We start from the raw sequence: 57,671 nt of genomic DNA on the forward strand, positions 1-57,671 counted from the left end.
ACTATGCTTTTATTGCAATTTTAACTACTTCCTTAGCACTCTGGTTAGGCACTGAACATGCGCTATCCACGCCGCTACACTTTTGGCCCCTGCGTAAAACCATTATCTATGGTTCAGGTATTATCGCGATCATCGCGATGTCGTTCGCGACCTTATTAGCCATTAGACATTTCTTTTCTGATTCCTTCCTTGATGGTCTGGATAAACGTTATAAATTGCATAAATGGCTGGGGATCACCGGATTCGTTGCCGCGGTGACGCATTGGTTATTTATCAAAGCGCCAAAATGGTTAGTTGATTTAGACATACTGATCAAGCCAATCAAAAACAAACACGGCAACGGTGAAAGCCTGTCTTGGTTTGCCAATTTTTTCGACTACCAGCGCCACTTTGCTAAAGACATTGGCGAGTGGGCATTCTATGCCTTGATTATCTTGGTGTTGATGATGCTGAGCAAAAAAATAACCTATAAACTCGCACGCCAAAGTCATAAGTTAATGCCTGTCATTTACCTAGTACTCGTTTATCATTCGATTGTATTGATGAAGATGGCTGATTGGTTTACTCCACTAGGTATTTTTCTGATGTTGGTATTAGTCGTCGGCAGCATAAGCGCCTGCATAGCCTTGCTCGGTAAGATAGGTCATTCGAAACAAGCCCATGGCGAGATAAGCACGCTGCAACATTATACTGATAACAAGGTGCTCGCGGTGACCATCAAACTCACCACCCCGTGGACCGGTCATGATGCAGGCCAATATGCCTTTGTGACATTTGATAAGAAGGAAGGTCCGCACCCCTTTTCAATTACCTCAAGCTGGGATGAAAGTGGTGAGATCAGCTTTAATATCAAGCAGATTGGCGATTACGTTAATACCTTGCCTCACAGCCTCGCCATTGGTGACCACGTGGTTGTAGAAGGCCCCTATGGTAATTTTAATCTCGACAGTGGCAAGCAACAACATATCTGGATTGCAGGCGGTATCGGCATAGCGCCATTTTTATCACAGCTGGACAATTTAGCAAGCCAACAACAGCAAGCGGATATCACGCTCTTTTACACCACTAACATGCCAGATGAGGCCTTTATTCAGCAGTTACATAAGCGTTGTGAACAAGCTGGCGTCATCTTACACATTATTGATACCAACCAACGTGGCATGCTGACGGCCGCAGAAATAGCTACTGCAATTAATAATTACGCCACTACCGATGTTTGGTTTTGTGGCCCAGCCAAATTCGGCCATGTACTAAAATCATATTTTGTTAAGGCAGGTTTAGCGCAGCATGATTTTCATCAAGAAGCATTTGATATGCGTTAACGACTATTTGATACGTGTTAACTGATTTTGAGCTAAAAAAAAGGGCCTATCACTGTAATTAACAGTTTTAGGCCCTTTTTTGGCGATGATAGTCAGTGCATTACAAAACGACTTAACCATATGACTTAACTATGACGCCAATTTAATAACGAGGATCTCGTTACTAAATTATCTATTCTTCTACTGATACGTCTTCACAATAGAACGCTTCAACAGTACCTTTTACAGTCATCATAAGTGGTTGGCCACGACGGTCCAACGCTTTATGTGATGGTGCTTTTACCCAACCTTCACTGATGCAATATTCTTCAACATCGAAACGTTCTTTGCCGTTAAGCATAATACCAATTTCGTGTTCGAAAACTTCAGCGTTGTGGTGTGGGCTGCGTGGATTACCTGAAAGGCGATCTGGTAAAGCTGGTTTCTGTTTAATATCGTTCATGTTCGTGACCTGTAGTAAATAAAGTGCGCTATTGTAGACAATATAGGTCTGACGCTCAAGAGCTGCGGTAATAAATATTCGATCCTTTAGCATCTGTTGGCTTTAATTGATACAAGGCCTTTATCGGTAAACATGTACTGAATATGAATAAACCCCTCAGTTTGTATTCAGACTAATTGTTGTTTAATAGCCGCATAACAACAAAACATACCGTTACCGAGGAGAACTTACGCCTCGCATTTACCAACATAGAAGTCATCATATGAAATCAATTCATTATGTTTTAATCGCAATTTTAACCGCTTCATTAGCACTCTGGTTAGGCACGGAACATGCGTTATCAACCCCCCTCCACTTTTGGCCGCTGCGTAAATCCATTATTTATGGCTCTGGTATTATTGCGATAATAGCGATGTCATTTGGTACTTTATTGGCCATTAGGCATTTATTCTCTGATTCCTTCCTCGACGGTCTCGATAAACGTTATAAATTGCATAAATGGCTGGGGATCGCCGGATTCGTGGCCGCAGTAACCCATTGGTTATTTATCAAAGCACCTAAATGGTTAGTTGATTTAGATATGCTGATCAAGCCAATCAAAAATAAAAATAACAACGATGAAACCTTGTCTTGGTTTGCGCATTTTTTCGACCTGCAACGACATTTTGCTAAAGACATTGGCGAGTGGGCATTTTATGCGCTAGTGATCTTGATTATCATCATGTTGAGCAAAAAAATAACCTATAAACTCGCGCGTAAAAGTCATAAGTTAATGGCCATCGTTTACCTCGTCATGGTTTATCATTCGATTGTATTGATGAAAATGGCAGATTGGTTTACCCCGCTGGGCATTTTTCTCAGCTTGGCATTAGTGGTTGGCAGCATAAGTGCCCTGATTGCCTTATTCGGTAAAATTGGTCATTCAAAACAAGCTCATGGCCAAATCAGCACATTGCAGCATTATACCGATAATAAAGTACTCGCGGTGACGGTCAAACTAGCAACCCCGTGGGCGGGTCATACTGCCGGACAATTTGCATTTGTTACATTTGATAAAAAGGAAGGCCCGCACCCATTTTCAATCACCTCAAACTGGGATGGCAGTGGGGATATCAGCTTTAACATTAAACAGATTGGTGATTACGTTAATACTTTACCTAGCTGCTTAGCCGTGGGTGATAAGGTAGTGGTAGAAGGCCCCTATGGTAACTTTAATATCAGCAGTGATAAGCAACAACATATCTGGATCGCAGGCGGCATCGGCATTGCACCCTTTTTATCAAAACTGGACTGTTTAGCCAGCCAACAACATAAACCGGATATTACCTTGTATTACACCACCAACATGCCCGACGACTCATTTATTCAACAGTTAAATGAGCGTTGTCAGCAAGCTGGCGTCACCGTACATATCATTAATACCCAACAACGTAGGTTAACAGCCACAGAAATATCCGCTGCAATTAATAATATTAACAGCACCGATGTTTGGTTTTGTGGCCCTGCAAAATTTGGCAATATACTAAAATCACACTTTGTTAAACAAGGCTTACCGCAAGCTGATTTTCACCAAGAGATATTTGATATGCGCTAACTAACATTGTTCCAAAAATAAAGCCAGCAGACAAGTTCTTCTTTATCTAGTAAAAATAAGAGTAAGAATGCACTACCCGCTGGCTTGCATTTATCTACGTGTTAACGCACATTGACCTGAGCATGTTTTGTTTTTTTGTTTAATTCAGTAGTAATTATTCATACTGTCATCATCAGAATTTTCAGGTTTTAACCACTTGGTTAATACTCCTTCTAGCTTCTGATTATCGATGGGCTTGCTTAAGTAATCACTCATACCAACGTTAAAACACTTATCTTTGTCACCGAGCATCGCACTTGCTGTCATAGCAACAATCACGATATCACTATTTGATTTACCAGCGTCTCCTGAACGAATTCTGTTGCTCGCTTCAAAACCATCCATTGTGGGCATTTGGCAGTCCATAAACACTAAGTCGTAATGACACACTCTTAATTTAGAAAGCGCTTCCTCCCCATGATTAGCAATGTCCACCGTTAGGTTATATTTCACCAATATGGATTTCGCCACCAACTGATTAACTTTATTATCTTCGACTAACAATATGCGGGGGGCATTAAGCCAATATGGTTTTTCAGTAGCCTTCTTTTGCTTTACAGATTTAATATCATAGCTGGGAGCAAGCAGCTGAATTGGCTTTAATGACGCGTCATTCTCCCTAATTCTTGCTAACGTAGAAACTAAGTCTGACGTGGTCACAGGTTTAACAAAATAATCACTAAAGCCGACATTAGAGAAAGACTCACTTTCACCTAGTTCATCGATAGAAGTCATCAATATCAGTTTCATTTTAGAAAAGGCATTGTTGTTTTGTAATTTCGTCCCTAATTCCGCGCCATCCATGTCTGGCATTTTCATATCTAAAAATGCAATATCAAAGCAATTTTCATCCAATTGTTCAAGTCGTGCTACGCTAATTTGCAATGCTTGCTTGCCATTAATCGCTTCAACGACAACGGCTCCCCACCCCTCTAGTAGTCCACGTAATACCTTCCGGCTGGTAGCATTGTCATCAACGATTAAAATATTTAACCCACTTAGGTTTATATATGGCACAACGACAGGTTGCTCGTTAGTCACGTTAAAAGGAATAGTGAGGGTGAAACAACTGCCCTTATCAACTTCACTGGTCATGTTAACGCTACCTGACATTAACTCTGCTAAGCGTTGACTGATAGTCAAGCCCAAGCCTGTTCCGCCATATTGGCGAGTTATAGATGAATCTGCTTGGGTAAATGATTTGAATAATGAGGCTTGCTTATCAGCGGGAATGCCAATGCCCGTATCAATAATATGGCAGGTAAGCTGCAGGTTGCCATTATCGAGTGGCTCAGTTGCAGCGCGAACAATAACTTCACCTGCATCGGTAAATTTAATTGCGTTACCAATGAGGTTCGTTAAGATTTGTCGTAGTCTATGCGCGTCTCCTGTAATTGGCACATTACCGACGCTGACTATATCTAAAACTAATTCCAACTCTTTTTGATGTACTTGAAAAGCTAAACTTTCAGTTATTTCCTCGAGTGTTTTTCGTAAATTAAAGGGAATATTTTCGACCGTTAATTTACCAGCTTCAATTTTAGAAAAATCAAGAATATCATTAATAATTATAAGTAGTGATTGGGCACTTGATTGAGCAATATAAGCTTTATAATATTGTTCTTTATCTAGTTTGGAACCCAGTAATAGATCAAGCATGCCTAATACACCATTCATCGGGGTGCGAATTTCATGGCTCATTGATGCTAGAAACTCACCTTTGACTTGTAGTGCACTTTCCATTTTAGTAATGGATTGTTTTAGTGTGCTAGACATAGTGTTGAATGATTCAGCTAAGATAAATAGTTCATCCTTGCTAGTCACCTTAATCTCAACGTCAAAATCCCCTTCGGTTATTTTTTTTGTACCAATGAGTAGTTTTTTGAGATTGCTAAGTATGCTAGTTGACGTTAATAGCGTAATGATAGTGGATAAAATAATAGAAATGAGGGTGCCAATAACAATTAATTGCTTAGTCTCAGTGGCAGTAGTTAAGGCTTTGTTTTGACGCTTAAGAAGTAAGCTTTGTTCTTCTTCTATAAAGCTATTTTTAATGGCTCTAATTTCATCAATTATCTTTTTCCCGGTCTCTTTTTCAATTAATGGTGTAACGACACTCAAAGAGTCTTCATTCTTGACCTGCCGCCTCGCTGCTATTTCTACTTCAGCGGCTTGTTCTAACCATAATTTTTGTAACTGATCTATTTGTATAATTCGTGCTACCTGAGAGCTGTTATCTGAAACCAATATTTTGAGATTATCAATATGCTCTATCCACATGTATTTGGCGTTATAATAAGGTTTTAAAAACACTGATTTTCCAGTTATTAAATATCCTCGTTCACCCGTTTCCATATCTAACATAAGTGTAACTAATTCATGGCTTTTGGCTGTAACAGCATGAGTGTGTTCAACCCATTTTGCGGTGGCGATGGTTTTTTCAATATTAATGTAAACCACGACAGCAATATTTATCATCAACAGCATTGGGATCGCGGTGCTTAAGATCATTTTACTGCGAATGGATAAATTCTGAATTCCCTTTAGCATAAACTCTTCATTCCTTTCCGCTTACGTAAAATAATATTAAAGTTAGCGTTAACCAATACCTTGGTCGTATATTTGATTTTTAATTTGGACGAAGCAATGTAATCAGTAATGAGCCTGCATGCTTAGCTTAATTGTAGCAATTGGGCTTATATCTACCTATTTTTTGTAAGCCACATTGTAAATCTGTGAGCTATTGAAGGTAAAAGTATTAATCCGCAGTTTTAGTGTGACTTATATCTATAAATTTAACTTCAACTTTAAGGTTGAAAAATCCAATGCTTAAAAATACAAAATGTGGTTAGGTGAAGCGTATATACCGGATGGGGGTTATGTCGATTGTCATCGGGGTATATTTGAAACAAGCGATACAACAAAAACAGGCAAGTCTGGCGTCTTAAGTTGAGCTAAGTGGTTGAGTCAAATTAACCACTTATTTAGATATCTTAGGAAAAGTTGGTTATTGTATTTTTACACGTCATAGTTGCGCTTTGATAAATCGATTAGCGCTCAGGCCATAGACCGTCTCATTATTATTTTTCAAGATAAACAATTAATAAGTCTATGTTAACGGTGTTTTCAAGTTTTTTTACTGAAGATAATAAACGACTCCAGAAATCATGATGGTGTCCACAAACTAGTAAATCCGCACCTAATTGATTGACTGCTGTTGTTAATTTCACTTCCAAATCACCTATTACAACCAGTGTGTGTTCTACGGGATAATCAAGTTGATCAGCTAATGCGCACAGTTCTTGCTTCTCTTTTCCGTTATCAACTTCAGGCATAACTGAAGTTGAGGTGGGCCTCGCCCCTGGAATACTCAAATGACTGGAATCAACATAAATAAATGAAAGCTTAGCATTATTGTCTTTTGCTAATGAGACGGCTTTACTGATCACTATTTCACTGGATTTAGTTAAATCAACAGCAACTAATATATGGTTATAGCTCATTAAATTTCTCCCTATCAAATCTCTTATAAATATTAGCAGAGTTATAGTGGTTCAGTGAATTAAGCCTGATCACCGTTCAGGATTTTGTTATAAATTTTTCAGGTAAGCAGTTCCGCCTAATAATCGCACCGCGTTTTTAATTTGTGCCGCGCGGCTTAACACATAGGAAGAAGGGTTTGCAGCAGACATTCGCTTTGGATTGGGTAATACCGCAGCTAACAGCGCGGCCTGATGAGCAGTAATGTGCGCGGCTGAACGGGAAAATAATTTTCGACTCGCAACTCCGACCCCATATACTGCGGGTGCAAATTCAACCACATTAAGATAAATTTCTAAAATTCTGCGTTTCGGCAGAAACACCTCTATCAAGATGGTGAAATATGCTTCTAACCCTTTTCTAAGTAGGCTTCGTCCGGGCCACAAATAAAGATTTTTAACCAATTGTTGGCTAATGGTGCTCGCTCCGCGCGTTTGTTTTCGATTTTCTGTTAATGCTTTATAAAGAGAATCAAAATCAAAACCCAAATGGTCGGGAAATTTCTGATCTTCCGATGCAACGATCGCAATTGGCAGCGTTTTAGCAATATTTTCGTAAAAAACCCAATCTAGAGAGATTATTTTTTTATCGGCAAACATTTCTTGAATAATAAAGGTGGTGGTAAAAGGATTCAACCAACGCAAAGGCAGGGTCAGCATGATACTAGCCATAAACAAGCTAGAGAAAGTAATCACTACATAACCTAACATGCGCTTTTTTAAACTCTTCTGATGAGACTTTCTGTTATTTTTCATTGTTAAGAATCTAAGGACAAATTAGTTTTATTATAGCAACATTATTTCTTTTGAATGCTTAAATCAGTGATGTTGAAGTGGGTAAGTAAAACTTGTTATGAGTTTGTAGGTTTCCATATACACTTTGGGGCGAAACCAGTTTACTTAACGTTATTGCTGTGAATGAGCCTTTGGTGTATGGTCGGGTTAACCATGCCACTACACTTTTACCACCCTAGTATAAAAATAATCAATGTCACCAAATGATTCTACTAATTTGTTCAAAGCTAGCTCCTCGTGCTTACTTTCTTTTTCGTCTAATTTTTTAGTTCAACTTTCATTAAGCCCTATTCAGATTATACTTAAACGACTATATAATGGAGGTGAAATATGAAAAAGCACTATATATTTTCGGCTATCATCCTACTCACGGTGTCAGGTGTAGCAGTCAGTGGTGAAAGTGGTAAGCATCGACGTGATATCTTTTACGGATACGAGTCGATTAGGGCATATGGATTCATACCCGGTAACACTGGGGGCATAATAGTAGAAGCTCTTTGCACAGAAGGTAAGAGAGTTATTGGTGGTGGCTGGCAACTTGTGAGTGGTGGTGGATACATAGTGTATGGTCTTGGGCCAAATTCCGATGATAATGGTTACTATATAGATATGTCTTCTGCTACCTCAGAGCCTCAAAATGTCGAAGTGACTGCCATTTGTGCAAATGTGACGAAGAAACGCTAGAATCAACATAGATGATAACAATTTAGGTTACCGATCAAAAGTTAGAGATAACGCTTGCGTCACACTATCCTGTAAAATGAATTTAGCCTCCTTGTTTGGGGCTTTTTTGTTTGCCCTGCAAAGCTGGCAAACCCGTCCACTTGAAAGCCGTTACCCTTAATTCTTTGCTCCCGCCTTCATGAGTAAATCTATTATTTTTTTATGATTATTATTTTGAGCAATCGACAGTGCTGTTCCAATGACATCACTTTTCGCATTAACATCAGCCCCCATTTCAAGCAGAGCTATCACAATATCGGTATGGCCATTCATTGAAGCATATATAAGTGCTGTTGAGCCCAGGTTGTCTTTCATATTAATATCTGCATCCCACTCAAGTAGAGCTTTCGCAATACTAGTATGTCCATTCACTGAAGAATGTATAAGGGCGGTTGCACCAAGAATATCTTTCACATCAGTATCTGCCCCACTTTCAAGCAGAGCCTTCACAGTGCTGGTATGTCCGTTCCCAGAGGCATACGTAAGGGCAGTCTGCCCCTCCTCAACTTGTGCATTGAAATCTGCGCCATTAGCAAGTAGAGTCTTTACAGTATCAGTATGGCCGTTCTGTGAAGCTGCTATGAGGGCCGTTGCGCCCCAACTATTTGCTGCATTTACGTCCATTCCCTTTACAAGCAGAGTATTTACGACCTAGGTATTACTATCTAATGAAGCTCTTAACAACTGCGTTTGTGTTGTCTCACAACCAGCTAATAGAGAATAAATACCAAAAACCATAATTAAATTTCGAACAGGTCGCCAATAAAAAATCATTGTTATATCCTTCTTTATTAAGATTTCGTTGTCGTAGAGGCTAAGCAATCGTGCCCACTAGTTTAGAATCATCCTTACTAATTATAAGACATGTCGAACACCTACGATTCTTACATGAGAAATATAAATGAATAGAAACTCTAACAAAGAATGGGGTAAATTAGGGTTAAAATTACTGCAAAGCTATTGGTCCCTCAACAAGGATTAACTAACGACTAGATTAAGTCTAATTCTTACGTAACTTCATAATTCTTAAAATAATGAAGAAGATATAAGAGTTCTTAAAGTGGCTAAGAATTCTATATCTAAGATGATCACGAACACCTAAATATGATGACTTGGGGCATGTTTGACCTTCAACTATAGTGGTTGAAGACCAGAACTAAATTTAACTATCCGTGTCCTCAGATAACTTCAGGGCATCTTCAATCTCAATGCCCAAGTATCGAATTGTGTTATCTACTTTTGTATCGCCTAAAAGCAGTTGCACTGCACGTATATTTTTAGTGCGGGCATATATCAATTTAGCTTTGGTTCGTCTCATCGAATGCGTGCCATGTAAGTTATCATCCAGTCCTAAACTTAGCGCCCACGACTTGATAATCTTTGAATAGTAAGAATAACTAATCGGTTTGCCTATTCTGCGAAGACTGGAAAATAGGTAGTTATCAGTTCCCAGTCTTGCCGAAAAGATCTACCTACTGATGCTTTGTTGACTTCTAGGTGTTATTTCAAATTGAACGTCATTACCTGTTTTACTTTGATTAAGTTGTACTCGTAGATGAACGATACCTTGGGAATAAACATCTCCAACTTTCATTCTAAGTAAGTCACATGAACGCAGTTTGCTATCTATAACCAAGTTTAATAGAGCTAGTTGCATCGGGTTACCATTAATTTGGAGTCTGGTTCGAGTGCCCCAAACTTCTTCTAGTCTAAATGGCTTCTTAGCACCATGTCCGTGATTTGAGTTCTTTACAATCATCATGACCTCCTATTACTGATAATGGTCATGATGATTGTAGAATGGAACAGGTACAGAGCTTGGAACTGGAAAAAATGACTTAGTGTTTGAGCTTAGGACAAGGTTCTCATTAGATAAAATATTGCTAATTGAGGCTAACGCCTGTTGAACACGTTCATTACTATGCAAACATACTTGAATTTAACGCCTTAAAACAAGGAACAGCAAGCGAACCTTACAACTTGTACAACAAGAATGGAGCTGCTGAGACACACTTCTTTTGTTTATATGCAACTTGAAGGCATCGTGACGATACCAGGCAGTGCTGTCGTAAGAGTAGTAAGGTCTGCACAGGGTATACTGTTGTTGTCAAATAGATTAATAAATATTGCATATGTCAGACTAACAAGGCCTGTCACCCCTGTTGTAATGCTGTTTCTACTAAGGTCGATTTCTCTCATATCTGTCAGTCCGGAAAGGGCTAAAATATCAGTAATACTATTAGAGCTCAGTTGCAGCTTTTCAACGTTAGTTAGTCCTGAAAGGGACGAAATATCACTCACGTTGTTACGATTTAAAGCCAAAGCGGCCAAGTTATTTAATCCAGAAAGGGCTGAAATATCGCTGATACTGTTGGAACTCACATCAAGTATTTCAAGGCTTGTAAGGCCAGAAAAAGCTGAAATATCATTTATACTGTTAATCCCCAAAGTAAGGCTTTTTAGGTTTGTCATATCTGAAAGTACTGTGACATCGCTTATACCGTTGCTTCCAAGTGAAAGTTCATTCAAAGCTGTCATGCCAGACAAGGGGGAAATATCAGTTATATTGTTGCTATCAAGCCACAAGAGAATAAGGCTGGTCAGGCCGGAAAGGGCTGAAATATCAGTAATACTATTAGAGTTCAGTTGCAGCTTTTCAAGGTTAGTTAGTCCTGAAAGGGACGAAATATCACTCACGTTGTTACTATTTAAAGCCAAGGCTGCCAAATTATTTAATCCAGAAAGGGCTGAAATATCGCTGATACTGTTGGAAGTCACATCAAGTATTTCAAGGCTTGTAAGGCCAGAAAAAGCTGAAATGTCATTTATACTGTTAGCCTTCAAAGTAAGACTTTTTAGGTTTGTCATGTCTGAAAGTATTGTGACATCGCTTATGCCGTTGCTTCCAAGTGATAGTTCATTCAAAACTGTCATGCCCGACAGGGGAGAAATATCAGTTATATTGTTGCTATCAAGCCACAAGAGAGTGAGACTGGTCAAGCCGGAAAGTGCTGAAATATCAGTAATACTATTAGAGTTCAGTTGCAGCTTTTCAATGTTAGTTAGTCCTGAAAGGGCTGAAATATCACTCACCTTGTTACTATTTAAAGCCAAGGCTGCCAAGTTATTTAATCCTGAGAGGGCTAAAATATCACTGATATTATTTAAATCTAAGCTCAGGACTGTAATGCTTGTGAGATTTCCTATTCCACTTAGGTCTGAAATTCCAGTCTCTATACAATTTAGAGTGGAAAGATCACTAACATAGATTGCAGAAGTAGAAATTACACAATCAGCCAAATTCGGGTCTGTAAATGTAAGGCTGGATATTAAAATTTTGTCATTGTCATCATCGCTACCACCACATGCATTAAATAATATCGACAAGAAAACGATAAACAGTACTGATAGTGTTTTTCTAATTAACAATATGCCATTCATAATAAACCCTTAATACTTGTAATGTTCGCTCCTTGCTGAATTTTTCAATACATGATCCACCTGAAATTATTGGGTAAGTATTTGTTGGCTACAGGCTAAATTTGTCCATCAATATTTAGTATAGTTTCTATCAACACTCCTTACTAATTGACCTTGTGATTTATAAGTGATTTATTCTAGTAACTGATTGTATGTTGTGGTCAGCTAATTTTAACAACTAACTTTTAGTTAGTAAGTCGTATAGGAACCGATAAATTTTTAAATGTTCTATCTCGGTTTTGAGTGTTTACGAACTGGTTTTACTAGCACGAGCCTCTTGAAATCGGGCATAAAGATCGACTAACCAAGAAGCTATCAATCTTGCGTAGTGCTCGGTATTGGGAGTTTCCGAGCATCAACGTTTGGAGTCATGACATAAGGAAAAGTATGGCAAACTTGGTAATTCGATCCGCCACTGAGTAATTATGTTAAGTCGGAATGCGGCATAACTTCGTTAGCGCTATTACGCCAGCCAATAAATCAATACAGTATATTTGTAGAAAGGTAAAGATAGCACTGCGGTCACAATAAAAATTGAGATAGGTATCGACTGCACGACACCTATTTTATTATGTGTTTATTCAGAAACGGTAGAAAGCAGTGCTTCAGCAGCCATTACACCAAACTGATTCGCAGCACCTGGACTATCACCTGTGATAAGTTTTCTATCTTTGTGGCAGGTGCCATCCGCTTTCTTATTGACGATATCTAGACCCATGCTTAGTAATTTTTCACCAAAGAACCAAGGCATCTCACCAGGTAGGTAACCAAACAGCGGCGTCATTTTATCTAAGCTATCAGGAAATGCTACGATCTTGTAACCGCGGTAAACAAACGTGTTTTTGTCATCACCAAGACCTGCAGCTAACAGTGCTGCTGGACCGTGACAAATGGAAAGCATATATTTGTCTTGTGCATGAGCCCATCGAATCACATTTCCTAGGTCTTCATTTTCTGGTAATCCCAGCATAGCACCATGACCACCAGGAATATAAACCGCAATATAAGGTGATTCATCATTCATTGAATTTGTAACAAAATCACTTAGCGAATGAGGGTTCTCAAAGTTAGCGTTATGCTTTTGATAAAGCGCATTTACCGCATCATCCTCTTGTGGCATTGCCCACATCTCAATTTCTGCTGGCTTACCTGTCGGCGTATAAATATCAATTTCAAAACCAGCTTGTTCCAAATGCAGCATAGGAACAAACATCTCTACAGGGTGATTACCGGTGAAAAATCGTTTACCATTTTTCATGGTCATATTACTTTCTTCACAGCAAACCATTAGCACTTTAGGCTGACTGCCTTTATAAGGATTTGGATATACCTTATGGTCATAATTAGTCTTACTTTTTGTCGCTAATCTCAGTGCTACCGGAGAAGGACTAAACGAACCATCATTCTCGATTTTAGGGGCTATTCCGAACAACTTTCTAATATCAAACATACTTAATCCCTCTCATTTATTCGCTGCAATCCGTGCTGATGTCATTTACGTACATAACGATTGTTCTACGACATTCCGGATAACGTAAATTATATTTTATGCAATGCTCATAAACAGTAGCAAATTTGTCGTTAATTACAAATGGATAATGAAAGGCAGTTCGCGGAGAGGATTTAATCTAATCATTTGTTTTTAAAAACTAGCACAAAAAATAAAGCCAGCGGACAACGACTTCTTTTAACAAAGAGTACATCATCCGCTGGCTTTAGTTATATGAGGATTCGCTAACCCTAGCCTTTCACACCACCAGACGTTAAGCCACCAACTAACCAGCGTTGTGCTAATAAGAATACTGCTGTAATAGGTAATGCTGACAGCACGGCTGCCGCTGCAAAGTCACCCCACAGGTAGTTTTGTGGATACAAGTATTGTTGCATGCCCACAGCCAGCGTATAGCCATTCACATCAGATAATAACAGTGATGCAACTGGCACTTCGGTTACCGCGCCAATAAAGGACAGAATGAATACCACAGCTAAAATAGGCACCGACAGCGGCAATAATACCAAGCGGAATGCCTGCCAAGGTGTCGCACCATCAAGAGCTGCGGCTTCTTCTAATGAACCATCAATCGACTCGAAATAGCCTTTAATCGTCCATACATGCAAGGCAATACCGCCGAGATAAGCAAAGATCAAACCGCCATGGGTATTCAGCCCCAAGAACGGTACATACTGGCCTAACTTATCAAACAAGGCATACAAAGCCACCAGCGCTAATACTGCAGGAAACATCTGGAAGATCATCATCGCTTTAAGAATGGTTTCTTTACCACTAAAACGTAACCGAGCAAACGCATAAGCCGAAGTCGTCGATAGTGCAACAACTAAGATTGAAGTGATCCCAGCAACCTTCACTGAATTCCATAACCACAGTAGTACAGGGAATGGTGGAGGTGTTACTGAACCATCTGCATTAGTCACCGAAAATCCGAGAGCTAAACGCCAATGATCTAACGATGGTGCCGAAGGAATAATTTCCCCTGTAGCAAAGTTACCATCACGAAATGAGATTGCGATAACCATGACCAACGGAAATAGAATGACCACCAGCAGCGCGATAAGTGCGAAATGTGCAGCCCACACCCGATATTTTAATGAGTTACCTTGTACCATTGCCATAATATGGCTCCTTACTTTACGCTGGTTATTTTTCTGACAGCTTGGCGAAACGAAGATTAAATAATGCGAGACCACCGACCAATAAGAAAATAAGCGTGGTAATTGCGCTAGCTAAACCGAAGTCCTGACCACCACCGCCTTCAAAGGCGATACGGTAGGTATAACTGACTAACAGATCCGTATAACCGGCAGGTTCACTGGTACCAATCATGTTTGGCCCACCTTGGGTTAATAATTGGATCATCACGAAGTTATTAAAGTTGAAAGCAAAACTGGCAATCATCAAAGGGGCTAACGGCTTCAGCATCATTGGCAGCGTGATATTCTTAAAGTTTTGCAGCGGGCCAGCACCATCTAGCGCCGATGCTTCATACAAATCATCCGGAATACCTTTTAACATGCCCATACACAGGATCATCATGTAAGGGAAACCGAGCCAGATATTGACAATCAATACCATGAGTTTCGCTGACAACGGATCTGAGAACCAGGTCGGTGAAATACCAAATAACGCATCCAACACTAAGTTTATTTCACCAAAACTTTGGTTGAACAAACCTTTAAAAATCAAAATAGAGATAAATGAAGGTACCGCATACGGTAAGATCAGTAACATGCGATAAACAGCACGTCCACGCAACGCTTCCCATTGCACTATACTAGCCAGCACTAGACCGATAATTAAGCTTATTCCCACCGACAAGACTGAAAAGATCACTGTCCAGATAAAGATACTGACAAACGGTTCTTTGATGCCGTCATCATTCCAAATTCGTTCGAAGTTAGCTGTACCCACTACCACACTGAAGCCCGGTGATACCGGATCGCCAATATAGTTACCCGCACTATCGATGGTCTGATAAAAACCGGTTTCCATATTCGGGATCAAGATCTCCTGGCTCTTATTGTTAACCAAGGTAGTTCCGTCATTTTCCACTGTGTACAGCGGTTGCACTGCAGCAAACTTACGTAACCCACTCATGCGGATCTCATTCCCGTTCGGCAGAACTAGATCAACGGAACTCAGGGCAGCACGGTAACTGACAATCTCTTTTATTTTCGCTTTAGTACCCACGACTGCATCTATAGGGTTGAGCTCAAAACGTTGTACCGCTAGTTTATTCAGATCAACCGTCTCTGTGACTAACAGCTGATCGCCGTCTTGTACGGCTAAACGATAACCGTCTTCGCTTCGATACAGATCAAATTTGTAACTCCCACCACTTTGATAGGTGCGGTCTAACAACACTGATTGTACCCGTTCAAACGACAATTGATTCTTGGCACTGTAATTAGTGAAGGCGATCCCAACGGTGTAAACTAAGGGAAAAATGATAAACAAGATCATCCCGGCGATACCAGGGAAAATATAACGGTGGGCGTAAGTTTTCTTACTGCCAAAAATAAATAGCCCTAACAGCGTTAAAACAAGCGTTAACACGGCAAACGATGTTTCACCGCGTGCATACATGATAACGGCCGCATAGCCATTGACTAAACCGATAAGGGTAAGAGTAAACCACTTAGTAAAACGCGAATAATTTAATGATGAATCGACTTGTTCTGAAGTCAGTTCCGATTCTGGATCATCACCCAGAATTTCTGATACTTTAACAGTCTGCATGGAAGAACCTACCTAATAAACAGCAAGAGGAGAGATAACCCCTCCTCTTATCTCAGCACTTCCGATTACTAAAATAGAAAGTACTAAACAGAGAGTATTAACACAAAGATGATTTAAAAACTTATTTAGTCATCTGTTTTTCTGCATCACTTAATGCGGCATCAATCGATTGACGACCATCAACAATATTAACAATGGCATTGCTGGTTGCGCCCCAAAACGCTGTCATTTTCGGGATGTTTGGCATAATTTCACCATTCATCGCATTTTTCATGGTCGCAGCAATACGAACATCACCTTCTAATTCTTTTTGGTACGATTTAAGCGATACAGCACCCAGAGGTTTATCCTTGTTCACTTGTTTCAGACCTTCATTCGTCATCAAGTAGTTTTCAAGGAACTCAACAGCTAGATCTTTGTTTGGCGACGCAGTACTAATACCAGCAGTAAGTACACCAACGAAAGGCTTAGAAGGACTGCCGTTTAATTTAGGTAGTTCAGCAACGCCATAATTAATGCCAGATTTTTCTACGTTACCCCATGCCCAAGGACCATTGATGGTCATGGCAACATTACCTTTGTTAAACTCTGATTCAGATACTGAGTAGTCCATGTCTGGTGAGATAACATCATTCTTAATCAGTGTAGTGATCAATTGCATGCTGTTTTTCACGCCTTTATTATTAATTCCGACATCTTTCACATCGTAACCAGTAGCATTTACTTTAAATGCGTAACCGCCGTCAGCAGCCATCAGTGGCCAGGTAAAGTACGGTTCTTTTAGGTTCCACATGATTGCAGATTTACCCTTGGTTTTAAGCTGCTTATCAAGTGCCGCTACGTCTTCCCAGTTTTTAGGAGGCGTTGCAACTAGATCTTTATTATAAATAAGTGACAGTGACTCAACAGCTACAGGGTAACCAATATATTTACCCTCATATTTTACCGCATCCCAAGTAAAATCAATCAAGCTGTCTTTAAATTCTTGTGACGGTTTGATTTCAGCTAATAAACCCGCTTGCGCATAACCACCAAAACGGTCATGAGCCCAAAAAATGATATCAGGACCATCGCCAGTAGAAGCGACTTGTGGGAACTTGTCTTGTAAGCCATCAGGATGCGAAACAGTTACCTTAATACCGGTATCAGCTTCAAACTGTTTACCTACTTCAGCAAGACCGTTGTAACCTTTATCACCGTTAATCCAAATCGTTAACTGCCCTTCTTCAATAGCAGCAAAGGCAGAAAAAGAGTTCATTGCAGTTAATAGTGCAACCGCCGTTAAGGTTTTTCTCATCACTTATATCCTTATTAAATTAGCTTTCATGCTTACCAGACAAGTTGTCTGCGTTGGATGGTATAGTCATACAAAAGTCCACTGCTAACATCATCCTTTTACCTACGCCTAGACCCTGCAGATCCAAAAGCGTGAACTTGAACGATTAATTTTACTGAGTTCGTCAGTAAAGGCGATAAAAATGCGATGGCTCGCACATTAATTTGCAACAAAGTACCTATTTAGAGTGATAATGAAGCAACCGTAAATAAAATGTGATCTATGCACTCCTCCTATCTTCTCCACCCTAAAAGTTTTTGCCAAGGATGATGTAGCTCAAGGTCATATAAAACACACTATCAACATCGAAGAATGCTGTGTAAGATATTCTAATTAGTAATAAAAAAGGACTCGCGAGATGGCAACTGTCACGTTAAATAATGTATGTAAAGCCTATGATGATGTACTGATTTCTAAAAACGTAGACCTCGAAATAAATGATGGTGAATTTGTCGTTTTCGTTGGTCCGTCAGGTTGCGGTAAGTCAACCCTGTTACGTTGTATTGCAGGCCTTGAAGATATAACCTCTGGTGATTTATTTATTGGCGGCAAACGCATGAACGATGTCGAACCATCTAAACGTGGTGTCGGTATGGTGTTCCAATCTTATGCGCTTTACCCACACTTAGATTTAACCGATAACATGTCGTTTGGTTTAAAATTAGCAAAAGCAGATAAACAGTTAATTAAAGAGCGCGTGGCACATGCCGCGGATATTCTACAACTAACTCCCCTGCTTGATCGTAAACCGAAATCATTATCCGGTGGTCAGCGTCAACGTGTGGCAATTGGTCGTACTTTGGTATCGCAACCAGAAGTGTTTTTATTAGATGAACCGTTATCAAATCTAGATGCGGCATTACGCGTAAAAATGCGTATTGAATTAGCCAAGCTACATAAGCAGTTGGGCTGCACTATGATCTACGTGACCCATGATCAAGTGGAAGCAATGACCATGGCCGATAAAATAGTAGTACTCGATGGCGGTGATGTCGCGCAAGTTGGAGCACCACTGGATATTTATCATTATCCTAAAAATATTTTTGTCGCTGGTTTTATTGGCTCACCAAAAATGAACTTCATTAACGTGCATATTCAAGCCACAGAGGCCGAACGGGTGGAAGTATTGTTACCTAATTGCCAGAGTCTTTGGATCCCTGTAGATGGTAAAACCGTTAATGCGGGTGACGAAATGACGCTCGGTATTCGTCCTGAACATTTAGTCCCAGTCGAACAAGCTGATATCGTGATTGCCGGTGAAACCATTGTGGTAGAAAAACTGGGTAATGAAACCCAAGTTTATTTACACATTGAAGGCAGTGATGAAGATGTGATTTATCGCGTTGCCGATACGCTATCAATTGAAGCTGGCGAGAAGTTAGATATTGGTATTCCAGCGCACCGTTGCCACTTGTTCCACAAAGACGGCCAAGCTTGTCAGCGTTTGCATAAAGAAACGACGAGTTAATTACGCTGTTAATTGTACCGTTAATTACATATGAACAGCCCATATCGTTATGGGCTGTTCATCATCAACCAACGAGTTAGCGAGCCTAGCTAACTCGATATTACCCTCTCTTATTAGTATTTCGACTCACTCATATTTTATACAGTGTCATCGGTGTTTTGGTAAACACTGTCACGGTTTATCAACAAACAATCAGGTTTATCTTGTGACTAAAATTAATATCCATATACTTAATTAGTAGCTAGTATCATTGCTAACTTACAAGACTAAAACATATTTTACCGGACGGCACGATTTCCCAGAAATCGGCAATCAATCCATTCATAATATAATTTTATGGATCCATTGGTTAATTGCTTTTTGCCATGGTAAATGGATTTGGTAAATCGAGACGTCCTACTATTCAAATTTATGCGCAAATAAGGAATTCGATGAACTTTCCAAATGATATTGACGGCGATGTGATGCGCAGTCTTGAAGAAAATGGCTTTAATTTCGAAAATGAAACTGAGGTGGAATTCAATATAGATTTTAAACATTGGCCTCTTAATGATAATGATAAAGCAGCAATCGTAAATCTGTACCCTAATTGTGAATTCGTAGATCCAAATGAAATGGATATAGAGAATGGCGACTTATTAGGTTATGTTCAGATTTATTTGACGAGTAAAATAGAGCATGAATTCATTGTAAACACCCAGAAAACGCTAACAAGCAAAGTCGAACAATATGGCGGTTGGTGTGATTCATGGGGCGTCTCTTTAGGCTAACGCTGCACATTTATTTATCTATATATAAATAGAAATAACAACAAAATGCCTAGCCGTTTTCGCTGTTAGGCATTATTAATATTAGGGGCTTTCATCTGCAAAAAAATGAGTTTCCTTGTCTAGATCCCATCATTGTGCCTTCATCACCACCCTACTAATACACTGTCTTATAAGATGGCGCAGTAAATTAGTCCAGTAACGAGGTTAATTGTTGAGAAAGCCATGAACAAGCTGGTCCCATACTGCGATTTTTAGGGGTTATTAGGTTAACTGGCACAGACCAGGGCTTATGGTCAAAACTCAGCGTTAAGGCATTCAGCTTACCTGACACAATATCTTTATTCACCAAGTGCTGGGGTAAGAAACACCAACCAATACCTTTATCGACATAATTACGCAACATACTATGGTTATTGCCCCACCAAACTAACGTAGATAAAGGCTGTAAGTACCCTAATTGATTATTATCTAATCCTTTCAACATCAGCTGGCGATGCGGTATGAGTTGCGCTGCGGTCACAGTTGTTAGCGCAGCTAAAGGATGTTCAGGGGACACCACGGCAACAAACGACACATTACCGATATAACAAATATTGACGTCTTTCTCGAATAACATGTCGGTATACATCAATCCGATATCAGCCTGACCTTCATTTACTAAACCCACAATATCAGCGCTAGCAGCAAAAAACACTTCTAGTGACGTAAGCGGAAATTGCAGTGAAAACTGATCAATCATGGCATAAAAACTGTCTAACTGAAGGCCATCATCAAGCACTAATCTAAGGTTTATTTCTTCTTTATTGTTCAATGCTTTAGATGCACTTTCCAATTCATACATTTGCTGCAAAATAGCATCCGCAAACGTGAGTAAATGCAGGCCCTCTTTGGTCAATCCTGGTTTACGGGTTGTGCGGTCGAATAGCTGCACATTTAAATCGACTTCTAAGTTGGATATTCCTTGGCTCACCGCTGATTGCACTTTTCCTAATCGCCTCGCACAGGCCGAAAAAGAGCCTAATTCCGCAGCCATCACAAACATTCTTAATTGCTCAATATTATACATACTATCACTAAAACCGATGGTAACTGACTAGATATAATCATACATGGAGATAGAATGGGGCTGTATCAATACTTAAACGGAAATATATTATGTCTACAAAAGAACGCATTTTACACAGTCTACTATTTGAAATTATTGCTTTAGCGATACTGCTTATCGCCTCTAAAATATTCACCCAACAAGACGCTACAACAGTAGGTGGAGTGGCTATCACCTTGTCCTTAATCGCAATGGTGTGGAATTATGTCTACAATCTTGGTTTTGACAACATATTTGGTGCCGATCGTTTATCGCGTAAATTAATGATGCGTATAGGTCATGGCATTGGATTTGAGGTTGGGTTAATTTTTGCTACAGTTCCCGTATTAATGTGGATTTTACAACTCGACTTCATGACAGTGCTGATCCTTGATTTAGGTCTGGTCATGTTTTTCTTAATTTATTCAATTACTTTTAATTGGTGTTACGACAACACCCGTGAAAAATTCAAATCGACCCAAGCCGTTATCTAAAGTAGCCGTTCCAAGGATGGACTTCATACTAACCTCTTAAGGCCTTGTTACTCTGCGCATATTCACATCTATTTTCAATATAAAAGGTAATTATAACTTCGATTGCTACAATTAAGAGCATGCCGCCGATAAAAGGAAATTTAGCATGTGCTCATTTACATTACGGTTATTGCTTATCACTTTGTTTAGTGGGAAGTTATTCCTCTCAACATTTGCGTATGCCGAGGAAAAGATTTACATCGTGGGAGTGGTGCCGCAGTTTGAAGCACGAAAGTTAACCGCGATCTGGATACCGATACTTGAACAATTAACAGTTGAAACCAGTCTCAAGTTTAAGTTGGAAGGTGCACCCAATATAAATGAATTCGAGAAAAATTTTATGGCCGGGGTTTATGATTTTGTCTACATGAACCCCTATCATTTTGTATTGGGAAATCAGCTTCAGGGTTATATACCATTAGTCAAAGACAGTTCGAAAAAATTACAAGGCGTATTGGTCGTTAAAAAAGACAGTCCAATAGAAAATGTAGCACAGCTGGACGGGAAAAAAATCGCCTACCCGTCACCCAATGCGCTCGGCGCATCATTACAAATGCGCCAAGAATTACATGATATTTTTAATATCCAGACCACGCCTGTCTATGTAAATACCCATGACTCGGTCTATATAAATGTATTGCTTGGTGATACCCAAGCCGGTGGCGGTATTGGCAAAACCCTCAAAAAACAAAAAAAACAATATCAACAAGCACTAAGGGTAATACATAAAACCACCTCAGTATCATCACACCCAATAGCTGCACACCCTCGCGTTCTAAGTGCCGACATTGAAAAAGTAACCGCTGCGTTAATAAACATGGCAACAACGGATGCCACATTAACATTGCTGCTGGACATTCCTATTCAACAAATAAGCATCGCCACGTTGGCAGATTATGAACCGTTGAAAAACATGAATCTGGAAAGATTTTATATCCAGCCGAAGTAAGGACCAAAATGAGCATTACATTAAAATTAATGGTTCCTGTCATTGTTGGTTTTTATATTTTCACCAGTGTGTTTCAGTGGTATTGGGTACCGAAACTATTTAATTATGCACAGGCGGATTTTAGAGATCAAATGCATAATGAAATCAGAACCATAGAAAACGATGTCATTAGACATTTAATCACCAATGATTTTTCAGCATTATTTTCATCATTAGATTATCAAAAACAACTACATCAACAGAATTGGGCTCATCTGACATTATACGACGCCGATAAAAAACAGAAGTACCCTCTATTTTCATCAAATAAAGCAATACTGGCTGAACAGCATGCCAACCATATCCACATTGATTATCCATTGGTGAATGAAAATATAACCATAGGTTACCTTGTCCTGCACATAGATTGGACCGCAAAACACGAATTTACCGCACAACGAGTTTGGGAACTGAAAATGTTTTTAATCCTGATGATGCTGTTAATTATCTGCATTGAGCTGTTTATGCAAAACCGATTAATAAAAGTACCGATATTAAAATTAAAACTGGCTACCAAGGAATTGGCTAACGGTAACTTTGACATTAATTTACCGGCAGTCTCAAAAGACGAAATAGGTCAGTTAACCCAAGATTTTAATATCATGCGCAATAACATTTTAAATAGCCAAGAATCACTGTTAATCAGTAAAAATGAAGCGATGCAATCGGCACTGCAAGCAAGTAATGAAAAGAACCGCGCGAATGTAATGGCCAATACAATCAGCGACATGAATAAAGAACTGCTGGAGAATATCGCCACCACTAACATACTGGCGAAAAAGGCTGAGGAATCCAATTGTGCCAAAAGTGAGTTTCTTGCCAACATGAGCCACGAGATCCGCACGCCAATGAATGGTGTTATCGGTATGCTCGGTTTATTGTTAGACACACAACTTAAAAATGATCAGCTGCATTATGCACAGGTCGCTCGCGCCAGTGGAGAATCATTGTTGAGCCTAATTAACGATATTCTCGATTTTTCAAAAATTGAAGCGGGTCAGCTTGATCTCGAAGTCATCGATTTTAATTTGCACGCAATGCTTAACCATTTAATTACTATTCACTATCAGCAGGTTAAAGATAAAAAACTTGGGTTTAGCTGCGACATAGCCGCCGAGGTACCGACATTTATCCAAGGCGATCCAGGACGCTTACGACAGGTATTAACGAATCTGTTGGGCAATGCGATTAAGTTTACCGCACAAGGTAAAGTTACGGTATCTACAAGCTTATTATCAGCAACCGAGCATGACACGGAGATCCGATTTTCGATAAAAGATACCGGCATTGGTATCCCTGCCGATCGACAAGCATTGCTGTTTGATAAATTTACTCAGGTAGACTCGTCCACTACCCGTCAATATGGAGGCACAGGTTTAGGACTTTCTATATCGAAGCAATTATCCGAATTGATGGGCGGAGAAATTGGCATTAACAGTGAAGAAGGTAAAGGCGCAGAGTTCTGGTTTACCGCTCGGTTTACCAAGCCGTCAGCGCAATTAGCAATAGTAAAAACACCCGTTACCGAACACCCTATGCCGTCAATAATGAGTAAAAATATGCGTATTCTGCTTGCCGAAGATAGCCTTACTAATCAGTTGGTAGCGATGGGCATCCTTAAAAAATTAGGCTTTTTCGCTGATGTCGTCACAAACGGTAAAGAAGCGGTACATGCGCTTGAAACTAAGCCTTACGACTTGGTGTTTATGGATTGCCAGATGCCGATAATGGATGGCTACGAGGCGGCAACGTTAATCCGCAGTTCTCAATCTGCGCAGACTAACCATCAGGTCCCTATTATTGCCATGACCGCTAATGCGATGCAGGGCGATCGGGAAAAATGCCTTGCCGCGGGTATGGATGATTATGTCACCAAACCTATTTCTCCAGAGACACTCAGCAAGGCGCTTAGCACATGGTTACCTAGCAATAACGTCAATGAGTCCTTTTTAGCCGAACAAAAAAATACCTAATAGCGTTCACTGTTAGGTATCTTTATGAATCGGGGTTTTTGCTGCAAACAAAAATGGATCCCCTTTAACTATCTTGCATTTTAAGTGTAACTCATAGAAGCGATTTGCGAGAGATTAGAACCAAGCTTCAACTTGCATACCGATAGAATAATCGCTATCGCCTTTACTTATTCTCATAGTTGAACCTTCACCATCTGTTAAGTATGACGCAAATACACGGATTTAAAATCGAGTCCAGAAGCTGGCGAGATGTTGGATATTGGTATTCCTACGCTGCCACACAATCTAGCCAGTAAAAATTAAGATCTGGGTAATACACGTTTCTGAAAAAACGTTACTGAGTGAATTAAGGCATTAGCTCTCACCATATAGGCTATATTTAGATAGTGTGAATCAAGCCGATAAAGCGTATTAGGATTGATATGAAAAACTGGAGGCTTAATGTTTAATTGTATTAAAACAGTGAAGAGTCGCTGCAAATACTCTTCCGAAATTGTCGCCATTTTGTTGTTTTTCGTCATGGTATCGGAACCAGCCTCCTCTGCCAGTTGGATTTCCTTCAACACAGCACCAGTTAATGAGCAAGGGTCCACATCTATTCGTGGTCTTGTTTCGAAGCCGGAAGGTGACGGTCCATTTCCTGCGGTAATTATTGCTCATGGTTGCTTTGGGGTTGAACCGAATCACCATATCTGGGCGCAACGGCTGAATAACTGGGGTTATGTAGCAATGATTGTCGATAGTTTTTCTTCCCGGGGGGTATCCACTGTTTGTGAAAGCCCTAACCAAGTCTCACCCGAAACGCGTGCGTGTGATATCTATGGTGCAGCAGCATATCTTCGAAAACAGTCTTTTGTTAGTCCCCAAAAAATTGGCATGATCGGTTTTTCACATGGCGGATGGACAGCGCTATATGTCGCCCAAGATTACTTACCTGAGCAGGCAGCAGAAGAACCGATTCAGGCTATCGTGTCTTATTATCCATGGTGTGAGAGTTCCAGCCTTAAGACAACGGCATCACCACTGCTTATTCTGTCAGGAAAGGCGGATGACTGGACTCCGGTAAAAAGATGTTATGCGTATATAGATGCTCAGGATCGTGGTTACAGCAAGCACATATCACTGCAGGTATTTGATAAGGCATATCATGGATTTGACGACTCAAGCATGATCCCGCCAGTAATATATGAAGGTTATACAATAGCCTACGATCAAAGTGCAGCTGAAGCTTCTATCATTGCTGTAAAAGCGTTTTTAGAGCGCCATCTAAATTAGCCCTTAGCGGCTTAAATTGATGAAACAAAAACTAACTAAAGGTATTGGAGAAAAAAGGCCTCACTCTGTTCTCCAGAATAAATCACGGCGAGAATGCCGCTAATGTTGACCTTCAGCTTGCAGCAACCGAGGTCATTATTTTTGGTAACCTAAAGTTGGAACACCACTAATGCAGTGTTCCAAAACCGTTGCCATCGATCTTCCTCAAAAAGTACTATTCTGGACAGATGAACAAGATCAAAACTGGCTTTCGTACAACAACACTACATATCTTAAAGAGTGACATAACATCACGGATTGCGATCAAGTTATTACAAAAATTGCGCATGTTCTTGATAAGTTAAGTCAAGCTACAAAGTCCAAATAGCAGCGAACCGTCCCCATTAACATTAGCTAATACAAAAAAATACCTAACAGCTTTCACTGTTAGGCATCTTTATGATTCGGGGTTTTTGCTGCAAACAAAAATGGCTCCCCTTTAACTATCTTGCATTTTAAGTATAACTCATAGAAGCTATTTGCGAGAGATTAGAACCAAGCTTCAACTTGCATACCTAATTCAACAATATTTTTATATTCCAGTTCCAGTTGTACATAGCGCGCACAACGGCACTAAACAGTTCTAACAATGCGAAGCATCTCCACAACCAACTTTCTCTCTATTTCTACTTGTTGCTACTCATTCTGATACATGGCGAAGCCAAATGCAGGAAGTAGTAAGGTTTCTTTTAACTTAAAAGAATTTTCGTTATAAATATCTATCACATTACAACCAGACAGAACAGGTGGAAGTATCAGCTCTGATGGTTTATCACTGTTATTTATGGCGATAAAAATGTGCTCATCATCACTTTCTTTGCGATAAATAATGCATTGCTGTTCATCATCCGCCATTAGCCATGTCATTTTATGTGCTCTTAGCGCGGGATAGTTATTGCGTAATTTTATGATCTGCTTAATATGTTTTTTCATATTGAGATCATGTTTACTTTCATCCCAAATCATACATTTTCGGTTGAGTGGGTCAGCTCCGCCATCTAAGCCAATTTCACCGCCGTAATAAATACAAGGTGAGCCGGTTTGGGTAAATTGGAATAGATACGCCAATTTAACCTTATTTTTGTTAGCCGCACATTTATCAATGATACGGGGAGTGTCATGGCTATCCAAGAGCAAAAATGATACTTCGTTAACGTTAATAGGGTAGTTCACGTTCACATCATTCACTGTCGATTTAAATTGGCTGGAGGTTAACGCGCCATTGGAAAAATAACCTAAAATCGCTTCGGTAAGAGGATAGTTCATTACCGCATCAAATTGATCACCACCAAGCCAGTTCATTGAATCGTGCCACACTTCGCCCAAAATATAAATTTCAGGATTAATGGCTTTTAATTCATCACGGAAACGTCGCCAGAAACGCTTGTCTACTTCGTTCGCAACATCTAAACGCCAAGCATCAATATTAAAATTACGCACCCAATAACGTCCCACCTCAAGAAGGTACTCAATGACATCTGGATTTTCAGTGTTAAGTTTAGGCATTTTTTCTGCAAAAGAAAATGCGCGGTAGTTAAGTTTTTCTTTACTATGACAATCACGTTTTGATTCATCAATAAGGGGAAATTTATCAATATAAAACCAATCTACATATTTTGAATCTTCCCCGTTTTTCAGTACATCTTGCCACTGTGTTGAGTTTGCGCCTATGTGATTAAATACAGCATCAAACATCACTTTCATGCCGCGTTTATGCGCTTCTTCAACCAGTGCTTTTACGGTGTCATCATCACCAAAAGAAGGATCCACTTTAAAATAATCTGTCGTATCGTATTTATGATTAGTCTCGCCTTGAGTGATAGGGGTGAAATAAACCCCCGTAATGCCGAGATCTTCTAGGTAATCGAAATGATCAATGACGCCTTGTAAATCACCACCAAAAAAACTATTACGAGTCGGGTTTTGTGAACCCCATGGCAGCACGCCTTCAGGTGATATCAACGGATTCCCGTTAGCAAAACGTTCAGGGAATATTTGATACCAAACCGTTTCTTTTACCCAACTTGGCGGACTGAATACATCGGTCGCATTAAGGTAAGGGAAGCAATAAAAGTTAACTAATTCAGAAAGAATAGGATCGTTAGCGTCGTTTGAAATTGACATTATTTGCTTTTCGCCCACAAGTAATCGTTCGTCACCCTGGCCTTCAAGAATAAAGGCATAACGTGCCCGATAAAACTGCGGACGAGCTTCGCAGAACCAATAGTCAAACAAGTCGGTATCACACTCTTTTTCCATCTCGATGTTTTCACCACCAGTCCAACCACTGGCATCGTCGGCATTCAGATTTCCGCCGCCACCGCCTTGCGACCAATCAAAAGGGTCGCCAATACGTAAAGTAACATTATTGACTTCGCCTTTTGCGGTACGAATACGCAGGTGAAGCGTCTTCGGATCAATTGCGTAAGAGTAGTTAGAATGAGATCGATGATAAATTGCAGCTTTAGTAATCATATTAAATACCATTTATAATTGAAACGGAACTCGGAATTATCGCTAACCTTTTATTCCGAGTTCAGATGAATTCGTTTTATTGTGAAAGACTATTTTTGATTCGTCTCTTCGTAACATTTCACGACACGTAAGACTTCGCTAACGCTCCAAGCTTGTGCAAAACAGCCGCGTGATTGATTGGGTGAATAGCCATCATATATCTCGGCCAATTGCCCAATACAGCCTTCGTAAAGCCCATCTTGATTGTGTTCAATAAATTGCTCCACAATACGGAGCAAATCTTTATCTTGCGGGAACTGACGCAGAATCCCCATTAAGAACTGACCTATCATAAAGCCCCATACAGTCCCTTGGTGATACGCCATATCACGGTCAAAATGAGAACCTGTGCATACACGTTTAAATTCGGGGTCACTCATAGCAAGAGATCGTAATCCTAGTGGCGTATACAACTCTTTATACACAGTGAGAATGACAGAACGGGCTCTTTTGGGACTTAATATTGGGAAAGGAAGACCAACAGCATAAGCTTGGTTTGGACGAATTTGCTTGTTAACTTCTCCGTCTTTGACCCAATCATTTAAGTAACCTGCGTCGTTGTAGAACTCCTCGTTAAAAGTAGTTTTAACTTGATCTATAAGTGCTGGTAACTCTGGTATTAACGTGTTCAACTTTTGATTGAAGAAGTCTAAAATAGAAAGGGCATTAAACCAAAGGGCGTTAATTTCTACAGCACAACCGTGTCTTGGTGTTGGTACAATGTCACCATAGCGAATGTCCATCCATGTCAGTTGATCAAAGCCACTACCGCCACTAATTAGACCATTTTCCAACATCTTAATCTCAAAATCAGTGCCTTCACAATAATGTTGATAGATGTTAGTCATGCAGTCATACGCTTCATCTCGAATAAAATCGAGATCTCCACTTGACTGATAATATTCATAGAGGCTCACAATAAACAACAGTGATGCATCTATGGTGTTATACATTGGCGCAACCCCTGCTTCAGGGAAGAGGTTAGGTAAAATACCGCGTTGTTCGTAACGAATAAAGGTACGGAAAATTTGCTTGGCATCTTCAAATTGATTGGTTGATAAGTTACATCCCCAAAGAGCAATCATGGTGTCTCGACCCCAATCAGAAAAGAAAGGATAACCTGCAATGATCGATTTAGATTCGGTGGAATCACGCGTAACCACAAATTGCTCACTGGCTCGAACCAATTGCTGTGAAAATGTGCTATTAAGGCCGGATTGAGCAATGTAAGCTTTTTGGCGTTCAACCTCTGTGGTAATCATGGCTGTAACTGATTGTGCGGGTTGGCATGTGGCACGATCTTCTACGGCTGAAAAGATGATATAAAAATGTTCTTCCGTCTCTTTACCACTAAATGTAATAGTGTGAAGCGCTGTTTGCGCATCGCTCGCTGAACGTCCATCACGCGCATCATAGGAGAAATAGAGACCTGATTCATAACGCGGTATTTCAAACACATGGTCTAACCCGTTATGGTGATATGCTAAACGTTGTCCGTTGCTGCTAACGGATCCATCTTGATGAACAAATGATTGCTCTTTTGACAGACTCTCGCCTTTAGCACAAAAGTGGTACTTTGGCGTCACGTTCAGTGTAAACATTTGTTTTAATGGATTAAATACTCGATATTCAACAGCAAGACGATTCACTCCTTGCGCCATCACTATGGTCTTAGTTATCTCAATACCATTGATTCTATAAGTAAATTTAGGCAAATAAGTTTGGCTGAAATTATCAAACAGCAGGGTTGAATCAACCGTCTCATAGTCATTCACTTTTGCTTGTGAAGATAAAGGATGGCACTCATCGTTAGATAGCGTAATACGATCATCCAAATGACGGACAAAACAAAAACGGTTGTTAGGCGCAACAAGACTGCCCATAAACAACGCATGATCACTTCGGCTGCAAGACCCTGCGAGGGTTAATGCAGAATAACCACCAAGGCCATTAGTTAGAAGATAGTTAGATTCTTCCAGGCGACTCATGTCGCGAAAATTTGCTTTTGAAAGAGATATTTTCATGTGAACCTTATCATTAAATAATCAAATGTTGACTCTGAATTTGAACCTTGTGACCAACATGATCGAGAGGTTAAATAAGCGAGATAGTTTATGCTTAATTTTTAATTTCGTTATAAACGAGTAATAACTTTTGTACCTCACCTTGCGTATAAGCGAGATCTTTGCTTTCCTCATATCCCCAAAGTGGAGTTATCTGCAGGGCGTCTTTTGTCGGCGACACTTTAATCGCAACAATGCGTTCTTGTTCTTTATCTGAGATAAAAAATAGATAAGATTGTGGTTGTTTAAGCAGTGCATTGTATTGAGACGGCGTGGTGTAAACGACATTCACTGCTTTTACTTCTTTACTGCCATAAAAACGTTGAGCCTCTGCTAATACAGGCAGAGCCATTTCTTGAAGTTGTTCATAACTGCTTTCAACATGAAATGAACCGCAATCACTTGGGATCTGATCACGCAGTGCTTTGTACTGTGTGTGAATAGCTTCTAATGAAAGGGTCAAATAAGTGTCTTCAAAGCGATAAGCAGACAAGAAGAGGTCATCATTATCTACACAGAGCTTAAATTGTCTCTGTTGCTCACTAAACGTGGTGAATTCAAAATATGGCTTGGGAAGGCTGCTATACGCAATAACAAAACCCAAGATAAAAATGACGATTGCGACGGCAATATGAAACATATAGTCGTGAATGCGTTGAAGTTGGCCGCGAAAATTTAAACTATTGCTCTTTTTCATTACATGCTCTTATTGCTTTAAGGTAAAGTGATTAAATCGTTGATTAAAAAGAGTCGATATACCGATTATGTTGAATGTATTGGTATTCATTGCACTCTTACATTAAGAGTGCAATGAGCTACTTACTTACTGGATTCAGCTGATTTTAGTGAATACTTAATTGACTCTTCCGTCTCACTATCAAAAAAGTGAAGCTTGGTATTGTCGATAACTAAGGTGATTTTCTCATCAATTTCTACATCCGGTTCTCCAGTACCTAGTGTGCCAACAAACAGATTGAATGGGGCTGCATTGAAAAAGATATTGATGGCATCGCCAAGGTATTCACTGTTCATTGCGGTGGCTTCAAAACAACAATCAGGAAAGGCTTCTTTATATTTCTTACCAGATCTAATCGCACTGGAACGTACGCCTAAACGGAGTGATTTACCCTTGTATCCAGCCTGGTCCAAAATCTTTTTATCACTTTCGCTCACCGAAATAGTGAAAGAATGACAACTAAATTGACCATCGTCGTAAGTACCTTCGATAAGGTTCATCGAGGGCATACCCATGAAAGTGGCCACAAAACAATTTTTAGGATTGGTGAATAACTCTTTTGGTGATCCAATTTGCTGTACCTCGCCCATAGACATTAATACGATGCGATCGGCCATGGTCATTGCTTCAACCTGGTCATGGGTAACGTAAACGGTGATCGCCCCCTTATTTCTGTGCATACGAGCGATTTCAGTTCGAGTCGTGGTACGTAATTTGGCATCCAGATTACTGAGAGGTTCATCCATCAGATATAATTGTGGGGTACGAACCATCGCACGACCTAACGCGACACGCTGACGTTGACCACCAGAAAGTTCTTTTGGTTTACGCTCAAGGTAATCCGTTAAGAAAAGATCTTTAGAAATATTATCTACATGATCTTTAATCTCATTCGCAGGGTAACTACGAAGCTTTAAACCATAACCAATATTGTCTCTTACCGACATATGTGGATAGAGCGCATAGCTTTGGAAAACCATCGCAATATCGCGGTCTTTTGAACTCACATTATTGACGACTTCGCCATCAATGATGAACTCGCCCTCAGTAATGTCTTCTAACCCTGCAATCATCCGAAGCGTGGTAGACTTACCACAACCAGATGGGCCTACAAGCACAATAAACTCCCCTTCTTCAATATCTAGATTGAAGTTACGCACAGAGTAAGTATCTGAATTAGGGTATTTTTTATTGATGTTTTTTAGTGAAATTTTGCTCATTATCCCTTTACTCCACCAGACGTTAAGCCGCCTACGATATAATCTTGAAATTTATAGAACACAACAACAGGAGGAATTGCCGCTAAGACAGCCCCTGCAGCGAATACGTTATAGCTAGACTCTTTAATATTATTGATGAGACCCATTAACCCTACAGCAAGGGTTTTTGCTTCTGCACTCATGCTTGCAATAAGGAACTTAGGCATAATAATGTCGCCAATAGGACCTAAGAAGCAGAAGATAGCGATAACCATGATCATCGGTTTCACTAGCGGTAGCAGTATCTCGGTGAAAATTTGCATTTGCGTAGCGCCATCAATTTTTGCTGACTCGTCTAACGCACGAGGAATGGAGTCATAATAACCCTTCATTAAAATCGTATTCATTGTTGTCCCCCCAGTGGTATAGATGAGGATCATAAAGATATACGTATAAAGCGTGGCATGATCAGAGCTGTATATACCGATAGAGTTGGCAATGGCATACAATGCGATCAAACCACTACCTGATGGGATAATTTGAATAATTAACAGGGACATCAAAGCACTTTTTCGTGATTTATAACGATAACGAGAGTAAACAAACCCCGAGATCGTCACAATCACAGTAGAGAGCACCATAGTTATCACCGACACGAGAAAGGTATTTCGGTACCAACTTAAATAAGGGGTTTGAGTAAACAGTTGAACAAAGTTATCCGTTAAACTGAAGTTTTCAGGAAAGAATGAGGTTGAATAAAGTGAATTACTCACATTAAACGCACTCATTAGCGTGATCAATATAGGATAAAGAATCACGATGACCATCGAAATAAGAAATGCATAACTAAAAATTAGCCCCATATTTCTAGTGATAATATTATGATTTAATCGCTTTACTTTGACTGTGCGATTTAGACTTATTGCACTATCCATTACATCACTTCCTCATTTTTAAAGGCACCAGCTTTAAGCCATGAATAAAGTACGACAGCACCGACAATCGTACTGGTTATCAATGTGTACACAGCCGCTTCGTTATATTTAGCATCCATCATTAAACGGAAACCCAGAGATGAAATAGTATCAAGTGGTTTGTAGATCGAGCCCACCGTCTGTACTGTCGCTTCACCTAGCATGTAGACAATCGTGACGTTATTGAAATTGAAGGTAAATTGGGTAATAAAGACCGGGGCAACACTGATTAAAATCAATGGTAAGGTAATATCGAAGAAATTTGACCATGCGTTACCGCCATCAATCGCGCTAGCTTCATAGAGATCATCTGGAATCGTTTGTAATACGCCAGTAACCAAAATAAAAACGTAAGGGAACCCAAGCCAAGCTTGTATTAAAATAATGGTTACCTTTGCCAGATCAGCATCAAGAAAGAAGCCAATAGCAGTGCTGACATCATATTCACTCCCCGTGAAAAAAGGGATAACCATGGTATTCATTCCACCAATTTTGGAGAAGAAAAGCTGAAATACCAAAATTGTTAAAAATGCCGGAACAGCCCAAGGTAAGATATACACTGTACGGAAGAATTTCTGTCCTCGAATGCCTTTATTATTCGCGACAACAGCCAGAATAGTACCTAAAACGATGGTGAGTGCAGAGGCACAAAATGTCCATGTTAACGTCCAACTCAGTGTTTCTTGAAATGCAGCAGCGGTGCGCTCGTTGGTAAATAAACGTTCGAAGTTGCTGAATCCCCTCCACTCAATTAAAAATGCGGGCGGAAGCACAGGCCGTTTGTAGTTGGTGAATGCAACGACAATAGAAACAATCGCCGGTAATAAAGCAAAAACAAACAGTAAAATAAATTTAGGTGCTGTAATTAAATTTGGAACGATTTCATGCGATAGACCGCGCACTTTTTCGGTAAACGTAATAGCAGATCCTGTTTCATCTATTTGACGTTTGACATCTTTAGCATCACGAGCAAATGCATAGTGAAGGGCAAAAAAAACCAAAAACATCATGGCACCAACGGTTGAACCAACCATGATAAGAAAGGAATCATCAATAAAGCGCTCTGCACCAATTGTGATTTTTCCATTCGGTTGCTCGACAGCTAACAGGCGAAAATTTGGAAGGGTAAATTGAATAAAAACCAATATCTCTAAAGCCAATATCGAAAGCCCAAATAGCGCTTCTCTCATCCGATGCAGTAAGAGATGCCCACTGCCAGGAATAACCATAGAGAGCCAGAAAATAAATTGTTGACTCATGTAAATAACCTACTTATTTATTAATGTTGTGTAGATACGTCACGTTTTGTGTTGCACGATGCCTCATGTTATTAGCCACCGTGCAGTTGAATAGAAAAAGGAGATCAATGTCGATTACATATCTTCAATGTCTATTTCGATAGTATCAACAGCTGCATCCAATGCTGCTTTCACATTTTGTCCTTGTGCTATTTGAGCCAATGCCGTTTTCATCGGTCCCCATACTTTCATAAACTCAGAAATATTAGGCATAGGCTGACCGATGTTTGTCGCATCGAAAATAGCTTTGTGCAATGATCCTTCGACATAATTCACAGACAAACTAGGTGAAACTTCACGCGTCATTTCATACCATTTAAGGGCATTTTCAGGCGTCGCGACAAATTTAATAAAGGCTCTAGCCCCTTCTTTATTATCGCTATAGCCATTAACTGCCATCCCTTTTGTGCCTGTTAAGGCTTTATACGGATAGCTGCCATCCCAGCTAGGAATTGGTGCAGCACCAACATTAATACCGGCTTTTTCAATATCCGCAATTGCCCAAGGTCCGTGGACTATCGCTTTCAATTTACCTTCCATGAAATACTTCATCATGATGTCGTTAGCCACAGTGTCATCTTGCATCAGTGTCCAATGACTAACGCCACTGTGATATAACCCTTGAGCAGCCAATCCAGCTTTAATTGAACCAGCTGTATTTAAACCGATATCTTGCGGATTGTTGTCTTTAAATATGTAACCACCGTTACTCATAAAGAGGCCACCAGTAAAATAGAAGTCAGTAAATTTTGCAGCCCAATCAGAGGCAGGTATTTCTTTCAGTGTGTTAGGTACTTCTTTAACCATGTCTTTGTTATAAAGAAACAGAGTGGTATCCGTAGACATCGGTACCATATACGTCTGACCGTTATAAGTGGCCGCATTAGTAGCCGCATCGGTAAAACCAGTATTCGTAAAATTGGTCGAGGTAATTAAATATTGATCGGCTAATTCACCAATACGGTCATTAGGGATCATAAAAACATCAGCAATGTTGCCTTTTTGAGTTGGCAATGCGCTAAGTAAGTCAAACATACTCGCTGCTTCAACGTTAACTTTGAAGTCTTTACCCTTGTTAAATTCCTTCGCTAGTTCGTTGAAATAAGGTACATAGCTTTTTTCTACACCGACAACAATATTGTCTGCGGCCATAGTATTACTTGCGAATAATAGTGCTGCGGAGACGGCTAATGATATTTTTTTCATCGTTAAATTTTTCCTTAAATAGGGATGAAGTGTCTTAAAATAGTAAAATGCATATCACATAGATAAACGTTATCTATCTCAATGATGTCTTTGATATTCGTGCTATTGGGTAAGTTATAAAACGTGATACGACTAACACAATGTATTATTACTAATTAAATCAACGTTAATTAAGTTGTTTTGCCGCTGTATCTAACGCTTCTTTCACTGTCTGACGGCCCAGTATTGCGTTCTCAATCGCCGCACCTTCAGCAAACCAATACGCCGTCATTTCTGGGATATTTGGCATGATTTCGCCATTCTCTGCATTGATCATTGTGGCAGCAATACGGCTATCTTTAGCAAGTACTTGCTGAAACGACTTCAATGTAACAGCACCCAAAGGCTTATCATCATTCATCGTTTTGAGACCATTATCTGTGATCACGTAATTTTCTAGAAACTCAACGGAGAGGTCTTTATTTGGACTTGCCGCGTTAATACCCGCACTGAGCACCCCGACGAATGGGTTCGATGCGCCACCTTTTAAGGTTGGTAGTACCGCTACGCCATAATTGATTTTTGATTTTTCGATGTTGGCCCACGACCACGGGCCATTAATGGTCATCGCCACACGGCCTCTATTAAATTCACCTTCTGAAACGGCATAATCCATGTCCGGAGAAATCACATCGTTCTTGACTAAATCAACTAAGAACTGCAGACCTTCAATACCTGCTTTACTGTTCACTCCAATTTGTTTGCCGTCAAAACCCGAGTCTGTTTTCTTAAAGGCATAGCCACCGTTAGCCGAAATCAGTGGCCATGTGAAGTAAGCATTCTTCACATCCCACATAATGGCCTTCTTACCTTCGCTACGCATTTTCTTGTCAATAGCAGCAACTTCTTCCCAAGTACGTGGCGGTTCAGGTAATAAATCTTTGTTATAAATTAATGAGGGTGTTTCTATTGCAACCGGATAACCCACTAACTTACCTTCATAAGTCACCGCATCCCAACTAAAATCAACGAGCTTATTTTTAAACTCTTTACCTGGGTTAATTTCAGCTAATACGCCTGTTTTCGCATAACCACCAAAACGGTCATGAGCCCAAAAAATAATATCAGGACCACCACCAGTGGCCGCAACTTGTTGATATTTAGCTTCAAGAGAATCAGGATGCTGAACATTCACTTTCACTCCGGTATCTGCTTCAAACTGTCGGCCAATTTCAGCTAAACCTTCATAGCTTTTATCACCATTGATCCAGATAAGAATTTCACCTTCTTGCATTGCAGATGCCGAAAAAGGGAAGGCCATTAGAGAGGTAAGAGTACAAACCGTCAGAGTTTTCAGTATGCATTTCATAATCAACTATCCATTTGTGAGTATTTACTCATTGTCCTGTGCTTAAGGTTAATGAACATCCTCCCCCATGACTACGCCCCCCATACATAATATCAACATTGTGAAACGGAGCACATTTTGTAGGATATAACCTTAAAAACAGTTAACTGCTATAATCAAGATGTCTTTGATGAAAGAGAACATCAATAATAACGTTTTCTATTAACGCATCTCAGACGTCTTCGAGGAGAAAAATGATGAAGTTGAAAGCTTTACTCTTAGCCACTAGTTTATTCTTTGCCAACATTGCAATCGCATCTGAACACTGCTCTTGGTATATAGAAGATCGTGGCTGGTGCACCCCTTATTTTACAAGTAGTAATGATGGGGTTTCACCTCATAGTAATCAAAAATAATTAGTTAAGCGCGTTAATAGAGGGGAGATATAGATTAGAACTGTTCGGGATGGGCCCTCTTTTCAGAGGGTCTTTTTTTCGTCTGCAAACAAAAAAAAGAGCGGCTTTAAAAAACCGCCCAGGGACTTTCTTGCATTCTTTACTTTAAGTTTTATCATCACGATTTGTAATACGGGCAACGACATGTACTGACCTTACTCTACATTGTAAGAATCACTTTTTAATTAATTCAACAAAAGTTGATTCTGCTGAGCTTGAACCAGCACGCTTCGCTTCTTCTAACAGCTGAAGTGCTTTGTGCATGTCATTTTTCTCTACAGCCGCTTTAATTTGCGTGTTATAAAAAGCTTCCGTTTCCGGCTGCATGCTTACGTCTGCAGCTTTATTTACAGTGGTTTCCGGTACCAATGTTACTGCAACAACCGCAGCAGGTGCAGAAGCGGTGGCAGCAATTTCAGCCGCACTGTAAGAACGTAGAGTTAACGGTTTAAGATCTAATTCTAAAGAACCAAACTTCTGATGCTGGATCACAGGATCGGTGACCATTGGTCTACCTAGGCCAAGCTCTTCAGCTCGAATACGCTCAGGGTGTGGGATCTGTATTTCGCCTTTGCGATACTCCTCCGGAGAGTAAACCACCATATACGGCGTGGTTGCCTGATCCATTTCAAAACGATGTTGGTAACTGGCCAGGCTAAACATGCCACCCATTTTAACCTCAAAATCATCCAAGCCGACCACTTCTACGGCTTCAAAATTTGAGTTTAATAGGATAACTTTAGGTGCCAAAACGCCAGTTGTTCTCATCCAGCTACTTAAATCAACCTGCATACGTTGGACATTCGCAGGTAGAGCAAAAGCGGTGAAATAGCTTTTCCCTTCAGGGAACACCCCAACTTGAGAATCGTCATCAATGGCAAAATCAATTTTGTCACTCTGCATGGGAACCCATGAGAATGCACTATAGGCATTGCAGCAAACAGGTGCTGTTACTGCGATATCTTTTGTTATTCCTGCTGTCGGGGATGCCGCACAGCCAATCAGACTTACAACTAAAAATGCTGCAAGTGTAGTTTTAATCATTTTCATTTTCACTCTCCGACACCCGATATTTTGACAATATTTTATGGGCATATACCTATTACAATCCAATCAACTCTACAGCAGGATCCAATAGATATATACTCAAAAAGGCAGCCCGAGGGCTGCCATTAACACTAATTGGCTTAGAACCAGATTTCAGTGTGAACACCAACAACTACTTCGCTGTCTTTAGTCGAATCGCTGAATTCAAGACCACCGCCACTTCCTTGTTCAGTGCTGTAGTAAGTTACGTATGGTTTAATTTGTGGACGACCGAAATAATCAGCATTTACGGTAAATACAGATGCAGCTTCTATCATGTAGTATGTATTGTCATCTTTACGGCCCCAAGCAACTCCATCATCTAATTTTTCCGACGATACAGATCCAGTTAGTTCTAAACGTAGGTTATCATTGATTTTGTATGATGGGCGGGCAGCAAACATCATACGATCAAGACTTTTTTGACCGAAGGAATCATCATTTGAAAAATAGACAAATTCCGTACCAAGTTGTAGGTTTTCAGAGATATTTAATACACCATAAGAGGTGATAAATAGACCCGTAGAGTCTTCACTGAAAGCGCCACTCCAGTCACCGAAGTTTACACCACGGTTCGCAGCAATGCCTTTACCATATGCAATACCGGTTTGCGTCCAACCATCTAAACCGTAGTAATCTCGGTTATAAGTGATCGCACCACCAATACCATCTTCTGCTGACTTAATGCCACCAGATAACTCGTCTTCTTGGTTAGCTTGCTCCATGTACTTAAGATCAAAGTTAAAGCTACCACCCAGTGCCTCAACACCATGGTAATAGAAATTATAAGAAGACAGCGTTTGACGATCTTTGTTTACATCAGCATTAATATCATCACTTGTATCAGCAACTAAAAATGCAAAACCTGCCGTATTACCGCCCAACTTTGTTTGGATACCAGCACCGACACCTGAGCTCTGATTCCAAAATTCACCCGATAACAATCCAGCTGAACGATTGAGGAAACGTTGACCGCCCCAAATTGATGTATCTTCACCTAGATATGATAAACCACCAATCTCTACAAAAGACTCTTTAACTTCAAGTTGAGCTTTAGTATTATCTTTTTGACTACCTGATGAAGAGTAAGCAAAAGAGTTACCGTTACCGTATTCAGTACGAACTACAAAGTCAGACCAAGCGCCGTTCTGGTGCTCAGTATGCTTCTTGATAACAAACTCAACTTGGTTGGTACTTTTACCAGAGGTGCCAGCTGAATGATAGTTCGTTTTACCAAACTCCGAATTTACGGTTTCACCATCAACCATACGAAGATTCATTGAACCGTAACCGTTCACCTCCCAGCCATCGGTTAATACATCTGTAGCAGATTCAGCTGCCACATTGTAAGACGTTAATGCTACAAGTATCGCCGCTGCTACGGGTAAAAGTTTATGAGTCATGAGTGTATCCCTTCATTAATTATTGTAAGAGTTGTTTAGTCATCTTTTCGTAAATTATATTAAGCTTTGATAAAGTTTTTTGCCTCATCCTCATGGGGGAGTAGAAGGGAGGAGGACAAGGACGTAGCATAAAATACACACCGGTGTTTCGTGACAACTCTCACGGATATCAGGCGTACGACTGTAATTAAAATACGAAAAATCAAAAAATAGCATGACTAACATCACTTATTTCAACCATTTATTAAGGAAGTAGTTATAAAAAAACATGATTACTTTTAAAAAATAACATGATTTTTATTGAACTTTTTTTCACGTTTTCAAATTAGATCAAATATATTAAATTAGTCATCTTCATGTCCGCGTACTTAGTCATAAATACAGATACATTAAATATATTCAAACCGAGCAGAAACATAGATATTCAACTCAAGATAGGCATAATAAAATCTTCTTTTAGACCCTTATTCCCAGTAAATACATTATTAAGCCTATAACTACCACACTCAGTCTTTACTAATATTCATCTCCAACCAAATGCAGATAAGCCTGTTCAATTATCTCGCACGCTAATCCTAATGAAAGCAGGTACGCTCTGATAACCTGGTGACCATTTTCCAAGCTTCCCTGCCCCAGCGCCTGAGTGAGTGCATGCTCAAGTAAGCGAAAACTGCGGAATTCACCAATCGCCATATTATTTGTTTGCAAATAATTTAGCTTAATCTGCTGCTTATCAGCGCCCATGAACAACTGAAGGAAAGCCACTATTACACCAGTTCGATCTGATCCTAATCGGCAATGGACATGATAAGGCCCTTGATGGTCTGCGATATGATTAATAACAGCTCGGATACCAGTCTGGAAACCGAGCTCATCAGGGTTAAAGCTTTCATCCCGATCCGACATGAAATATACCGTCTCATAAGCAACCGGAACATTTACGATATGATTGTCAAGCCACAGCGTTTTGTAATAACTGGGCTCAGCTTGATGAAGATAGTCCGCCAGTTCTTGAGCTGTCTCCGAAAGATTAATCACTGTGCGAACATTATTAAATTCAATTAACTGCATAGCTTTTCGCTGACGCTGAATTTCAATATTCATGAGCTGTGGATGTTCGCCCCTAGATGGAATAACTGGGTGATAAGAGCGAAATAATCTTTCTTTAGCCAACTTACCCCCTCTTACTTCTCTGAAGTTAGCCAGCATCTGCTCAGACTCAAACTCAGAAGCTCTACTTTTAATTCGGAATGAATTTTTATTATGCTGAATAATATGACTCAGTTCATCATCACAAATATCTTCAGGAAGCAGTAAATAGTTATAACTACCATTGAATTGATTATTAAAAAAATAGCCTGCAGGATAGTTGTCATTAAATGGTATAGGTTGTTGCCTCTCTTCATCCCATAAGTAATATTCGATATAGCCAGAGTTACCTATTTTATTTACATCTAGACAACTTGTTCTGAGCAAAAGCCTGTCGCCCAATACTGAAAACTTAAAGCAATCTTTTTTCTGCCAGTTAGTAAATGTGCCGATTAGAAAAATTTGATTTCCTTCCCATGGGATATCAAAAATAACGTCGTTATGTCCATAGCTATAATGCATCATGTTTTGTTTACCCAAAATAAAAAGGCTCTGTTCAAACAACGATGAACAGAGCCAAAATAATGAAAAAATTAACCGTTGATTTAAATCAATATCAGCTTACGCCGACAGTAATACTGCAAATGACTCGTAAGGTTTCAGGGTTATCGTATTACTTAACTGTTGATGTGACTCATAGTTGAAAATAAGGCATTCAGCCTGCTCAGTCTGAAGTGACTCAGGCACAGCAACGCTAACCTCGTCGGCAGTAAAATTATTCAGTACAAACAGACGGTGCTGTTCATCTGAGCGGACATAGCCAAATACCTGCTCATGCTCTTCAAATACTGGCTCAAAAGTGCCGTGTACAATCACAGGTAATGACTTACGTAACTTAATCAGCTTCTGGTAGTGATAGAAAATAGAATTCTGATCTTCCAGCGCCGCATCCACGTTGATCTCAGGGTAATTAGGGTTAACCTGCAACCAAGGCTGAGTCTGTGAGAAACCTGCGTTATCCGTGTTGCTCCACTGCATTGGCGTACGACCGTTATCGCGACTATTTTCATGAACAGCAGCCAGCATGGTTTCAGGCGCAACGCCATTTTCCGTACGTTCTTTATAGAAATTCAGGGTTTCAATATCACGATAGTCATCAATGCTGTCGAACGCGACATTCGTCATGCCGATCTCTTCCCCCTGATAAACATACGGCGTGCCTTTCATCATGTGCAGCGTGGTCGCCAGCATTTTTGCAGATTCAACTCGATACTGGCCATCATCACCAAACTTAGACACGGCGCGAGGCAGATCATGATTATTCCAGAACAAGGAATTCCAGCCTTCATCTGCCAATTCTATCTGCCACTTAGTTAGCACTCGTTTGAATTCAGGTAGATCAAGCGCAATAGGATTCCACTTATCACCGTGCTTCCAAGTCAGGGAAATATGCTCAAACTGGAACACCATCGAAAATTCGTTACGCGCCGGATCGCTGAACAGTTTGGCCATTTCAGGGGTCGCACCCCATGTTTCACCCACCGTGAGCAGATCTTTTTCACCGAAGGTCGCCTTATTCATTTCTTGTAGTAGTGGGTGAAGACGAGGCCCATTACCGGTAATTTTTTTATCAATTTCCTTACCGATGAGATCGATAACATCGAGACGGAATCCACCAATACCTCGATCGATCCACCAGTTCATCATCTTATGCACTTCTTCTTGAACTTTCGGGTTCTCCCAGTTCAAATCAGGCTGCCTCTTAGAGAAAAGGTGGAAGTAATATTCACCCGTGTTGTCATCCCACTCCCAAGCACCGCCACCAAACACCGAACCTTGGTCATCCGGTACCGAACCATCTTCTTTTGGCTTGCGCCAAATATAGTAGTCACGATATGGGTTATCTTTCGACTTGCGCGCTTCTGTAAACCAAGGGTGTTCATCGGAAGTATGGTTAACCACCAAATCCATGATAATACGGATATCACGTTGCTTGGCATCTGCAAGCAACTGCAGCATATCTTCCATCGAGCCAAATTCTGCGGCGATATCTTGATAATCAGAAATATCATAGCCGTTATCATCCATTGGTGAACGATACACAGGCGATAACCAAATCACGTCGACACCTAAGGCTTTCAGGTAATCCAGCTTACTGATAATACCTTGTAAATCACCCACGCCATCATTATTAGAATCACAAAAGCTACGTGGATAAATCTGGTAGACAACAGCATCGTGCCACCACTTTGGGGTCATTTTCATGGACAGAATTTCCTTTAAATAGGCTTAAATCAAAAAAGTGATATGTTTAATACCGATAGCATAACCTTATGCCTTAATGTTTAAAAATATTCTCACCACGAAGTGATATAGGTTTTACCTATATCAGCAGTGATTAAAGAGATCGAAATCACAAGTTTCAACAGTTCAGGATTCCCTGCAAATTCAATAAGTGTGATACTTGTCGACAAACTTTTTCAGCCGCATAGTCATTACGTTATGGATAAAAGCTACAAACAATTTCTTGTCGTCGCCGAACTGAGTAATATCAGTCTTGCAGCCAGCCAGTTGGGTCTCAGCCAGCCAACACTAACAAATAATATTAAAAAGCTCGAAGCTAGCTTTGATGTCCCCTTGTTTATCCGCAGATCAAAAGGGGTTGAACTAACTGAATATGGAAAATTATTGCAAGAACAAGCACTCGAGCTGCAACGTCGCCATGATTCACTGTTACACAAAATGGCAGACCTGAAAGAAAGAAAAACTGAGAAAATCAAGATGGGCACAGGTGATGCTTGGTGGGAGGTATTTGTTAAAAAATCGCTTCAGCAATATAGTGAAGACAATCCTTCTATCTCGATTCAGCTTGAATTCGGTAACCATCTAAAGCTGATGGATATGCTCATACACGGTAAAATAGACCTGTTTGTCGGTCATGAAATTGTTGGCTTATCGCGGCGCTGCGATGTCACATTTATTCCTCTTCTGCAAGATAAAGAAGCGTTGTTTGTCCATCATTCTCACCCTTTGCTTGTTAATCAGTGGCGAGAAACAGATCTAGAGCGATACCCTTTGTTACAAGTAACACCAGATTCAGACGATTATCAGCATTTAGTTGAGAACCCACAACCAAAACAGCTAGAAAGGGAGCGAAAAAAAGTATCAGAGCGTATTGTTTACGAGATCAACTCATTGACCGCAAGTATAGATATTCTTAGCTCAACAACGGCAATTATGCCCTATCCGCTGAGCATGGTAGATTACTTTTCACAGGCAGACATAGTCCCCCTACCGTTAGCCCAAGACGGTCAGATTGGCACAGTCGGAATTTATCACTTGAATGAAATCCTGATAGAACACGTCGCAGACATCAAGCAGAAATTGGTATTGAATGGATATCTTTAAGCGCAGTTTAAGGAGCAAGATAAAGCCCTATCTGCCTCAGATTAATATCACTTTACTGTATTAATTGGGGGGTATTAAAGCGGTAAGGATAAATAAAGACACCCCGCTTAACTACGGCGTGCCTTTATTTTTACAGTAAAATTAGCTGAATAATTAATCTATAACTAACTTAAGCTCAGTTTTATTGTTCACTGGTAAATCTGTTGTACTAACGCTCACAACACCATCTTGCTGCGTCCAGTCGGAGATAACGCTGCCATTCAACTCAATAGCCTTCACTTTACCTTCAATGCCGTACCACGCAATAGAAAGAGGACGTGCTGCAGGTGCATTCTGATAATCGCCTTTTGCTTCAACAGTAAGCAACAATCCTTCTTCTATTTCGCGGGTTGTCAGGCTTGTCTGTCTCAGTTCCCCTTTCAAATAAGCATTGCTGGCACCATCGTCCTCATACAGAATGAAAGTACCTTGCGTACCGTAAACTTTCGCAGCTAAGGTTAAAGGCACATCACTGGTTAGCGGCATTTTCTGCTGAGAGTTCACCGGGATAATGGCACCATCACGGGCAAACAAAGGTAAACGGATCACGCTGTTGTGATAAACCGGTAACTGCTTACGCCATTCGCCTTTACTGACAGTCATCTCGCCGGTACGGTAGTCATACCACTTACCCGCAGGTAGATATAGATCCATCACCTTTTGTCCCATTTTGGCAATGCCCGCACCGAGCAAATCTTTACCCATCATCTTTTGACCTGGTAGATTCACGGCCTGCGGATCATTACCATAGTAATAATCCATTGACGGGAACACTGGCTCTGCTGAGTTATTAGCCCGATGGGCAAGTGAGTAGAGATAAGGGATCAACTGATAGCGCAGCTCGATACTGGCTTTATTACTGGCTAGATCGCCGACTCGATCCGGTGCAGTTTCCTTACAGTTACACAAGTTTTCAGTGTGCGGGCGAACTGGCACTTCAAACAACGAGCTGTAAGCAAACCACTGAGTATAAGTTTCATTGAGCGCAGCTTCGCGCTCACTTGAACGTGCTTTTAATGCTCCGCGGTGGAAACCACCAACATCTGAACTGTAATAATCAATGCCAGATAACACCATATTAGGCTGCATACTAAATTGGCTAGATAAGCTTTGCAGGTTAGTCCCTATGTCAGCCGACCACATTGTCGCGCCAAAACGCTGGATCCCCGGCGCGCCAGATCGCGACATCATAAACGGACGAACCTCCGTTTTATTACGCTGATAGCCCTGATAGATGCTTTCTAACCATTTATAGTTAAATATATTGTGAACATCGCTATGCGGTTTATTTCCGAGGAAGACGCCCTCTGCATTATACATCTCAGGCTCACCAAGATCAGTCCAGTGCCCTATTACACCCATCTCAATCAAAGGAACTCGTTTCCAGTCATGCCAATAATCACCACCAGCAACATTAGTCCAGTCAATCATACCGCCTTTACCCCACCAATGGCCAAGGTCGTTAGGATCCGTATCGATCGCTTTACCTGTTTTCGGATCTTTTATTAAATAACCTTTATCATCCAGAGCCTGATGCTCATCTAGTCCCTCACTGACATAAGACTCCTCAATCAGCATCATACCAATGCCTTGATCTTTCAATGATTGTATTTTCTTTTCCGGCTCAGGGAAGTTTTTAACATCCCAAGTTAAGGTCCCCATCTGACTAGTTGAACTGTAACTTTCGACATTACCGAACCACTGTAAATCCATGACAACCCCGTCGATCGGAAATGCTTGCTGTTTTAAGGTTTTCAGTTTGTCATCCATCTCCTGCCAGTTATCAAAACCGTATTCCGACAGCCACATACCAAACATTTTACGTGGTGGAACTAATGGGTTGCCCACCAACTTCATATATTGCTGCCTAAGTTCAGGTAACCCCTCACCCGCCATCAATAAAAAGCTCGGTTTGCCCTGTGATACCGAAACCTTCCAAGGTGTTTCCATGAAATCCCAGTTAGCCGCATAGATGGTATCGAGATACAGGGCATAATTTTGCTGCTTAGGATTAGTGGCGTACAGGATAGGGAATTGAGTATTACCTGTTGCTCCGCCCTCATAGCCTTCCATTTTATTACCGCCTTGGCGCTTAAAGCCAAGCCAGTTGCTGTTTAGCTTACCTGGGGAATGAAACTCCTGGCCCAAGCCATTAAGCTGATAGTCGCCTTGCGAAAGCAAAGTAAAGCTATGTTCCTTATCGGGACAAACGTCAGTAAGCTTTCCTTGCTTGAAGGATGTCACGGAGACACATAAATTTTGAGCATTAACGGTCACTTGAAGATTTTTCGTCGTAAAGCCATCTGAGACTTTATTTAGCTTAACGGTACCATTTAGTTTCGCGGTATTGATCAGTTCAGTCGTGGGTAAAGCGGTGTCTTTCGGCTGAGCTTTATAGGCAATATGAATGATATCATCACTTAACACATCAATTGCTAAATCCTGACCCTGCTGTTGTGATTTTTCCAACAACATCAACTGGTATTGGTTAACAATTTCATCATCAAGTTCTTTTTTCAGCGCGCTAATAAATGCGTTCTGGCTATAAAAAGTTATACCTATTAAAGGTTTAAGTGTTTTACGCACATCTACGTCAGGAATAGCGTTACGCATCCTAAAAACATCTACGGCGTCCAGTCGATAACTGATCTCGCTTTGGTAGCGAAAACGTTCAACCTCTGCATAAGCAGAACAACTCACCGCAAGTAAACTAGGCACCGCAATTCCTAAAATTAGGCGCTGCATTGACATTTTGTTCATATAATATGTTTCCTTCGTTGCTAATTATTGTTACAACACATAAATTGAAAATTAAATATTTCCCACCATAATAAAGTAATTAACAATAATTAAATCAACCCCTTGTAATTATGTAAAAGAGGATACGAAGAGAGGAGAGAATATCAATTATGAAGCGAGTCACACTAATAAGGCTTAGTATTGTAATTGAATCACTGGGCAGGTCTGTAAATAATGAAGTTAGTCACACTTTGTAGGTATGATAAACAAAAATGTGTAACTCCGCACCACAGGAACTTCAGTAAACACAATACCTCAAAAAATAAGTACACCTGCAATTTGATTATCATTCTGCGTTGCAATTTGCGAGTGCCGCGGAATATGAATATGTAAACCTTTGTTTTTAAAATTAAATTACAATTGGCTTAAGATATGCAATACAACTAAGGCACACATCAGAATACATATCCAAGGACCGAGGAATGAGAATATGATAAAACTAGCCTATCTACGTTATATATTCGTCTCACTGTTATTTTATGTGGCGACACCTCATTTACTCTACGCGGCGCCTTTTGACCTTTGCCCTACTGAGGCATTTCTCTCGCAATACAACAATAATGCCACCCACTATAAGTCTGTCGATTTATCAACAGGTGCGGTGAACACGATCCAAGTTGACGATAACCTCGGAACTGACATCATAAACGCTGTCGCTTTTAACGAAACTGACCGTTATATTTATGGCTTCAATAAACAAAAATTAGCGCTAGTCAAATTTGACCGTGACTTTAAAGCCACCGTATTACCTTTTACTAATCCGCCCACGAATAATTTTTATGTCGGTGATATTTACAATAATAACTATTATTTTTACCGCAAAAATACTGGCCTTTTCTATACCTCGTTGGATGCCAGCGATGCTGGATACCTCACGATCAACAAAATTGACGGCGCTAATCAAAACATGGGCATTGCCGACTTTGCCTTTCACCCAATCGATGGCAACATCTACGCAGTGGAAAGTGCCAGTGGTGATCTCTATCGTATAAACCCAACCGATGGCTCAGCAAGCGTCGTCGCAAACACCGGTTTCACCGCTCCCGGAAGTGCGTTTGGCGCCGCTTATTTCGATATATTAGGTAACCTTTATTTTGTCCGTAACAATGACGGTAATATTTATCGTACCGATATTACCGATCCAAATAATATTTCCGGTGCTACGGTGTATTTTGCACAAGCGTCACCAACCAACAGTAATGACGGCGCTCGCTGTGCTAATGCGCCAGTGATTTCTTCGAATACCGATTACGGCGATGCACCCGATTCTTACGGCACCACACTGGCTAATAATGGTGCTCGTCACTTGATTAACTACTACAACCACTTTTTAGGTGCGAGTGTCGATGCCGAGTCCGATGCGAGAATTTATCCGAGTTCAGATGAAAGCATCAGTATTGATGATGAAGATGGGGTGTTATTCAAAACCAGTCTAGTCCCTGGCTTAGATGGTCAAGTTAATGTTGTCATCGGTGGTGGCGCAACGAGTTACCTCAATGCTTGGTTTGACTGGAACCGCGATGGTGACTTCAATGACGCCAACGAACATGCTATCAGTGGTTTACAACTATTGCCTGGCAGTCATGATGTACTTTTCCGCGTGCCAGATGATGCCAGTGCGGGAGCAAGTTGGTCACGCTTTCGTGTCGGTAATATTGAAGATGCCAGTAATAATGGCGGTTACGTATATGGTGAAGTCGAAGATTACCAAATAGACATTACCGCAGCTAATACCACTTATATACACTACCCAAGTAAAAATGATTTTGTCACCATAGCCTACGAAGATATGTGGCCAGAAGTCGGTGATTATGATTTTAATGATGTATTGATTTATTATCGCGTCTCACAAGTGATCCAAGGCAATAAGGTCGTCAGAATAGATGTGTCTGGACAGTTAGCCGCTTATGGTGCTGATTACTCGAATGGTTTTGCTATTCAGTTACCTGGTATCGCTCGTTCACAAATAAATGAAAGCCTGATTAAACTCAGTCATAACGGTCTGGTATTACAAGGTGAAGCCCCCCTAGAGCAAGGCCAAACTAATGCGGTGGTGATAATTACCGAAAATCTAAAACATACCTTTCTAAAAAGTAATTGTGGCTTAAGTTTCTATCGCACAGAGCTAGGTTGTGCCAATAGCGATTTATTTACATTCGATATCACCATCCCATTAACAACCCCAATTGACCAGTCGGCAATGCCCACGATGCCATTAGACCCGTTCATCTTTGGTAGTGTCAATCGCAGTCGCAATGATTTCTACGGTAGTACTATGCCTGGTCGCGCTTTTGAAATTCATTTGTCTGACAAGCCTGTCACCGACCTTGGTAGTAGCAGCTATTTTGGCCAGTATGATGACAGATCACTTCCTTCGCAGACATACAGAGATGGCCGTAATTTACCTTGGGCGATAGAAGTCGGCACTCAGTGGGTTCCTGCCTATGAAGGTACCGATATCTCCATTGCTTATCCCGATTTTATTAACTTTATTCTCAGTGACGGACAGCAAAATGTCGATTGGTTTAATCACCCGATTATCAATAAAACATATCAGTAGGTATCGCTATGAACTTTAAACAACAACTACTTATCTGTACTGTGATGACAATGTCTATTTCTGCATGTGGTGGTGGCGACTCCCCATCAGGAAACGCAGCCACACCATCCAACACACCATCAGCCATCCCCAGTGTCGACGGGCCTAAGCAAGAGTTAACTCAAGATGAAGACAGCTTTATTCCAACAGCAAGTAATGACAACAGCTTATTCAATATTAATGCATCAAGTGCTTTAACCTATCAAGCATCAACAACCATGCAATTACAGATAGCGTCCAATAGTGGCCAGCCCTGCAATATCAATATTTATAAAGAATACGATAAATTTTTAGGCCCTGATTTTACGCCGAATCCCAGCAGCCAAGTCATGCAAATAAATTCTGATACCTGCAGTTATTCAGGGCCGATTTATATTTTAAACCAGCAACAAAAGCTGTTGGCAGAAGTGGTGTCATTACAGCATGCGACAACTCAGTACAGTGAGATCCTCATCACTAGCAATACCATTACGCTTAATATTGATTAACTCAGCCTTGGTTAGCTGAATCTTAGCCATTTGAAGTCCATCCTTGTATGGACTTTTTCCTTTCTACAACAAGCCGTAAGTTTGCTGATTGTGCATTTTGAAGTAGCTTGGGTATAATGATCTCGATTCCTCACCCAAAGGTCATTGAAATGCGTTTAACCATTTTCCATAAATTGTTTATCTCGTTAATACTCATTAGCATGCTAATGATGGTAAGCATGGCATTGCTGATCAATAACAGCTTTCAAAATGGCTTTCAAAGCTACCTGAACCAGAGTGAAGTCGAACGAATTGAAAACATGGCTGAAAATATCAGTGACTATTACTCAGCAGATCAAGGCTGGCGCAAACTACAACAACAGCCTGAATTATGGCGACAGCTGTTAAGAAATATTGGCGAGCACCCCAGAAAACCAAAAGATATTGCTGATACAGCAGCAAGAAAAAGCCGTTCCAATTATAACCGACTCGAAGTACGTCTTAACTTACTCGATGTAAATGGTCAATCCATTATTGGTAACCGTAAAAACTTAAAGCGCTTACATGACAATGTCCAAATTACCAAGGTTGCAATCACCCAAGATGGACAAACCATTGGCTGGTTATCCATTATCCAAAGAGAAAATATTAAAGGCCATTTAGCCGAACGTTTCTTAAGACAACAACTCGACAACTTTTATTGGATTGCAGCTTGGGCTGCGCTGTTCTCATTCATTGTCGCGGCATTATTAGTACGTCATTTTTTAAAACCACTAAAAAACTTAGATAACGCCGCTAAATCATTATCTAACGGTAATTTTGATTATCAAATTGATATACGTGGTAAAGATGAATTGGCCGAATTATCGCTCGCCTTTAACTTATTAACCACTAAACTCAAGGTCCAGAAACATGCTCGAGAACAGTGGTTGTCCGATATTTCTCATGAACTGCGCACCCCGATTGCGGTGTTGCTCAGTGAAATAGAAGCCATTGAAGACGGTATCCGTAAACCCGAGCCAAGGTATATAAGATCATTGCACGATCAAGTCATGACCCTGACCCGCTTAGTCGATGATTTATATTCGTTATCATTATCTGATAGTGGCGTGCTTATCGATACTTCACACAAAGTTGATATCACTAATATCATCAATAATATTGCCAATCAAAATGAAGTGCGTTTAGCCGATAAACACATTGCCATACAACGCTTGTACGATCACAATCAGTGCACGTTACTACACGCCGATGCCAAATCAATAGCACAGTTAATTGGTAATTTATTTGAAAACAGTTACCGCTATACCAACCCCAATGGGCAAATAAATATTAACCTGCAGCAGACACCTGTCGCGGTAATATTAACCATTGAAGACAGTGCCCCAGGCGTGCCAGATGACGCGTTACCCAAACTGTTTGAGCGCTTATACCGCGTCGATAAATCACGCAGCCGTGCTAATGGTGGCTCCGGTTTAGGTTTATCCATTTGTGAAAACATCGTCAAAATGCATCATGGCAAGATCAGTGCCCAGCACTCTGAACTTGGCGGCTTAAAAATAACTATATCTCTTCCGATTAAGGACAATTAATCCATGACACAGTCAGAAAAAACAATACTCGTGGTTGAAGATGAGCCGTCACTGGCCATTGTTTTATGTGAATACCTAGCGCAAGCTGGATTCCAAACCCACATCATTGATAATGGCCTTGAGGTGATTGACTGGGTGAAGCAACACAACCCTGATCTGCTTATTCTGGATTTAATGCTGCCCTATCGTGACGGCTTAGATATCTACCGTGAATTGCGCACCTTTAGCCAAGTACCCGTGGTGATGGCAACTGCGCGGGTGGATGAAATAGATCGTTTATTAGGTCTAGAACTCGGCGCCGATGATTATATCTGCAAGCCATACAGCCCCCGTGAAGTGGTCGCACGGATCAAAAACGTATTACGCCGTACTGTCGAAGTTACCGCTGCGTCAGCACAACATGGCCTCGTGATTAATGATGAACAAATGAAAGCCACGTTTGACAATAATGAACTGACTTTAACGCCCGCAGAATTTCGTCTATTAAGCTTTTTTAACCAACATTCAGGTCAAGTATTTAATCGCGACCAACTGATGCAAAAGATTTATGCTGATCATCGTTTGGTCACCGACCGCACCATTGATAGTCACATTAAAAATTTGCGCAAAAAATTACAAGATGCAGCACCGGACAATGAATACATCAAATCCATTTATGGGGTTGGCTATCGCTTTACGCTGTAATTATTTTGGTCTTTTTTAATATTATGGGTAATCTCCACATTTCCTCCATAATTCCTGCGCATTTGTTGCTTATAGTTACTCCATCAACAGGTTAACTCACGGTGAGTTAATCTTGTTTAAGACTAACAACCAGCAACAAGTGAGATTATTATGAAAAAGACATTCTTTATTACCGCAGCCTTATTAACAGCGATGACTACTACGACGTTTGCTTATGCAGATAACCATAACAAGCAAGGTAACCATATGTCTTTTGAACAAATGGATACCAACCAAGATGGTCAAGTGTCAAAAGAAGAAGCCACTGGTCGTCTAGCTGAAAACTTTGATAAATTCGATACTGACAACAATGGTTTCGTTAGCAAAGCAGATTTGCCAAACAAAGGTAAACATCATCAAGGCGAAAAATTTGCCGCAATGGACACCAACAACGATGGTAAAATATCAAAAGACGAAGCCACTGGTCGTCTAGCTGAAAACTTTGATAAATTCGATACTGACAACGATGGTTTCATCACTAAAGCTGATATGAAAAATAAAGGTAAGCATCATAAAGGTAAAAATCATCGAGGCATGATGTTCAAGCAAATGGACACCAATAACGATGGTAAAGTTTCTAAAGAAGAAATGAACCAATACTTTGATAAATTAGATTCAAACGGCGACGGTTTCATCACCAAAGAAGATATGAAAGCACAGCATTACAAGCGTTAATTAAGCACAAACAATAAATTATTCAATCACTCCAATGCTTGTTAGTTTTCGCTAACAGGCATTTTTTATTACCCTGCTACCTATTTTTTAACCAAAAAGTATAACTTTAGTGTTAACTGGATCATGTTTATTCGTGTAAAAGCTCCTTTAACGATCTGAATTACATAAGATGAAGATAACCTATAAATGTGACCTAGCTAACAAACTAAGTGTGAGTGATTTATGTCAAAATCTTACCCCCTGGGTGCAAACTTGCAGCCTGCGAACAGCTTAAAACCACAAGGCTGTAACTTTGCGATATATGCACCGGACTGTGCTAGCTTGCAGCTGGTCTTATTTAATGGCAAAACACAGCGCAGTTTTACTATCGACAACAAATATGCCGGTGTGCATCATATTTTCATTAGTGATATTAGCGCCGGACAAGAATATGGTTTTTCAAGCAATATAGATGGTCAAGATTGGTTGTTGCTCGACCCTTACGCAAAGGCCGTCAGCAAAGCACCTTATTACAAACCACCGTACAGTGCCGAAAAAAGTTGGCACCTGGCCAAAGCGCTAGTTACCGACAATGTTTTTGATTGGCAAGGTGTACCGCAGCCAGATGTACCGTTGGCTGAAACAATTTTATTAGAAACCCATACCAAAGGCTTTAGCCAATTAAATCCCGCGATCACCTCCGCTGCACCAGGTAGTTATCAAGCATTAGCAGACCCTGTCAATATCACCTTATTAAAACAACAAGGTATTACCAGTGTACAGCTCCTGCCTGTTGCCGTATGTATGCACGAACCGCACTTATTAAATCAACAAGGAGTTAATTTTTGGGGTTACAGTACGCTCGCATTCATGGCTCCCGATCCGCGTTACGCGACTGTTGATGCGGTCACAGAATTAAAAACTGCGATCAGAGAGCTGCATAAGAACGGCATCGAAGTTATTTTAGATGTGGTCTTTAACCATACCGCAGAAGGTGGCCAAGATGGACCAATATTCAATCTTAAAGCGCTCGACCATCGTTATTACTTACGGGATGAAAATGGCCTACGCAACTACACTGGTTGTGGCAATAGTTTAGATTTGACTCACCAAGCTAGCCTTAATTTAGTCATGGACAGCTTGCGTTATTGGGTAAGTGAATATCATATTGACGGTTTCCGTTTTGATTTAGCCGCCACACTCGGCCGTAAAGGCGATCGCTTCAACCAACAAGCACCTTTTTTCCACGCTGTTGCCCAAGACCCTATTTTACAGCCGACTAAACTTATCGCTGAACCTTGGGATATTGGCCCTGATGGCTATCAGTTAGGTTATTTCCCTGATGGTTGGAACGAATGTAACGATAAATTCCGCGATACAGTGCGCAGCTTTTGGCGTGGCGACCACGGTTACTTAAAAGATTTTGCCACTCGAATTATGGGCTCTCGTCACTTCTTCAGTGGCAGCCGCTGGCCACATAAACTGCCAGTCAATTATATTGCTTACCATGATGGCTTTACCCTGCAAGACTTAGTGTCTTACAACGATAAACATAATTGTGCTAATGGCGAAAATAATCGTGATGGCCATGGCGATAACCGCTCATACAATTGTGGTATTGAAGGAGTAACCGGTAATGTCGAAATTATCGCCTTTCGTGAAAAACAAAAGCGTAATTTGATCACCACTTTACTGTTTAGTTTTGGCATACCACATATGTTGGCTGCGGATACCGTATCTCATACTCAAGGTGGTAACAACAATGCTTACTGTCAGGATAATGCAATCAGCTGGCTAAACTGGCAGATGGACGAATTAAAACAAGAATTCCAAGATTGGTTAAGCAAGATGATCGCAGCGCGTAAACAATATATGCTGCCATTCATTGCCGCGTTTACCGGCGATGGACGTAATGATCACCGAATCAGCTGGTACTGCAGTAATGGCGAAGTGATGCAACAACATGACTGGGAACATCAAAGCAGCTTAGGCCTACACTTAGGTCTGAACACGGATGGCGATGAATTATTATTGTTATTCAACCAAATCGATACTCCTGTCGATTTTAAACTGCCTGATGTACCGCCAATTTGGCACCGAGTTTGTGATACTAGTTCAATGCACCTAGCACCATTGAATGTAAACGATCACTATCAATTAGCTGGTCGTTCTATGGTGGTATTACAACGCAGTGGTGTGAGCACTAATGCTGTTAGTCTCACTGATACTGTTGTTACTAAGGGTGCTGCTACGACGAGTACTGTCGATACCATCTAAGGCACTAACGCGTTTAATTTCTTGGGGGCTGAAGTAAGCCTCCCGTAATTGCGCAATTTCGAGCTGTTGTTGCTCACTATCGCTGTTCTCATCAGCCGCGTTATTAGTAATAACAGCCAACTCTTCTCTATATTCAGCTAACTTTACCTGCCACTGCTGACGCTTCACATCCAATGCAACTAAACGGTCAGCCACTGCTGGCGAAAATGATTGTTGAGTAAAATTTTGTAGTTCTGCCTGACTCGCCCCTTGTGTTTGCAAAGTCTGATACTGCTCGCGATATTGATTGAGTTGATTGGCGGTATGCTGTTGTGCTAATAACCACTCCGGCGCTGTGGTATCAAGTTCGGCTTGCGCGACTTGTTTCTCAGTATCAGTTAATGCCTTGTTTTGATTAATCGCCGCCAACCTTAGCATATAGCCTTCATACTCATCGGCTTGACCAAAAAAAGCCGCAATAACATCATCATCCAAAAAAGTTGTTCGCGCATCAAGCACCATTTCACGCACCTGAATCACGTTCTCTAACGCATATTCACTGTTATTTATACCATCGATACTTTGCTCAAATACAGGCTCAAATTCCAACTCAAATTGCTGCTTGATTGCTGTCACTTGATTTAAATATTGTAAATAACCCGAAAATATATCCATACCTTGAATCAATGCAGGATCAACAAGTTGCGATGTCAGGCTATGTTTAATACGAGTAACGATAATATCTAAACTTTCCTCGCCCATTGCCGAGAGATAAAAATCGAATAGGTGCTGAATTTTTTTATTAATAATTAAATCACCAAACTCATTAACATCAAGCATGAGTGGCAACGCGGAGCCTAATAATGAGCTTGGCAGTAACAACGGCACTGCTTGTTGATCTGTATTTTCAGCAAGCACATCATCACCCTGATTAACCAAGGCATTGATGGCTTCAGGTGTTAATGGATAGCTAACCTGCTGCTTTGCTATTTGCGAGGTGACTATTTTTGATGCCGCTATTGGCGATAAAAGTGGCGACGCTGGTTTTGTGGCGATGGATTGCGCATCGTCTGACGATAAAAAGAGTACCCAGCCCGCAACCGCAATAACCCCAGATAACGCAGTAGCAATAATAAGCGGTGTTGATTTAAACGACATGACAGTCTCCATCTAACTAAATTCTGTAGATAGCTAATCATGATGAATAGCTATCTACTTTAAATAAACACTATAAATAGTAGCACCGTGATAAATCCACAGTGCTTACCACATGTTAAAATAGCTAATTTACAGCCCAGCGTTGGTTAAACGCTTCGCATGTGCCGCATATAAAGGTAAAGGGCTAGTACTACCTAGGCCGCGTAAACCAAACATGCCGTTAATTTCATCGGCGTGATTCATGGTGTAATCATCACGGATCACTTTACCTAAATGCGTAGAACAGCGTCCAACAACACCATCATTGGCTTCATCTATCGTTAAGTAAGTCACCGCTAATAAACCGTCAGCAAGATCCAGAACATTAGAGTTGAACACAGGGTTATAGGTACCGCCCCATGAATAATAAGCTACATCATTCACCTTATGATCGCCGTCATTGACTGAATAATCATAAACCCAGTTTGGCCACCACCACGAACCAGCATTATAACTCGGTGTGACTTTACACTCGCCCTGTCTTAAACCTTCAGGATATTTAGCATTAAAAATAGCCGCATCTTTAGAGTTCAATGCTTCTAGAGAACCCATCGCATTTACAGCGTTATCACTATTGCCAGTAGCAACAGCGAGTAAGCTGGCGACTGCATTACCAATAGCCATTGCCGGGCCTTCTAATGGTGAATCTTTAATTACATCTGCGGTACCAGAACCACGATGCGGAGAACCCACCGACGTGACTGATGCGACCAATTCAGGTCGTACTGACGCCACATAACGTGAATCAATCCCACCTTGAGAGTGCCCAATTAAGTTAAACTTCTCAGCCCCCGTCACCGCTCTCAGTTGCTCTAAATAACTCAGTAACTGCTCACCACGTACTTCACTGGTATCATAACCACTGACTTGTGGCGTATACACGTCTGTCGCGCCAACATCGGCTAATGCCCCTTTCACACCATAAAAGTAAT

44 protein-coding genes and 1 pseudogene (2 of these 45 cut by a window edge) are annotated in these 57,671 nt (G+C 40.6%); 18 read left to right on the forward strand and 27 right to left on the reverse strand.

Annotation, left to right across the window (positions count from 1 at the left end; genetic code table 11):
- A protein-coding gene (locus tag CXF93_RS00235) for a ferric reductase-like transmembrane domain-containing protein (RefSeq protein WP_101060238.1) crosses the window boundary here: on the forward strand, positions 1-1,322 show its 3' portion. The gene continues 13 nt to the left of window position 1, outside the view; 1,322 of the gene's 1,335 nt are visible here — the last part of the coding sequence; the start codon falls outside the window, past its left edge; the stop codon is at positions 1,320-1,322.
- 172 nt (positions 1,323-1,494) lie between these two features.
- Here CXF93_RS00235 and CXF93_RS00240 read toward each other — a convergent pair whose 3' ends face one another.
- Positions 1,495-1,764 (reverse strand): DUF3297 family protein, encoded by a 270-nt coding sequence (locus tag CXF93_RS00240; RefSeq protein WP_101060240.1) that lies wholly within the window; start codon positions 1,762-1,764, stop codon positions 1,495-1,497.
- Positions 1,765-2,026: 262 nt separating this feature from the next.
- On the opposite strand from CXF93_RS00240, the gene CXF93_RS00245 reads away from it, so the two are divergent.
- Entirely contained in the window at positions 2,027-3,358 is a 1,332-nt protein-coding gene (locus CXF93_RS00245; RefSeq protein ID WP_101060242.1) for a ferric reductase-like transmembrane domain-containing protein, read from the forward strand.
- Positions 3,359-3,502: 144 nt separating this feature from the next.
- Here CXF93_RS00245 and CXF93_RS00250 read toward each other — a convergent pair whose 3' ends face one another.
- The 3 genes from CXF93_RS00250 to mtgA all read right to left on the reverse strand — a co-directional run bounded on the left by CXF93_RS00250 (position 3,503) and on the right by mtgA (position 7,692).
- A complete protein-coding gene (locus CXF93_RS00250) occupies positions 3,503-5,875 on the reverse strand; it encodes a response regulator (protein WP_198551550.1) in 2,373 nt (790 codons plus the stop codon).
- Between the two features lie 602 nt (positions 5,876-6,477).
- Entirely contained in the window at positions 6,478-6,900 is a 423-nt protein-coding gene (locus CXF93_RS00260; RefSeq protein WP_101060246.1) for a universal stress protein, read from the reverse strand.
- Between the two features lie 87 nt (positions 6,901-6,987).
- Positions 6,988-7,692 carry a monofunctional biosynthetic peptidoglycan transglycosylase gene (gene mtgA, locus CXF93_RS00265; RefSeq protein ID WP_101060248.1) on the reverse strand — a complete coding sequence of 235 codons (705 nt, stop codon included), beginning with the start codon at positions 7,690-7,692 and terminating at the stop codon, positions 6,988-6,990.
- Between the two features lie 369 nt (positions 7,693-8,061).
- Here mtgA and CXF93_RS00270 point away from each other — a divergent pair, with 369 nt between their 5' ends.
- Complete coding sequence (locus CXF93_RS00270; protein WP_101060250.1) at positions 8,062-8,415, forward strand: hypothetical protein; 354 nt, start codon at positions 8,062-8,064, stop codon at positions 8,413-8,415.
- Positions 8,416-8,571: 156 nt separating this feature from the next.
- Here the strand turns inward: CXF93_RS00270 and CXF93_RS00275 are convergent, their stop codons facing one another.
- From CXF93_RS00275 to malE (CXF93_RS00305), 7 genes and pseudogenes are all read right to left on the reverse strand, one after another.
- Positions 8,572-9,093, reverse strand: a complete 522-nt coding sequence (locus tag CXF93_RS00275; protein ID WP_255418799.1) for an ankyrin repeat domain-containing protein — start codon at positions 9,091-9,093, stop codon at positions 8,572-8,574.
- Between the two features lie 523 nt (positions 9,094-9,616).
- A pseudogene (locus CXF93_RS00280) lies at positions 9,617-10,213 on the reverse strand (tyrosine-type recombinase/integrase).
- A 263-nt stretch (positions 10,214-10,476) separates the two neighbouring features.
- Entirely contained in the window at positions 10,477-11,895 is a 1,419-nt protein-coding gene (locus CXF93_RS00285) for a leucine-rich repeat domain-containing protein (RefSeq protein WP_101060255.1), read from the reverse strand.
- A gap of 616 nt (positions 11,896-12,511) precedes the next feature.
- The gene (gene hchA / locus CXF93_RS00290) at positions 12,512-13,384 is read right to left on the reverse strand and encodes a glyoxalase III HchA (RefSeq protein WP_101060257.1); all 873 of its coding nucleotides are present in this window, start codon (positions 13,382-13,384) and stop codon (positions 12,512-12,514) included.
- A gap of 290 nt (positions 13,385-13,674) precedes the next feature.
- Positions 13,675-14,565, reverse strand: a complete 891-nt coding sequence (malG, locus tag CXF93_RS00295) for a maltose ABC transporter permease MalG (RefSeq protein WP_101060259.1) — start codon at positions 14,563-14,565, stop codon at positions 13,675-13,677.
- 25 nt (positions 14,566-14,590) lie between these two features.
- Positions 14,591-16,189: a maltose ABC transporter permease MalF gene (gene malF, locus CXF93_RS00300; protein ID WP_101060261.1), complete on the reverse strand. Its 1,599-nt coding sequence runs from the start codon at positions 16,187-16,189 to the stop codon at positions 14,591-14,593.
- Between the two features lie 121 nt (positions 16,190-16,310).
- Positions 16,311-17,486 carry a maltose/maltodextrin ABC transporter substrate-binding protein MalE gene (gene malE / locus CXF93_RS00305; RefSeq protein ID WP_101060263.1) on the reverse strand — a complete coding sequence of 392 codons (1,176 nt, stop codon included), beginning with the start codon at positions 17,484-17,486 and terminating at the stop codon, positions 16,311-16,313.
- 397 nt (positions 17,487-17,883) lie between these two features.
- Here malE (CXF93_RS00305) and malK point away from each other — a divergent pair, with 397 nt between their 5' ends.
- Together malK and CXF93_RS00315 are read left to right on the forward strand one after the other, a co-directional pair.
- Positions 17,884-18,993, forward strand: coding sequence for a maltose/maltodextrin ABC transporter ATP-binding protein MalK (gene malK / locus CXF93_RS00310; protein ID WP_101060265.1), 1,110 nt, complete (start codon positions 17,884-17,886; stop codon positions 18,991-18,993).
- 431 nt (positions 18,994-19,424) lie between these two features.
- On the forward strand, positions 19,425-19,763 hold the full coding sequence (locus tag CXF93_RS00315; RefSeq protein ID WP_101060267.1) for a ribonuclease E inhibitor RraB: 339 nt from the start codon (positions 19,425-19,427) through the stop codon (positions 19,761-19,763).
- Positions 19,764-19,950: 187 nt separating this feature from the next.
- Here CXF93_RS00315 and CXF93_RS00320 read toward each other — a convergent pair whose 3' ends face one another.
- Entirely contained in the window at positions 19,951-20,829 is an 879-nt protein-coding gene (locus CXF93_RS00320; RefSeq protein ID WP_101060269.1) for a LysR family transcriptional regulator, read from the reverse strand.
- An 89-nt stretch (positions 20,830-20,918) separates the two neighbouring features.
- On the opposite strand from CXF93_RS00320, the gene CXF93_RS00325 reads away from it, so the two are divergent.
- From CXF93_RS00325 to CXF93_RS22160, 5 genes are all read left to right on the forward strand, one after another.
- Complete coding sequence (locus CXF93_RS00325; RefSeq protein ID WP_101060271.1) at positions 20,919-21,341, forward strand: PACE efflux transporter; 423 nt, start codon at positions 20,919-20,921, stop codon at positions 21,339-21,341.
- 145 nt (positions 21,342-21,486) lie between these two features.
- Positions 21,487-22,329, forward strand: coding sequence for a phosphate/phosphite/phosphonate ABC transporter substrate-binding protein (locus CXF93_RS00330; RefSeq protein WP_101060273.1), 843 nt, complete (start codon positions 21,487-21,489; stop codon positions 22,327-22,329).
- Between the two features lie 8 nt (positions 22,330-22,337).
- On the forward strand, positions 22,338-24,341 hold the full coding sequence (locus tag CXF93_RS00335; RefSeq protein WP_101060276.1) for an ATP-binding protein: 2,004 nt from the start codon (positions 22,338-22,340) through the stop codon (positions 24,339-24,341).
- 441 nt (positions 24,342-24,782) lie between these two features.
- Complete coding sequence (locus CXF93_RS00345) at positions 24,783-25,616, forward strand: dienelactone hydrolase family protein (protein WP_101060278.1); 834 nt, start codon at positions 24,783-24,785, stop codon at positions 25,614-25,616.
- A gap of 169 nt (positions 25,617-25,785) precedes the next feature.
- Entirely contained in the window at positions 25,786-25,899 is a 114-nt protein-coding gene (locus CXF93_RS22160) for a DUF302 domain-containing protein (protein ID WP_232784040.1), read from the forward strand.
- A gap of 392 nt (positions 25,900-26,291) precedes the next feature.
- Here the strand turns inward: CXF93_RS22160 and CXF93_RS00355 are convergent, their stop codons facing one another.
- The 8 genes from CXF93_RS00355 to malE (CXF93_RS00390) all read right to left on the reverse strand — a co-directional run bounded on the left by CXF93_RS00355 (position 26,292) and on the right by malE (CXF93_RS00390) (position 36,993).
- Positions 26,292-28,130, reverse strand: coding sequence for an alpha-glycosidase (locus CXF93_RS00355; protein WP_101060280.1), 1,839 nt, complete (start codon positions 28,128-28,130; stop codon positions 26,292-26,294).
- Positions 28,131-28,219: 89 nt separating this feature from the next.
- Positions 28,220-30,157, reverse strand: a complete 1,938-nt coding sequence (locus CXF93_RS00360) for an amylo-alpha-1,6-glucosidase (RefSeq protein WP_198551551.1) — start codon at positions 30,155-30,157, stop codon at positions 28,220-28,222.
- A gap of 130 nt (positions 30,158-30,287) precedes the next feature.
- Positions 30,288-30,929, reverse strand: a complete 642-nt coding sequence (locus CXF93_RS00365; RefSeq protein WP_198551552.1) for a hypothetical protein — start codon at positions 30,927-30,929, stop codon at positions 30,288-30,290.
- 122 nt (positions 30,930-31,051) lie between these two features.
- Positions 31,052-32,188 carry an ABC transporter ATP-binding protein gene (locus CXF93_RS22400; protein WP_101060284.1) on the reverse strand — a complete coding sequence of 379 codons (1,137 nt, stop codon included), beginning with the start codon at positions 32,186-32,188 and terminating at the stop codon, positions 31,052-31,054.
- On the reverse strand, positions 32,188-33,102 hold the full coding sequence (locus tag CXF93_RS00375; protein ID WP_101060286.1) for a sugar ABC transporter permease: 915 nt from the start codon (positions 33,100-33,102) through the stop codon (positions 32,188-32,190). The genes CXF93_RS22400 and CXF93_RS00375 overlap by 1 nt, the downstream gene beginning before the upstream one ends.
- The gene (locus tag CXF93_RS00380) at positions 33,102-34,400 is read right to left on the reverse strand and encodes a carbohydrate ABC transporter permease (protein ID WP_101060288.1); all 1,299 of its coding nucleotides are present in this window, start codon (positions 34,398-34,400) and stop codon (positions 33,102-33,104) included. Before CXF93_RS00380 ends, CXF93_RS00375 begins: the two co-directional genes overlap by 1 nt.
- Positions 34,401-34,514: 114 nt before the next feature.
- The gene (locus tag CXF93_RS00385; RefSeq protein ID WP_101060290.1) at positions 34,515-35,645 is read right to left on the reverse strand and encodes an extracellular solute-binding protein; all 1,131 of its coding nucleotides are present in this window, start codon (positions 35,643-35,645) and stop codon (positions 34,515-34,517) included.
- Between the two features lie 166 nt (positions 35,646-35,811).
- A complete protein-coding gene (gene malE, locus CXF93_RS00390; protein ID WP_101060291.1) occupies positions 35,812-36,993 on the reverse strand; it encodes a maltose/maltodextrin ABC transporter substrate-binding protein MalE in 1,182 nt (393 codons plus the stop codon).
- Between the two features lie 233 nt (positions 36,994-37,226).
- Here malE (CXF93_RS00390) and CXF93_RS21935 point away from each other — a divergent pair, with 233 nt between their 5' ends.
- Positions 37,227-37,388, forward strand: a complete 162-nt coding sequence (locus CXF93_RS21935; RefSeq protein WP_157824404.1) for a hypothetical protein — start codon at positions 37,227-37,229, stop codon at positions 37,386-37,388.
- A gap of 213 nt (positions 37,389-37,601) precedes the next feature.
- Here the strand turns inward: CXF93_RS21935 and CXF93_RS00395 are convergent, their stop codons facing one another.
- The 4 genes from CXF93_RS00395 to CXF93_RS00410 form a co-directional block, all read right to left on the reverse strand.
- Positions 37,602-38,477 carry a MalM family protein gene (locus CXF93_RS00395; protein ID WP_101060293.1) on the reverse strand — a complete coding sequence of 292 codons (876 nt, stop codon included), beginning with the start codon at positions 38,475-38,477 and terminating at the stop codon, positions 37,602-37,604.
- 137 nt (positions 38,478-38,614) lie between these two features.
- Positions 38,615-39,916, reverse strand: a complete 1,302-nt coding sequence (locus CXF93_RS00400) for a carbohydrate porin (RefSeq protein ID WP_101060295.1) — start codon at positions 39,914-39,916, stop codon at positions 38,615-38,617.
- Positions 39,917-40,432: 516 nt separating this feature from the next.
- Positions 40,433-41,530, reverse strand: coding sequence for a tyrosine-protein phosphatase (locus tag CXF93_RS00405; RefSeq protein ID WP_101060297.1), 1,098 nt, complete (start codon positions 41,528-41,530; stop codon positions 40,433-40,435).
- A 96-nt stretch (positions 41,531-41,626) separates the two neighbouring features.
- Entirely contained in the window at positions 41,627-43,270 is a 1,644-nt protein-coding gene (locus CXF93_RS00410) for an alpha-glucosidase (RefSeq protein WP_304442110.1), read from the reverse strand.
- A gap of 237 nt (positions 43,271-43,507) precedes the next feature.
- Between CXF93_RS00410 and CXF93_RS00415 the strand changes: the two genes are divergently transcribed.
- On the forward strand, positions 43,508-44,413 hold the full coding sequence (locus CXF93_RS00415) for a LysR family transcriptional regulator (RefSeq protein ID WP_101060688.1): 906 nt from the start codon (positions 43,508-43,510) through the stop codon (positions 44,411-44,413).
- Positions 44,414-44,566: 153 nt separating this feature from the next.
- Here the strand turns inward: CXF93_RS00415 and CXF93_RS00420 are convergent, their stop codons facing one another.
- Positions 44,567-47,212: a TIM-barrel domain-containing protein gene (locus tag CXF93_RS00420; protein ID WP_101060299.1), complete on the reverse strand. Its 2,646-nt coding sequence runs from the start codon at positions 47,210-47,212 to the stop codon at positions 44,567-44,569.
- A gap of 469 nt (positions 47,213-47,681) precedes the next feature.
- Here CXF93_RS00420 and CXF93_RS00425 point away from each other — a divergent pair, with 469 nt between their 5' ends.
- From CXF93_RS00425 to glgX, 6 genes are all read left to right on the forward strand, one after another.
- Positions 47,682-49,811 carry an LruC domain-containing protein gene (locus CXF93_RS00425; protein ID WP_101060301.1) on the forward strand — a complete coding sequence of 710 codons (2,130 nt, stop codon included), beginning with the start codon at positions 47,682-47,684 and terminating at the stop codon, positions 49,809-49,811.
- A gap of 8 nt (positions 49,812-49,819) precedes the next feature.
- Entirely contained in the window at positions 49,820-50,338 is a 519-nt protein-coding gene (locus CXF93_RS00430; RefSeq protein WP_101060303.1) for a hypothetical protein, read from the forward strand.
- Positions 50,339-50,487: 149 nt separating this feature from the next.
- Positions 50,488-51,909 carry an ATP-binding protein gene (locus CXF93_RS00435; RefSeq protein WP_101060305.1) on the forward strand — a complete coding sequence of 474 codons (1,422 nt, stop codon included), beginning with the start codon at positions 50,488-50,490 and terminating at the stop codon, positions 51,907-51,909.
- Positions 51,910-51,912: 3 nt separating this feature from the next.
- On the forward strand, positions 51,913-52,593 hold the full coding sequence (locus tag CXF93_RS00440; RefSeq protein WP_101060307.1) for a response regulator: 681 nt from the start codon (positions 51,913-51,915) through the stop codon (positions 52,591-52,593).
- Positions 52,594-52,743: 150 nt separating this feature from the next.
- Entirely contained in the window at positions 52,744-53,307 is a 564-nt protein-coding gene (locus CXF93_RS00445) for an EF-hand domain-containing protein (RefSeq protein ID WP_101060309.1), read from the forward strand.
- 222 nt (positions 53,308-53,529) lie between these two features.
- Positions 53,530-55,563, forward strand: a complete 2,034-nt coding sequence (glgX, locus tag CXF93_RS00450; RefSeq protein ID WP_101060311.1) for a glycogen debranching protein GlgX — start codon at positions 53,530-53,532, stop codon at positions 55,561-55,563.
- Here the strand turns inward: glgX and CXF93_RS00455 are convergent.
- Both CXF93_RS00455 and CXF93_RS00460 read right to left on the reverse strand, forming a co-directional pair.
- Entirely contained in the window at positions 55,468-56,700 is a 1,233-nt protein-coding gene (locus CXF93_RS00455; protein WP_101060313.1) for a lipase secretion chaperone, read from the reverse strand. The two genes, glgX and CXF93_RS00455, sit on opposite strands and share 96 nt — an antisense overlap.
- A gap of 129 nt (positions 56,701-56,829) precedes the next feature.
- Positions 56,830-57,671: the 3' portion of a triacylglycerol lipase gene (locus tag CXF93_RS00460; RefSeq protein WP_101060315.1), read on the reverse strand. Its footprint extends 148 nt past the window's final position; the window shows 842 of its 990 coding nt (coding positions 149-990); its start codon lies off the right edge, out of view; it ends in the stop codon at positions 56,830-56,832.

The organism is Moritella sp. Urea-trap-13 (assembly GCF_002836355.1).
Classification (GTDB): Bacteria; Pseudomonadota; Gammaproteobacteria; order Enterobacterales; family Moritellaceae; genus Moritella.

Bases quoted from the DNA above. Each gene is read 5' to 3' on its own strand.
- CXF93_RS00240 (WP_101060240.1), bottom strand. From the start codon at position 1,764: ATGAACGATATTAAACAGAAACCAGCTTTACCAGATCGCCTTTCAGGT.
- CXF93_RS00245 (WP_101060242.1), top strand. From the start codon at position 2,027: ATGAAATCAATTCATTATGTTTTAATCGCAATTTTAACCGCTTCATTA.
- CXF93_RS00250 (WP_198551550.1), bottom strand. From the start codon at position 5,875: ATGATAAATATTGCTGTCGTGGTTTACATTAATATTGAAAAAACCATC.
- CXF93_RS00260 (WP_101060246.1), bottom strand. From the start codon at position 6,900: ATGAGCTATAACCATATATTAGTTGCTGTTGATTTAACTAAATCCAGT.
- mtgA (WP_101060248.1), bottom strand. From the start codon at position 7,692: ATGAAAAATAACAGAAAGTCTCATCAGAAGAGTTTAAAAAAGCGCATG.
- CXF93_RS00270 (WP_101060250.1), top strand. From the start codon at position 8,062: ATGAAAAAGCACTATATATTTTCGGCTATCATCCTACTCACGGTGTCA.
- CXF93_RS00285 (WP_101060255.1), bottom strand. From the start codon at position 11,895: ATGAATGGCATATTGTTAATTAGAAAAACACTATCAGTACTGTTTATC.
- hchA (WP_101060257.1), bottom strand. From the start codon at position 13,384: ATGTTTGATATTAGAAAGTTGTTCGGAATAGCCCCTAAAATCGAGAAT.
- malG (WP_101060259.1), bottom strand. From the start codon at position 14,565: ATGGCAATGGTACAAGGTAACTCATTAAAATATCGGGTGTGGGCTGCA.
- malF (WP_101060261.1), bottom strand. From the start codon at position 16,189: ATGCAGACTGTTAAAGTATCAGAAATTCTGGGTGATGATCCAGAATCG.
- malE (WP_101060263.1), bottom strand. From the start codon at position 17,486: ATGAGAAAAACCTTAACGGCGGTTGCACTATTAACTGCAATGAACTCT.
- malK (WP_101060265.1), top strand. From the start codon at position 17,884: ATGGCAACTGTCACGTTAAATAATGTATGTAAAGCCTATGATGATGTA.
- CXF93_RS00315 (WP_101060267.1), top strand. From the start codon at position 19,425: ATGAACTTTCCAAATGATATTGACGGCGATGTGATGCGCAGTCTTGAA.
- CXF93_RS00320 (WP_101060269.1), bottom strand. From the start codon at position 20,829: ATGTATAATATTGAGCAATTAAGAATGTTTGTGATGGCTGCGGAATTA.
- CXF93_RS00325 (WP_101060271.1), top strand. From the start codon at position 20,919: ATGTCTACAAAAGAACGCATTTTACACAGTCTACTATTTGAAATTATT.
- CXF93_RS00330 (WP_101060273.1), top strand. From the start codon at position 21,487: ATGTGCTCATTTACATTACGGTTATTGCTTATCACTTTGTTTAGTGGG.
- CXF93_RS00335 (WP_101060276.1), top strand. From the start codon at position 22,338: ATGAGCATTACATTAAAATTAATGGTTCCTGTCATTGTTGGTTTTTAT.
- CXF93_RS00345 (WP_101060278.1), top strand. From the start codon at position 24,783: ATGTTTAATTGTATTAAAACAGTGAAGAGTCGCTGCAAATACTCTTCC.
- CXF93_RS22160 (WP_232784040.1), top strand. From the start codon at position 25,786: ATGCAGTGTTCCAAAACCGTTGCCATCGATCTTCCTCAAAAAGTACTA.
- CXF93_RS00355 (WP_101060280.1), bottom strand. From the start codon at position 28,130: ATGATTACTAAAGCTGCAATTTATCATCGATCTCATTCTAACTACTCT.
- CXF93_RS00360 (WP_198551551.1), bottom strand. From the start codon at position 30,157: ATGAGTCGCCTGGAAGAATCTAACTATCTTCTAACTAATGGCCTTGGT.
- CXF93_RS00365 (WP_198551552.1), bottom strand. From the start codon at position 30,929: ATGAAAAAGAGCAATAGTTTAAATTTTCGCGGCCAACTTCAACGCATT.
- CXF93_RS22400 (WP_101060284.1), bottom strand. From the start codon at position 32,188: ATGAGCAAAATTTCACTAAAAAACATCAATAAAAAATACCCTAATTCA.
- CXF93_RS00375 (WP_101060286.1), bottom strand. From the start codon at position 33,102: ATGGATAGTGCAATAAGTCTAAATCGCACAGTCAAAGTAAAGCGATTA.
- CXF93_RS00380 (WP_101060288.1), bottom strand. From the start codon at position 34,400: ATGAGTCAACAATTTATTTTCTGGCTCTCTATGGTTATTCCTGGCAGT.
- CXF93_RS00385 (WP_101060290.1), bottom strand. From the start codon at position 35,645: ATGAAAAAAATATCATTAGCCGTCTCCGCAGCACTATTATTCGCAAGT.
- malE (WP_101060291.1), bottom strand. From the start codon at position 36,993: ATGAAATGCATACTGAAAACTCTGACGGTTTGTACTCTTACCTCTCTA.
- CXF93_RS21935 (WP_157824404.1), top strand. From the start codon at position 37,227: ATGATGAAGTTGAAAGCTTTACTCTTAGCCACTAGTTTATTCTTTGCC.
- CXF93_RS00395 (WP_101060293.1), bottom strand. From the start codon at position 38,477: ATGAAAATGATTAAAACTACACTTGCAGCATTTTTAGTTGTAAGTCTG.
- CXF93_RS00400 (WP_101060295.1), bottom strand. From the start codon at position 39,916: ATGACTCATAAACTTTTACCCGTAGCAGCGGCGATACTTGTAGCATTA.
- CXF93_RS00405 (WP_101060297.1), bottom strand. From the start codon at position 41,530: ATGATGCATTATAGCTATGGACATAACGACGTTATTTTTGATATCCCA.
- CXF93_RS00410 (WP_304442110.1), bottom strand. From the start codon at position 43,270: ATGAAAATGACCCCAAAGTGGTGGCACGATGCTGTTGTCTACCAGATT.
- CXF93_RS00415 (WP_101060688.1), top strand. From the start codon at position 43,508: ATGGATAAAAGCTACAAACAATTTCTTGTCGTCGCCGAACTGAGTAAT.
- CXF93_RS00420 (WP_101060299.1), bottom strand. From the start codon at position 47,212: ATGAACAAAATGTCAATGCAGCGCCTAATTTTAGGAATTGCGGTGCCT.
- CXF93_RS00425 (WP_101060301.1), top strand. From the start codon at position 47,682: ATGATAAAACTAGCCTATCTACGTTATATATTCGTCTCACTGTTATTT.
- CXF93_RS00430 (WP_101060303.1), top strand. From the start codon at position 49,820: ATGAACTTTAAACAACAACTACTTATCTGTACTGTGATGACAATGTCT.
- CXF93_RS00435 (WP_101060305.1), top strand. From the start codon at position 50,488: ATGCGTTTAACCATTTTCCATAAATTGTTTATCTCGTTAATACTCATT.
- CXF93_RS00440 (WP_101060307.1), top strand. From the start codon at position 51,913: ATGACACAGTCAGAAAAAACAATACTCGTGGTTGAAGATGAGCCGTCA.
- CXF93_RS00445 (WP_101060309.1), top strand. From the start codon at position 52,744: ATGAAAAAGACATTCTTTATTACCGCAGCCTTATTAACAGCGATGACT.
- glgX (WP_101060311.1), top strand. From the start codon at position 53,530: ATGTCAAAATCTTACCCCCTGGGTGCAAACTTGCAGCCTGCGAACAGC.
- CXF93_RS00455 (WP_101060313.1), bottom strand. From the start codon at position 56,700: ATGTCGTTTAAATCAACACCGCTTATTATTGCTACTGCGTTATCTGGG.